The following is a 57,285-nucleotide window of genomic DNA, read 5'->3' as shown; positions in this document are numbered from 1 at the left end:
ACGCACCGCGCTGCGCGAACGCCGCTCCCGCCATCGGTGACTCCGACCGCGTTCACGCGTTGAAGCTGCGTGACCACGATGACGACGCGGCCCGTGCCGGTCGCCGGCTGCACCGAAACGGCTCCGCCCACGCCGGGTGAGCCGATCTTCGCGGCGCTGGCCGCCCACTGGACGGCGGAGGGGCGTGTCGTGCCCGGTCAGGTGGATCAGGAATGGGCCATGCTGGCAGGCAGTTGCCCGTGGCCCCGGCGGTAGAGACCAGCGTGGTGCGGTGGTCGCCCCACGGCCCGCATCCGCTGCACCGGCCGGCAGCCTCGAAGCCTGCCCGGCCACCGAGGCTGCCGGACCGGCCGGTCATGTTGGGCCCCCTTCCGGTCCGGCAGCCCTCACCCCGGGGGTTACGAGGTGTTACGGCCGGAGGCCGCCCCCCGGGGGGCGGCCTCCGGCCGTAACACCTCGTAACCCCCGGTAAGGCCCGTAAGTTCAGCAAAACTGAGGGTATTTCAGTGCGAACCCACGGGTCGGGGGATGTGCTTCAGGCTGGTGTGTCCGTGGGTTCAGATGAACCCCGAGGCTGTTGTGCCAGTCGGTGGGCCTCGGACGTGACGTCAGCGTCGAGCTGGGCGGGTGTTCTGCCGCTGTATTCGAGGGTGTCGTACTCGTCGTCGAGTTCGGCGAGCCGTTCAGCCAGAGGAAGTCGATGGCCGAAGCGCTGATGGGCCTGGAAGGCGAGTTCCCTCGGCGTCAGCTCGCCTGACAGCAGTTGGTTGGCGAGAGCTCGCACGGCAGCTTCTTCGCCGGCATGGCTCCCGGGAGCGTAGTAGGTGAGGCCAAGTTCTTCGAGGGCCGCCGGGAGGATCTCGGGAACGTCGTAGTCGGCTTCGCTTCGTGTGCGTGATGCCAGGGCCAGAAGCGCGGGGCTGTCGAGTCCGGCAACGAGGGCATTGCATGCGGCGGTGACGACCTCGTATGCCGGGGCCGCGCCGATGCTCCAGAGCACGGCGCGGTCCTGCAGGGCATCTGCTGCTTCGATCGAGGTCACACCGCCATGATCGCTCGATGCTGCGTTCCGGTCGAACAGGTTTCACGGTTGGGACTGCTCGGCGGCCTGCTCCAGAAGTGCCCGGGCGGAGTCCGCGTAGCGCATGGCGGTGGTCTCGTGGAGGCCGAACACCTCGGCGAGGTGGAGCGGGTCGGGGCCCTGGACGAGTGCCTCTTCGAGCTGCCGGTCGACGCGGAGCCTTTCCAGGGTCGCATCCTGTCCGCGCATGGCCGCGCTGACCCAGTGGTTGCTGGAGCGGGCGGTGCCCGTCGCGGTCTGCTGGTTGATCAGCAGGTGGAGGTTGGCGGTGTTGGGCCACCGCTTCCTGCGGTAGTCCAGCCAGTCCAGCAGCAGCTTGAGGGTGAGGTCGTCCAGTGGGCGGACGCGGCCGGCGATGACCAGGCGGCGGTTGCCGGGGTCGGTGTCGTCGAGCATGAGGGTGGCGATCTGGGCGACGCGGGCGGCGTGCACGGCAGCGAGGGCGAGGATAAGACGGGTGGCCGGGGTGGTGGCTGCGGCGACGGCCCGGTCGACCTGGGCGGCGGCCAGGGGTTGGAGGACGCCGGACTCGTAGCGGCCGACCTTGATGCGGCTGGTCGGGTTGCGGAAGACCAGGCCGGACCGCTTGGCCCAGGAGAACAGCGACCGCAGGGCGACGAGCTGGTCGTGGTGGTGGCGGCCGTGCAGCGTCTTGACGTGGGCGAGCAGGTCGTCCCGGGTCACTTCCCGCAGGTGGTCATAGTGTTCGGACCAGTCCAGCAGCGCGGGGCGGACCCGGTTGAGGTAGAGCCAGACGGTTCCCTCCCGGCGCGGAAGACTGCGGGGGCCGCCGTCGCGCAGAGTACGGGTCCACCGCTCGGCCTCCTCGCGGATCCCGGGAGCCAGGCCGTCCAAGCGCTCGGCGAGCCAGCCCTCGAAGGACGGCTCACTGTCGTCCAGGAAGATCCCCATCTCCTGCAGGACCGTCACGACGTGCCCGACGCCCAGGTCAAGGGCGCGGAGCGGTTCGAAGATCTCGCTGTGCCTGATGACGTCGCCGTCGACATAGCCGGTGAGCACGAGGGCCAGGGCGCGGTTGACGGCGAAGCGTATGTTGCGTCCCCAGCCCCGGGCCTCGGCGAACTGGTGGACGAGGTATTTCGCCCAGGCCAGCCAGGGGCTGGCCAGGTCGCTGTCGGCGGGGTCGAGACGGCGGTAGTCCCGCGCCACCTGCCCGAACAGCGGCGACTGGCTCCAGCGAGGGGCAGGCCGCCGGGCCGGTGCGGGCGGCGGCTTGGGAAGCGATCCCCGGGGGCCGCCGCGGCGCGGAACGTCGGGTGCCGAGCCCCTGCGGTAGTGCAGGCCCATGAAGAACAGCTGGTGGTGACCGACATCGGCGAGCCGGTCCCGCACCAGCGCCTCGGCCGCGGGCTGGCCCGGTGCGGTCTTGGCGCTGAGGCGGGCCTGGCACCAGCACAGGCGGCAGTAATCCCACTTCAGCGGCTGCCGCCGCCCGCATCCGACGCAGGCGGCGTCGTCGCGAGTGCGGCCGAACATGTAGCAGGCCGGGCAGAGACGGCCGCTGAACTCTCCCCAGGCCAGACAGCCCTCGCAGGAAGCGGTGGGCGTGCGGTAGCCCCGGGGATACCTGCTCATGTCGGCGGCAGTGAGCGGCCGTCGCGCCGCTTGGGCACTACGGCCGTCGGCGAGACGCTCCCCCCGGCTGCCGCGCGCAGGTTCTCCTGCTGTCCGGGGCGGATGACCTTCTCGGGCTCGGGGGTCAGCAGGTCGCCGATCTCGCAGCCGAGGACGACGCAGATGATGTCCAGGTCCTCCAGCTTGAGTGAGATCGGCTGGCCGGACCACAGGCCGGACATCTTTCCGGCGGAGATCACCAGGCCGTGTTCGGCCAGGCTCCGCTGCAGTTCGGACGCTTTCCAGATGCCCTTGTTGGCGGCGGTCAGCCGCAGGTTCCACTTCATCCCAGGAGTCCTTCCAGCCGCTTGGCGGCCCGCTGTTGTCCGGCGATCCAGGCGTCTTCGACCCGGGTCTGCTGGACATGTATGTAGCGCATCGTCGTGGCGATCCAGGAATGTCCTAGTACCTCCTGAATTGCCACTAGGTCCAGGCCGCCGTTGTAGAGCTCCGACGCGCAGTAGTGCCGCAGGACGTGCGGCGTCAACTTCTCACCCCATAGCGGCAGATGGAGCTTTGCGGCGTCGCCCAGTCCCTTGCGCAGGGCGTCGTCGCCGACCCGGCGTGAGGAGCCGTCGGTGTTCTTGCGCTCGCTGGGGAACAGTGGGGCGCCGGGGCGGGTGTGGTCGTCGTCAAACTGGCCCCAGACGTCCTCGATGAACCACCGAAGCGTCCGGTAGGCACCGTTGATCAGCGGCACCATCCGCTCGCGCGGTCCCGAGCCCCGGGCGCCCTTGCCGTAGCGAACATGGAGCTTTCCGAACCGGCCCAGATCCCACTTGATGTCGTCCAGGTCGAGCTTGCACGCCTCGCTCACCCGAAGCCCGACCTGCGACATCAGCCTGGCGGCGGTGTAGTTCCTGGCGGTCGGGCCGAACTTGCGGCAGGTCGCCAGGTCGCCGCCCCAGCCGGTGAAGAGATGCACCATCTCCGGCCCGCTCGGCGGGATCCGCAGCCGGGCGTCCTTCGCGCCACGCGGCCGGTTCATCTCGTCGATCGGGCACTCGACCACACGGCCGGTCAGCTGGTGGATCTCAACCTTGTGCCGCAGCTCCAGGAACATGAAGTACGTGCTCAGTGCCTGCGAGCGGGCCAGTCGGGTGCCGCTGGGCGAGCCCCGCAGCACCCGACCGAAGTACGCGTCGGCGTCGGTCGGCTCCATGTCCCACAGCGGACGGCCGAACCACGTCCGCATCTGGTCCAGATGGCCGACGTCGCCCCGGATCGTGTCGTCGGTCAGCCCGGCCGACGCCCGCGCCAGCACGAAGCCCGCGAGCACGTCGGTCTCGAAGGCTTCCAATTCCTCGGCCGAGGCCGGCGCCCGGAACTCGCGCAGATCCCGTACGGCGGCCAGCGCCAACCCGAGCCCCCTCAGCTTCACGAGGAAAGTAGAACCATCGTGAATACTGAGACTACTTCATGAATCCTGAAGTTCCTTCACTGGGCCCCTCGGATCGCAAGGACGCCAGAACCCGCTGGCCAGCAGGCCGGACGCCATCCGAGCCTCAAGGGAACTCACGGGATGTCGCACACCAGAGCTGATCCGGAACGGTCACGTTGCTGGGGGTCGCGGACCCTTCCCGGCGTTCGCCGGAGATGCAGCGCGGCGTATCGATCATCGTGGCGGCCTCGCGCGCGCGTCCTGTGGTTGCCGTCCAGACCTCAGGTGGGTGCCGAGCCACGACGGCGGGCAACCACAGGTATCCAGTAGGCACTGATCAATGGAAGGCCCCCTGGGGCCTGGAGTGGTGCGCGTAGCGCAGATCGGTGACTGGGGGATGGTCCAGCGCATCCAAGGCGCTGGCGCGGGGCGGCTGGGGGCGGCGTTAGCCCCCGGCAGTTGATGAGTCCGCGAAGCGGTCGGAGGTTCATGTTGTAACTCCTTCCTCTCTTTGAGCTTCGTATGGGTTAGATATTCATGTGGTTGAGCTTCGTCTTGTTTATGGCCAAATTCTGACTCTCGCGAGAGTCAGAATTTGATCTTCCCGAGTGTCAGAAAATGACGTTCCCGAGGACCAGATTTTGATCCACCGGAGTGTCAGAATCTGATCCTCCGTGCTGACCTGCGGCGATGGCCTGCGACGCCGATTCATGGGCGTGTGAAAGACCCCCGCGACCGGGTAGGTCACGGGGGTCAGAACGTCCTCCAGCCAGGGGGCACCGAGGTCAGTCGTCGCCGTCCTGAGCGTCGTAGGCCTTGTAGACATCCGTGATGTCCAACGGGCCGGCGTAGTGCTCTTCGGGCTCTTCGTGGACCCGGTACACCGTCTGCTTGCGTAGCGGGTTATGAGGGTTGCGACCGGTACGCCAGTCAGCCGCACCGATCTTTCGGAGCTCGTGGAGGTACTTGCGGAGCGTCGTCTTCGACTTGATGCCGGAGATGAACAGGAGTTTGCTCTGTCCCGGCCACACTCGCATGTCGCCCGTGTTGTCCTTGCGTTCTTGGTTGACGTGCACGTAAAGGGCCCAGTAAAGAGTCTTCGCGCCGGGTGAGATGTCGGCGAACAGCACCCAGTCCGGCAACTGTGTGAACGGGTACCGACGGCGTCGGCCTCGCTCGAAACTGGCATCCCCCGATGGATCCTTCGGGGTCCCTTTGGGCTTCGCATGTTCGCTCACTCTGTCCCGCCTTCCGGCGGGGTGAGGTGCAGAACGTAGAGGTTCGCCAGGGGGGAACCGCTGGGGGCGTGCTGTGGCTTGACCTCGACGGCTCCGGCCTTCTTGAGGCCGCGCAGGGCGTTCTGGACTGTACGGTCGGAGACGCCGATTCGCTCTGCGAGCTTCGCCACGGGCAAACTCACCGACGTGTCGCCTCTCGCCAGGAGAGACATGTGCCCGTACAGCCAGGCTTCGCCGCGGCAGTCGGTGAGTACCCATGCCGGGATCTGCGCGAACTCCGTACGAGCGGTGGTGCGTCCGAGCTCGACCACCATCTCGTCCTCTTGATGTTTCTCTGTCACAGCTGGGTGTGCTCCTGTCCGCCCCAAGAGTGACCCGCTTCACGCGGCACCAGGCCGCCTTCCGCGCTACTCTCGACGCACGTAACCAAAATGAACGGCCCCCTGCCGCCAAGCACTGGGGGTCGTTCGCGTTTTCGGGCTAAATCTATACCCCGAACGAATCTGCACGGGGTGAAGAATCGTGCACGGGGTGCAGCGTGTCGCGCTGCGGGTCTGCGAGAACTGCAAGGCAGACGGTTGCCTAGAGTCAATGATGAGCGGCCTGCGGAGTCGCTGTGACGGGGCGGATTCATAATGATCTTGATCGAAGTTGACGAACGTCTCCTCCATCAGGCCGCCGAGGCGTTGGGTACGACGACGGAACGGGACACGGTCCACGGGGCTCTCCGGCGTGTAGTGGAGACCGCGGCACGTCGAGACCTCAAAAGGATGTCCCGCGAGGGTGCCTTCGACGAATTGCTGGCCCCGGGGTTCGAGGCGCGGGTATGGGAGTAGCTGTGCCCTCACCGGCTCCGGGCCCGGAAGCTGGCTGCTGCCTCGATCAACTTTGAGCACACCGGAACCCGAGCGCGGCGGCATCGGTATGTTGACCGTGCGGCGTGCACGTACGCCGGTGCCCGAGCGGTGCGCGGCCCACGCCCGAGCCCCGATGTTCGAGCGAGGTTCTGCGAATCGCGTGCGTCGTGAACTCGTCCGCCTTCCCCGAAGCGGCACGGGCGTGGGGCTGTGCCGCGGCATGGGCTGAACATGACGACCGACCGCGTTCGGAAGCTGGAGATCAGGGCGGAGATGGCCGCCTCTGGCCTGACGTACAACGAGGCCGCTGCCGTGGTGGGCGCCCGCCGGATCCCCGCGGCGGGGAAGCCCGCGCCCGACGGTGTGCCGATGGCGCCCGATCCGCTGGGGCTGGCCGAAGGCGCTGAGCTGCTCACCGTTCCGCTGATGGTGGCCACGATGCTGCCGCCCGGCCCGCAGGGCCTCCGTGTGGCGCAGGTGATCGCGGACGCCGTCGACTACCTGATCGATCCGGCCGAGGGTTGGTTCCGCGCGCGGGCGGAGGTCTACGGGCCGCGGCCCACCCGGGAGTCGGGCATGGCACCGCTGGCCGGCCACAAGCCCGGCATGCTGCTCGCCCAGGTCTCCGCCCGGCGCCGCTGGACCACACCCGAGAGCCTTCACGCGTTCCTGGAGGCGGCGGCCACCGCGATCCTGGCGGTCTTGGCCGGGCACTTCCCGGCGATCACCGAGCGGCTGCTCCAGGCGTACGACGACGGGCTCGCGGCCATGACCGCGAGCTCAGAACTCTCCGAGGATACGGAGGCTGACGTGCCAGCGGGCAGGGCCGACCTCGGTCAACGCGGTGGCCGTGGCCCGGCGGAGGTCGTCTTCGTAACTGTGGTCGATCCAGGCGAGGACGCGTAGCTCGGCCTCCGTCGCGTCGGCGGCGTCGATCGCGTACGTATTGGTGACCGAGGCCCATCCCTCATCGGGGTGCTCGAAGACCGGTTCGCCGACCTGCTCGGCCTGCCAGGCGCTCTCGGGATCGTCGGGAACCGGTGGAAGGGTCACGGGGTAGGTGGTGGGCACGAAGACTCCTGATCTTCTCGGTCGAGCTACTGATGGAGCACCGCACCTGGGGGGACCGCCGGGTTCTAGGCCGCGAGGCCCAAGAAGCGGGTCGGGTTCTGTGCCCAGGGGATCTTCTTCTTCCGGTACGCGTCGAAGGCGCTGGAGCGCAGCGAGTGCCGGGAGTGCGCGGCGACGGTCTCGGGCGGGTTCCCGGCGTCGAGCAGGGCCTGGATGCAGCCGCGTCGCATGGAGTGCCCGGTGATGCGCCGAACCGCGGCGCGGGCGATCCGGACTCCGGTACGCCAGGTCTTGATGATCGCGTTGGCCTCCTCGGCCGTGGGCGCGGCGGCCGCGGCCGCGTGCGCCTCCTGCCGTGCCTGGGCGGCGGCGGCCAGCTCCTCGGGGGCGGGGTCCGGAGTGAGACCGGCGGCGCGGGCGGCGGCGGTGATGAGGTCGCTGACGGTCTCGCCGGTGATCCCGCCGCGGCGCAGCGGGTCCTTGGTATGGCGGCCGGCCGCCTTGGCGCCGACGTTGCCGTGCTTGTCGATGCGGCGCAGCAGGGGGCCGGGGGTGAGCTGGCCGTCGTCGGCCAGTACGTCGAGCCACTCGCGCAGGGCGTGGATGGGGCACAGCTCCGTCTCGCCGGGGGCGAGGATGCGCACCTCCTTGCCGCGCGCCTTCTGGTCGGCCTTGGACCGGCGGACCTTGATGATCAGGGCGGGGTGCTCGATCTTCTTGCCGGTCTCGTCCTCGATCTTCACCGTGGTGATGACGGCGTCGTGCAGGTTGAGCCGGGCCGGTTCGGAGGCGCGGCCGGCCATCCACCAGTCGATGAGCAGCGTGGCGGCGTCACGCTTGCCGCGCACCGTGGAGCGGTCCAGGGTCCGCACCATCTGGCGCAGTTCCTCTAGGTCGACGCCGTCGGCCTGGAGCGGGCCCGGCTCCAGGGTCGGGTCGTCGGCCTCCTCGCCCGCACGGTGGCGGACGACGAGCTGGCAGCCCTTGATCTCCGCCTTGCTCAGCGGAGTGTTCTGGATGGCCCGCATGGCGCGCAGCGTGCCGAAGTGGGCCTCGATCGTTTTCGAGGGGTGGCCGCGGTCGCCGAGGTCGGAGAGGTAGGACAGGACGGCGTTGGCCTCGTCCTCGGCCCAGTCGTAGCTCTGGCACCACAGGCTGTAGGAGCGCCAGCGGCTGGCGCGCGCGTCCCGGCTGTTCCGCGGGATGGAGTTGGTGAGCTTGCGGGCGGCCGAGGCCGAGATCCGCTCTCCGGTGACGCTGACGATGTCTGGCTCGGCGCGACGGCGGCGCATGGCCGGGGGGCGCGCCGGCGTCAGGGGGACGAGCTCGTTGGACGTCATCGGCTACGGCTCCTGGTGCGGCGGGACGGGAAGAGGGCCAGGGCGTCGGCGCCCGTACGGGATGCAGTCGGGCGCGGTCTCATGCCGCCCCGTCCTGCGCGGGGTCCTCGGCGGTGGGCGGGGCCTTCCACCACAGGGTCTCCAGCGGCGGGCTCAGCTCGTACGACGGCCGGATGTCGCGGGCCGCCTGATGGCTGAACAGGCGGGTGGATACCGTCACCGGGAACAGGGCGCCCTGGCCCGGCTCGGGCATGGCCGGGGGCTGGGTCTGCCGGGTGGTCATCGGACTTCCTCGCCGGGTTCCGGCCGCTCGACGCTGAACTCGACGAGTTCGCGGCCACCGCGGGTGACGGTCTCTTCCTGGCAGCGGGCGCCGCGGGCCTGAAGGTCGGCCCGGATCCGGTCGGCCTCGCTGGTCTTCCCGCTGTGCACGGTGCCCGTGAAGACGGCGCCCTCGGTGCAGTCGAAGACGATCACCGGGCCGGTGGCCGGGTCGGGGAGCGGCAGCGGGCCGGTGGCCGCCGTCTTGTCCGCGCCGCCCCGCTGGAACGCCCACCGGGTGAGGCTGCCCTGCGGGTCGGTGTCGGCGGGGGCGTGCCGGCGGTTCGCGCGGGCGACGAGCTCGGTGACGCTGAGGCCACGGCGCTTGGCCTCGGCCTCCAGGAACCGCTGGGCCTCCACGAACGACGGCGCGGCGGCGTCCAGTGCCGGCCCCTGTGGGATCTCCCCGGTCATCCTGCTCCCCCGTGCTCGGGCCGCCCCGGCCATGTCGTTGCGTCCGCTCGTTGCACGCTGACGCCTGTTGTCGTGTCCTCGCCGGGTTTCTGATTCCGGGTAAGGAAAGCGTATCCCGAATCAGGACCTGGTGCCCCCGATCTCGACATAATTGAAGGTTCAACAAGTTCTGTGAGAGCCATCCTCCGGGATCGCGCGTCGCGGGGGGTAGGGCACCCGGCGCGCTCCACGGACAAACTCTGTGAGGCGATCTGCGAGCTGAAATGGCCATCACCAGGCAATCATAACGAGATTACACATCACGTCTTAGAACGGCTCTTGTCAGATCTATGCAGCTCAAACCATGTTTCAACTCAATTAATAAACTTCAACTCTAGTCGTGTTTGAGTTGAGTTGAAATACTGAAGTGTGTTCGCTATGCTGTGGGAACTGCCGAGAAGGGCCCGCAGAGGCCCGGACCGAGCACACAAGCCGTTCTGGAGAAGAAGGCGCGGGGCCCGGATGACCGTCGAGCAGAGCACCGACACCTGGCTGAGCCGAAAACTGGCAGCTCAAGGCGGCATCGGTGACTGCCGGTTCCCGGAGTGCAGCGCCGAGCGCGAGCGCCCGCGCCCTGGCAAATCGGGCCCGCCCCCCGGGTTCTGCCCCGACCACAACAACCCCGCCGACCGGCAGCGGGCCTATCGGTCCGAGAAGGCAGAGCAACGACGCCTCGAAGCCGAAGCCGCCGGGCAGGACGCGCCAGCCTCCGACCGGACCACGCCGCTGACCACCCTGCTGGAGCGACGTGCCCGCGAGGAGTCCGTTCTCGCCGAGCTCATCCCCCGCGCCCTCGCCTCCCTCCAGGCGATCGAGGAGGGCAAACAGGCCGCCGCCGATACGGATGCCGTTGCCGCGCACATCGACCAGGTGCAGCGGGCTGCCGCCGAACGGATCGCCGCCGCCGATGAGGCCCGCGCCGCCGCCGGGCGCGAGGCCGCTGCGGCCCGCACCGGCACGCAGTGGGCCCTGCTGGCCGTCGCCGCCGCACTCGCCGACCGCGACTCCGCGTACGCCGAAGCGTCCACCGCTCTGCGGGAGGCCGCCGACGCCGACGCCCGCGCCACCACCGACCGCCAGGCCCTGGAAGAGCTCCAGGCCCGCCGCGGACAACTGCGGGACTCGTACCGGCAGGAGAAGGGGGCCCGCGAGCAGCTCGCCGAACAGCACCGCCAGCTCGACGAACAGCACAGCGGCCTGGAGGGGAAGCACAGCGCCCTCACCGAGCGGACCGGGCGGCTGGACGGCGAACTCACGGCTCTCCGCCCACAGCTGCAGGCCCTCACGGCACGCAACGCTGTGCTGGAGGGCGAAGCCCGTACGGCCAGCACCGAGCTGGCGACCGCCCGCTCCCAGGCCGGGCAGCTCACCACCCAGGTGGAGACCCTGACGACGCGCAACGCCGAGCTGGAGAGGGAAGCCCGTACGGCCGGCACCGAGTTGGCGACCCTGCGCTCCGGAGCCGAGAACCTGACCGCCCGGGTGGAAGACCTCACCCGGCAGGTGGGTGACCGTGACCAGCAGCTCACCACCGAACGCGACGCGCGCCGTCAGGAACTGGCCGCCGCCGGTGAACGCTTCGCGGCCCTCACCGCAGAGGCCGCCACGCTCCGCGCCCAGTTCGACGCCCGCCCGCAGGCGGTCGCCGAACCCGCCGCCGATCAACCCGCCACGGACGATCCCGACGAGCAGACGGAGGATGCCGCCGCCGACTCCGACGAGGAGACGCCGACCGGCGGGCCACCGGCCGCGATTGTCGACCTCGGCATTCGCGCGGGATCCGGCTGGAGCCTGGTGCGGCGCGAGGAGTACTGGGACACCTGGACCGTTCTGCGCGATGGGGAGCTGGTCGGCTCCGTCCAGCCCGAGCACGCCATCACCGGCAGGCAGTCCCTGAGCGGATGGTCCGCCCGGCACCAGTTGATGCCCGTACACCCCCGCGGGCGCGACAAGCACCACCGCAACCGCGACAGCGCCGCGAGGGCCGTCATCGAGGCCGAGCTGCGTCTCCACCCGAACCGGACGGTCGAGCCCGCCCCCGACTTCGCGGCCCTGACCGATGAGGCAGCCACCGAACTCGTCCTGGCCGCCGCACCGCTCGCCACAGCCACCGCCGAGCGCGGCGGCTCCCTCGCCCAGCTCCCCGACCCCGTCCGCGTCGCCGCCCTGCGGATCGCCAGCCGGGCCCCGCTGCCCGGCGACATCGCCCTGCTCGCCGCGCTCGAACCGCGCGACCTCGGCCGTAGCAAGCACGCACGCCGACTACTGGCCGCCCTGCCCGCCACCGCTGAACCCGTCGCCGCCGGTGAACCGGTCCTCGTCGGCGAACTGGGCGGACGCACCTGGCGCCTCGACCCCGACCCCGACCGTCTCGGTGCCTACCTCGTACTCGCCGACGAGACCCCCGTCGGCACCGTCACCCCGGAGATCCGAGACGGCCGGCCGAGCTGGTGGGGCGCCACCCACCGCCGCCGTACGCTCACGACCGGCCGACGGCGCTACCCCTACCGCGACGCCCACGCCGCGACGATGCACGTCGCCGACGCGGAAGCCACCCACCACCCGCTCCCGCCGCTGGACGACGACGCCTTCAACGACATCCCACCGGACCTGCGCACCATGCTGTTCGACGCGGCCAGCAGGCTGGATCCCAAGCGAGGCCGCCTGTCCCGCGTCGAGCCCGCCGACTACCGCAAGCAGCTCCACGCTGCGCTCGCCGACGTACGCCGCCCGGCCACCGGCCGAATCTCCGGCCGCAGTCTGACCGTCCTGCTCGACGCCGCGCGCGAGGACCTGGGTGCGACGAGCAGTCAGCCGGCCCAGCGCCTGTACGACGTGCTCCAGCAGATCCGAGACGCGTTCACCGCCCCGTCGGCCCCGGACCCGGGAGATCAGTGATGCAGGCCCCCGAACGAGCCGACGGATACGGCCCCGACACGCTCACTCTCCCCAGTGATACGAGCAGCTTCGCCTCGCCCAGCTCCGTGCCGCTGCGGAAGCAGCCGATCTCCTACGGCTTCCTCTCGGACGCGTCCTCCTGGTCGACACTGAAACCGACCGACTTCTTGACGCCCGGGCCATTGAGGTCTGCGTCCTTGACGCAGCTGGCCAAGCCCGATTCCACGAGCGCATCCACCCGGGCCGCGCGCTGGACGAGAAGGCATCGGCCGTCCACGGGATAACCGATGATGACCTGCGCGGATGCCCAGCTTTCGAGCGGATCGCCCAGCCCTTGGACGATGTACTCAGCGAGGCGGACGTACTGATCGCCTACCAGGCCGGCTTCGACCAGGGCGTGCTGCGTCGTGAGTGGACCCGACTACCGCTCCGCCCGCTCCCCCGCCCCTGGACCCGGCGGGGCCGCTGGTGGTGCGCCATGGAAGCCTGGAGCCGCTACACCATGACGTGGGACACCGAGGAACAGCGCTACCGACGGATCCGATTCGGAGGCGACCACACTTCCCACGGCGACACCGCCGTCCTGCTCGACCGGGTGCGTGCGATGGCGAAAGGCCGTGAGTTCGAGATTTCCGAAGGGGGCTCATAGCCGAACTCGCGGTTGGTGCGTCCATAACGGTAGCGGGGCGAGCCCGGGTTCGTCCGGGCCCACCGAACTCGGGCCAGGACGCACCCCCGTACGAGTGACAGAGGGCTGCGACCAACATTGGCGCGGTGGGACACTGCCGCGATGTCGGGATTCACGCGGGACACCAAGCACTACGGCGACAAGCTCATCTACGAGGCGCTGGGCACGAAGTGGCGCCGCTACCACGACACCCATTGCGGGTGCGGGCTGAACTGGGTGACCGAGCCCGCCGGGTTCACCGTCGTCCGTGCGGGCAGCGGCTGGGTGCCCTGGTCGGGCCCGGCCTGACCGAGGACGTGGACGAGTCGGCGCTGACGGCGAACGCGCTCTGGGAGGCGGTCACCGGCAAGCCCGGCGAGGGCTGGGCGGAGACCGTGCACGTGATGGACCGCAGCGAGGCGGCCGAGAAGAAGCGCAAGGCGGACAACGACGCGGCGTACGCCGACCGGCGCGAACGCTCCGCGCAGTCGAAGAAGGACCCGGCCACCCCGGCCCAGCTGAAGTACCTGAACACCCTCCTCGCCAAGGCCGGACGCGAACGGTTCGACACCGCGTTCAACAAGGCGGTCACGCGCACTGGCGTCGCGCCGCGCGGCGCCGAGGAGAAGACGCAGGCGGCGCTGGGGCGGCTGACCAAGGTGGCGGCCCGCAAGCTCATCACCGCACTTGTCGGCCCCTGAGGCTGCCTGATGCGGTGACAGCAGCCGCGTGCTCGTCCTGTGCTTCGTCCGTCTCCGTCTCCGTCTCGGGGTGATGGACGCCGAAGGTGCCCGGGGTGCCATGGGGAACGCCGAGGACGGGGGCGCCCTTCGTACGGTAGGTCGGGTCGTAGATCACGGGCGTTCTTCCAGGTACTGGCGAAGCCACGGCGGCACGCTGTGGTGGGCGACGTCCGCGCTGGCGCTGGCCGCCCTCGACGGGGCGCCGGTCGACCCCACCGCGCTGGCCGCGCATCTCGCGCTGGCCCAGCCTGACTTCCTGGCCCAGCGCAGCCTCCTGCGGTGCGTCAACCGGGTGCCGGGCGGGCACCTGCTGCTGGCCGACCCCTCGGGCACCCGCACGGTGCGGTTCGAGCCGGCCGAGTATGGGCGCGTGGATCTGCCGGTCGCCGCGGCGACGGTACGGGCCGCGCTGGTCGAAGCCGTCGCCACCCGGCTCGACGGCCGCCCGGTCAGCGCAGACCTGGCGGGACTGGACTCCACGACGCTGGCCTGCCTCGCCGCGCAGCGCGGCCCGGTCACCGCGGTGACGTTCGCCGACGAACGCCTGCGCGACGACGACCTCCCGTACGCGACCCGCACTGCCACAGCGGTACCGAATCTCACCCACCACGCGGTCGCGGGCACCGTGAACACGGTCTACTACGACGGCCTGGACGACCTGAGCAGACTGCCGGTGACCGACGCCCCCAACGCGTACGCAGTCACCGCCTCGATCAAGCGGGCCGTGCTGGATACTGTGGCCGCCCACCACCCGGCCCCTGGCCTGCACCTGACCGGTTCGGCCGGGGACGCGGTGCTGTCCGCCCCCTCCTCCTACCTCGCCGACCTGCTGCGCGAGCGGCAGCACCGCCGGGCCTGGGCCCACGCGCTGGGCCATGCCCGGCTGCGGCACACCTCCGCCTGGGCGGTCCTCGGCCGGGCCCCGTACGACCGAATGGTGGCCTGGTGCACCCCGCCGCTGCTGCCCAAGGCGTGGGTGGACCAGGTCGTTGACGGCGGCCTCATCGTCGCTCCGCTGCCGATCGCGGCCGTGCCCAACATGACCGTCGTCGCCAAGATCCGCGTGAGCGCCGGCGAGCCGGTGGTCGAGGAGGTGTTCACCGGCGGGTACATCGAGGCCACCAGCTCGCCGAAGGACAACCTCGACCTGCCCGGCCGGTGGGTCGACTGGGAGAACCGTCTCCCCGCCCCCTCCTGGATCTCCATCGCCTGGCGAGGCGAGGACGATCACCTGCACACCGGTGCCCGCACCGCCCTGGAGCGGCTGCTGAAGGACGCGCACACCGAGCCGTACCAGGGTGCGGAGATCGACCTGCCGTCCTGGCGGACCTTCGCCGCCACCCGCGGCGACCACCGCCTCACCATGGCCGGGCTCAGCCCGGACCTGTGGGCGATCGGCCACACCACCACGACGGCCGCCGTCATCCAGCAGGACGGCACGATCCTCGCCGACGCCCCCGACTCCCCGTCCCTGACCGTCCTGCGCGACTGGCTGAAGCAGTGGGAAGAGGCCCGGCGCCCCGCCCCCGCCACCTACACCCCCGCCCTGACCCGCACCGGAGACGGCTGGGACCTGCGGCTCTCCCGGTAGCCCCGCCGCTCACGATGATGCCCGGAACGCTTCAGCGTTCCGGGCATCATCGTCTGTACGGGCTGCCTCAGGCTCAACCCCGGCCGCGGCTACATACGGGGCAGTTCACCGTGTAGTGCCGCGATGCCCCATTCCACATCAGGGGCGCTCATCTGCTGTCGCCTCGACGCCGAATGAAGTTCTGGGCGCCGAGGCCCCTGATGCATATTCGGTGGCGACCGCCGCCGAACAGTTGCTACGGTCGTCCTCGTAAGCCCCGGACCTTGCCTCTGCTCAGCATGCGAACCGGGGCACAGCTATATCTTCCTGACGGGCCGAAGGCCCCTTCCGTCTGGCCTGGCCGGGCCCGTGAACTCGGAACGCTGCTCAGGAGAACCCGCGAAGCCCGCGGTTGAGGTGCACCCGGCCCGGCGACGCTAGACCGCGGTCTGCTCGGCGACAGGGGAATTGCTCTTGCTCCCTGCCAGCGGTGCTTCGAGTCTGCCTCGCGCAGTACGTTCCTTGTCCACGGCGGTACGCAGATGCCACATCGCGATCACGGGCATCAAGCCCCCGATGCGAGCTGCGGCCGCGACTGCCTCGGCAGCCTCGGCAAGCGACTCACCGGCTCGACAGGCTCGCGCATCCCGTCGATCGGCAAGCAGCTTGTCCGCTGCTTCCTGCAGAAGCTCGGCCAGTTCGCCGGGCCCCGGATCATCGGGGACCTCTTGCCCCCACCAGCCGGCCGCGTTGCCCAACGCCGTGATGGCGTCGTCACGGCTGAGCCGCGCTACCCCGTTGATCTCTACCGTCTCGTCCCTCGTCACATCAGTCATGGTTCATCAGGAAGCCCGTCCAGGGGGTGGAACGGCGCTATTCGTGCTGATCACGGCCTGCAACCGCTGTAGAGGAAGTCTCCGGCCAGCTGAGGCTGCTCGTCCGTCCCGAGCACCGGCCGGGGGGATGATAGGGGCCGGTATGCACGCGAATGACGGAAGGACCGCACTGTGCAGCAAGCTGCGAACGAGGCACTCGCGGAGATCCGTATCCAGACCGCCGGTGAGTTGCTCGCCGACCCTACGAGCAGCCCGACCGCCCAGTCCTGGGCTGAAGCTCTCCGGGAACTGGAGAGGGCCGGGCGCTCGATCGTGCCGCGAACCCTGCCCGCTGGTGGAGCGACGACCGTACTCACCTACCCGATGGCCGGCGCCTTCGGCCCCCTGCTCTATGCTGCCGCCCGCTTCCTGGCAGCCGGAGACCAGGCGAATGCCGAACAGACCGCCCGAGAGGCGCGCACCGTCAAGGTGCTCACCGCAGCGCCCCGCCTACGTCACGACAGGGAAGAGGCGCCGCCCGCGGACAGCCCGCCGGAGCAAGTCCTTCGCCACCGAATCGCTGCCGAAGGCAACGGGTTCCTCGCGTTGACCGTGGCTGAGCTCACCGAGACCGCCGGCACGCGAATCAGGGGCCGCGGGGTGCTTCCCGCTCCCCAGCCCTCCGACCCGACGGCATACGTCGTGATCTGGGATCGCATCTCCGCCCCGGGGCTGGTGATGTCCGGCGTCAACGCGGCGTACAGCCACGCCGAAACGGGCGTCGCACTCCTCCGACAGCACCTCACCACGGCCGCCCAGGCCCTCGTCCCCGGCGAGCCGCGCCACGAGTGGTGAGCTGGTCGGACAGCCTGACGACCACGGCGCGCAGGAGGCCGGATCCCCTCGTTGCAGGGGAAATTGGCATCCCCTTATCTGTGCAAAAACGCCCGTTTTTGCTCCCCCGGGAGCGATACGCTGCTGATGGTGAAGCACCCGAATCAAGGAGGCTGCGGTGAAGGAGTTGGCGATGACGGCTGATGCCGGGAGTGCGCTGGAGACAGCCGGGCGGCTGCGAGCGGTATCCGAGGAGTTGTCGGCCCTCTTCTACGAGCGTGACGATGTCGTGCGGACCCTGGCGGTGACAATGCTGGCCGGCCAGCACGCGTTGGTGCTCGGGCCGCCGGGAACGGCCAAATCGGAGCTGGCCCGGGAACTGACCGGGCGGATCCAGGGTGCGAACCTCTGGGAGATCCTGCTGAGCAAGTTCACAGCTCCGACGAAGATCTTCGGCCCCGTCGATGTGGGCGCGCTCTCACGCGGCGAGTACCGCCAGATTTTCGAGGGGCGCGCGACCACCGCGCACGTGGCGTTCATCGACGAGATCTTCAAGTGCAGCACCGCGGCGCTGAACGAGATGCTGAGCCTGCTGAACGAACGGCTCTACCATCCGGAGAACGGCGGAGCGCCGATCGCGTGCCCGCTGATCAGTGCCATCACCGCGTCCAACGAACTGCCGTCCGGTGAGGACAACGCCGCCATCTACGACCGTCTGCTCGTGCGGATGGAAGTCGGCTACCTGTCCGACCCTTCCAACTTCGCGGGCCTGATGCGTTCGGCGGTCGCGGACCCGGTGCCTGCCGCCCGGACCACCATCGAACTGGCCCAGTTGCAGCACGCCGTGACCACCGCCGTCCCCGAGGTCCATGTCCCGGACCTCATCGTGGACGCCGTCTGCACCCTGCGGGCCGCCCTCCGGCGCAAGGAGCTGATCTCCTCCGACCGTCGCTGGCGCCAGTCCATGCGCCTGCTGCAAGCCTCCGCGTTCCTGGACGGCCGCGACACGGTCGGGGAGAACGACCTGACGGTGTTGACCCACGTGCTGTGGGACTCCCCCGTCCAGCGTCCGATCGTGGAGCGCGAGGTGCTCCAGATGGTCAACCCGGACGCGAAGGAGGCCCTGGACCTGGCCGACGCCATCGAGGAGCTGGAGGCTGAGCTGGACGCGAAGGCCGGCCAGTCTCGCGAAGCACTGTCGGACTGGGCGATCAAGGAGGCGAACGGCAAGCTTGTCCGGACCGGCAAGAAGCTGGGGAAGCTCCGTAGCGACGCCCAAGCCGCCGGCCGTTCCACGACCAGCATCGAGCGCGCCATCGCCCGCCAGCGCGCCGTCCATGCCCGCGTCCTGACCGAGGCACTGGGAGTGGATGCCTCCATGGTCCACTCCCAGATCTGAGGGGCGACCGGCCATGGGCAAGAAGCTGAGCAAGCTCAAGGACCTTGCGGGCCGCGCCGGGAAGTGGCTCGGCCTCGCCAGCACCGTCAGCGAGCCGAAGTCGACGGCCGCGGTCGTCGCGGACCGGTTCGACACGATGGCCTGGCGTGAGACGTACGACCAGGCGCCCGCGCTGCGGGAGCTCGCCGAAGACCTCAACGAGCGGTTTGACCACACCGACGATCTCCTGCGCGATACCTTCCTGGCCGCCTACAAGGTCGACCCCCGCGTCCGCGACAAGGGGGAGATGGACCCGTCCCGCCTGGTCAACCACCAGGTCATTGCATCCATGATGAACAGCCCAGAGTTCGAGGAACTCCACCGCGAGACAGCCGGCGACCCGTACGCCGCGGCCATGGCCGTGCTCGCCCAGGCCGACACCCTTCGCCGGATCCTGGATCAGTCGAAGAACGCCCAGGAGCAGGCTCAGCGCGCGAAGGACGAGCAGGAGGCGGCCGAGCAGGCGGCCCGCGTCGTGGTCGAGGCACTTGGGCATGCCACCGAAAGTGTCAACAAGGACGGCACCGTTCCGGCGGGGGCCGCCGATGCCGTGCAGCAGTCGCTCGCCCAGGCCGAGGCCGCCGAGCTGGCGGCGCAGCAAGCCGCCCAGGCCGCCCACCAGTGCCTCGCCGCCACGGCGCCGTCGACCCGGTCCGCAGCTCGCCGTGCCACCGCGGAGGCCGCCGCGACGGCCCGCGAAGAGGCTGCACTGATGCGCGCGTGGGGTGTGGAGCAGGGGAAGCTGGAGCGGATGTCGTTCGAGCAGCGCTCCGAGCTCGCGAAGCGGCTCTCCGGCGGCCGGCTGGGACGGTTCGCCGAGTTGATCGGCCGGTTCCGGCAGATGGCGTTCGGCGAGCGCTCCCGGAAGGTCGAGAACGCGCCCGGCGAGCTGGTCGGCATCACCCTGGGCGACGACCTCTCCCGCGTCGTCCCCTCCGAGCTGGTCCAGCTCGGCATTCCCGCTATGCGCGCGGTGTTCGCCGCGAGGTACGCCGAGGCACAGCTGATGCTCTACGACAGCCGGGGCGAGCAGATCAGCGGTCAGGGCGCGATCATCGCGTGCGTGGACACCTCGATGTCCATGGGGTTCCCGTACGGCGGCCGGTCGGGCGGCACCACCGCCGAGGCGTGGGCCAAGGCGTGCGCCCTGGCCCTGCTCGACCAGGCCCGGCAAGGGCGGCGCGACTTCATCGGCATCCTCTTCTCCTCGGAGGACGAGGTCAGCGTGCACCGCTTCCCCGCCTCCCAGCCCGCCGACATCAGCGAGGTGGCCGACTTCGCCGAGCGCTTCTTCGGAGGCGGCACCGACTACCAGGCGCCGCTCTCGGCGGCCGTCGAGGTCCTGGAGGCCGAACTCAACGCCGACGGCCGTCAACGCGGCGACATCGTGATGATCACCGACGGCGAGTGCGGCGTCAGCGAGGAGTGGATGCGCAGCTGGAACGAGGCCAAGAAGGCGCTGGACTTCCGCATGTTCGGCGTCGTCATCGGCTCCGGCCCCGCCGTCGGCGCCGGCTCGGTGCTCGACGCGCTCTGCGACAACCTCCGCACCATCGACGACCTCGCCGACCCCCGGACGGTCGCCGACCTGTTCCGGGTGATCTGATCCCGATCCCCTCCCCCACCGGGGAACCCACGATCCATCTACCAAAACGCCCGTTTCCGCACTGGAGTCGATCATGACGGAACAGCCCGAGCCGCAGGAATCCGAACACAGGACCGGAGACGCGATCTTCGACTCCTACACCGCGTCGCTGGGCGACGACACCGCGCTTCTGGGCCACCTGGTGCTCTACAGCGTCTTCGACAGCCTCATTACCCGCGACGACCTCAAGCAGTGGTTCCAGGACCTTGACCTGGACGAGAACCTGCTCCCGCCGCCGCTCCGCCGCGTCGACGCCTTCGAGCGCGTCACCGGCCCCGAAGGCGTCCGTGTCACCTACCCCCTGGACGACCCGAGTGCGACGGGCCCGGCCAGCCGGCGCCGGCGGCGGCGACGCAACGAGCTGGGCCAGTCCGCGACGCTGATGGTGCGCCCGGTACTCCGTGACGGGGGGCAGATCGTGCGCCACGTCGTTCGAGAGGTCCGGGACGAAGCGAAGGCCAAGCTGACCTACAACACCCGACTCGGCGCCTGTACTTTCCACCGCGACAACACCGAGAACAGCGCTGAAGGCGCCGGCACACTCCAGGTAGTGCCCGACAACGCGGCCATCGCCAAGCTCCCCCAGGCCGAGCAGGACAACGTGCGGCAGATGCTCGTGGACATCGAGGCCAGCTACCGCCACCGCTGCACCTACCTGACCGGCGACAAGCTGCGCTCGGTGATCCGCCGGTACGTCGAGCACCTCGACGCCATCCGCGTCCGACCCACCGGCGGCGTGTACTTCGTCCACCGGCAGCATGCGCAGGCCCTCGGCGCGCTTCGCGACCTGGTCAGCCGGTTCGGCGCCGGGAGCCACCTGGTGCGCGTCCCCCTGCCGGACCAGGACGAGATGCGCGAGATGATCATCAACGCGTTCACGACCAAGGCGAAGGACGAGCTCGACAAGCTCGCCACCGACATCGCCACCGCTCAGCGCGCCGGCCAGCCCGACGACGCGCGGAAGCTGTACGCCCGATTCACAGCCCTGCAGAAGTCGACCAACCAGCACTCCGAACTGCTCTCCACCTCGCTGGACGACACCCGCTCCGCCCTTCAACTCGTCAAGCTCCAGCTTGGGGGCCTGCTCGCTGTTTCCTCCGGGGACGAGGGCGGCGCGTAGGCCGCTCTCGCGGTTGGCACTGCCGCGTGCGTGGTGTCCGGCTTTGCCGGGTTGTGTTGTTCGTGCGGTCCTGCGCTGTGCTGGGTCCGTGGGTTTCCTCCACCCTCCCTGCTTTTTGATTCTGGGTGCCGGGCGGCGGAGTGCAAGGTCGTTCGGTCCGTGTCCTCGCCGGCCCGCTCCTGCGTCGCTATACCGGCTGCGGTACTCCCTGCCTCCCCTGCACTCCGCCGCCCGGCACCCGGCATCTCTTTTCGCAGGGAGGGCGGGGGAAATGGTCCGCGGCCATCAGGTCCGTGGATCCTCCGCGCCGTGCCCGACCAACCCACCGACGAAGGAGAAAGACATGCCCGTACAGCCCACGTTGCTCACCGAACACGCCATCGACCCGGGGATGCTGGAGACAGCGATCGCCGACACCGCCGCATTGGTGCACCGTGCCGCCCAGCGCGACGGCATCACCGAGGAGGAGGTTCTCAACGACCTCACGGCGGCGATGCTCGGGGCCGTGTACTTGGGCTACCTCTTGGCGGACCGCGACAAGCTCACCGGAGAGGCGAAGGAGCAGGCAGCCCGCCGTACCGCCACCCACCAGCTCTACGAGGGTGGATGCCCCGGCCTCGCGTACCGCACTGCGTTGAGGCTCTGGGGACGGCCGCGCCGCCGCAACGCGGCCGTCCCCTCGACATGACCGGTCGACGCAGGGTTGACAACCCGAGTCCAGGCGGGTAGATTAGTACATGTCGAAACAGGGAGGGTAAACCCTGGGGCCGGCCACCGCGACCATCCGCGACAAGGAGTCGAAATCGTGAGCGCCTACACCCCCGAAGCCACTACGGCGACCGCCCCGTCCAGCGAGCGGCGCCTGCCCCGCTTCTGGGGGCGTCGCCAGCCGGCCTCCCCGCCGTCCGTGGAACTCAACTGCGCCTGTGGGGTCCGGATCTCCGCCGCCGGGCTGGTCGGCGTCCTGGCCGCCCGGAAGAGCATCTACGACCACGCGTGCCGCCCCGAGCCTGCCGCGCCCATCGAGGCCATCGGGGCCGAGAAGGGCTGACGCTCTTCGTCCGGGGTGGACCGCCCCTGAGGGGTCCACCCCGGACGAAGGGGGGCGGGGGTGGAGTTGACGCCCCGCGCCGGATGAGGTAAATTAGTACATGTCGAGAAAGGGGAGGCAAGCCCCGCTCGGCCACCATGACCACAGCATCACGAGGAGTTCTCATGGCCAAACCGGTTCACCGTCACATCATCGTCGCCCTCGACCGGTCGGGCAGCATGCGCCGCATCAAGGCGGACACCGAAGGCGGCCTCAACGCCTTCCTTGACGCGCAGCGGGACGCGCCCGGAAAGACCACCGTCACCCTCTTCCAGTTCGACGACGCTGTCGAGACCGTCTACCAGGACCGGGTGCTCGCCGACGTCCCTGAGTTCACGCTCCACCCCCGCGGGCGCACCGCACTGCTCGACGCCATCGGGACCGCGATCCGCACCGAGAGCCGCCGCATTGCCGACCTTCCCGCCAGCGACCGCCCGACGGAGGTGACCGCCGTCATCCTGACGGACGGAGCCGAGAACGCCTCAACGCGCATGAAGCAAGAGGTCGTCCGTTACCTGATCGGCGACATGGAGGAGCAGGGGTGGACGTTCGTCTACCTCGGGGCCAACCAGGACGCCTTCCAGGTCGCCGGTGATCTCGGTATCGGGCGCGCTACGACACTCCACTACGACACCGGAGCCACTCAGGCCAGTCTCACCAGCGCGGGCCGGATGGTCTCCCGGGGAACCCGGACCGGAGACTTCGGTTTCACGGACGACGAGCGGGCCGGTGCTGGCGATTCCGCCCACTCCCCCACCTGATCCACCTGTCACCGTCGGAGCGGGGTTGCGCAACCCCGCTCCAGTCTGGTAAATTAGTACATGTCGAAAAAGGGAAGGCAAGCCCCGGATCCGACCACCGCGACCACTCAACGACAAGGACCATCGTGACCTCCCGCCCTGACGGCCTCTGCGTGCACCACATCCACCTCCACGTCGCCGAACGCGTCCCGGTCGTAGAGGTGTCCCCGATCGACCTCATCCTGGCCCTGCTGCTGGACGCCTACGGCCCCGAGGTCGAGCCCGGGCGGGCCAAGGCCCAGCCCAAGCGCGCGACCCAGCCGGACGACAACGGCACCTGGGTCCGGCTCACCGACTCCGATGTCCGAGGCTTCTTCCTCGACCTGGGCTGACCCGCACCGGGGGCGGCCGGTCCGCAACGGGCCGCCCCCGGCCCTGCCCACTCCCCTGCACGAAAGGACGGGCCCATGCCCGGTACCACCGCCACGTTCGACGACGTCCTCAACTACGTCAGCAGCCAGGCCACCACCGGCGACGTCGACCGCTTCGAGGACGCCGCCAAGAAGCGCCGCCGCGCCCTTGATGCCGCACGCGTCAAAGCGATCGAGGTCGACCAGTCCATCCGTCTCGACCGGTTGAAGGACAGCCGCCTCAACGGGATGCGCGGAACGATCCTCAACGTTCAGCGCGTCCCCCGGCAGAACACCCGGGTGGCAGTCCTGTTGGACGAAGCGTCCACGCAGAGGATCCGGAACTTCCGCACCGTTCCGGAGGGAGCCAAGCAGCACACCCTGACCCGTGTCGACGCCACGTGCTGCTTCCCGCTCTGACGTACTCGTTGCCGAACAGCCCCATCCCCGCCCAGAAAGGAACTCTCCTCCCGTGAGCATCACCGCAGACGCCGTAGACGCATTCCTCACCCATCAGGCGGACGAAGCCCAGCTTGATGCCCTCTACGCGGTGACCAAGAAGCGCCGGGACGCACTCGACGTGATACGGATGTCTAGCATCAAGGTCGGTGACCAGGTCGTCACCGCCCACATCAAGCCGAAGTACTACGCGGGACTGCGCGGCACCCTCACCGCGATCACGTCGCCCAGGCGTGGCAGGCAGGGCACGGTCATCCGTCTCGACGAGGCGTCGACAGAACGTCTGCGCAAGCACGAGTGGATCCCGGACGGCGCGACGAACTACGAGGTCGATGTCATCCCGCTCAACGCGGTGTGCCTCGACGAGAACGCGGCCGTCGCGACGAGCCGGTAATTCCAGGCCGACGCTTATGGCGGCCGTGCCCACGGCCGCCATAAGCGCTCCCCGGGGGCGCACCACTCATCCCAGCGACTGAAGCGACCCACACACGGACGTTGCGGACATCCGCGCGGGCGATCTGCGGACCGGCGCCTCCACCATCGAACGGAACCTGTTGCCGGCCGCCGGGTCACGCTCGTTCCCGTTCTTCAGCCACTCCTCACACACTCCAAGGTGATGGCCTGGGTCGCCGTCGACCGCACGATCACCATGCTCGACGAGGCCGGCATCACCGGTGCCGTCGAGCACCTCCGCGGCTTGCGCCGCGAGATCCACCGCGACGTGTGCGAGCACGGCTACGACGCCGCGCGCAACACCTTCACCCAGTACTACGGCTCGACCGAGCTGGACGCCTCGCTGCTGCTCATCCCCCAGGTCGGCTTCCTGCCCGCCGACGACAAGCGCGTCGTCGGCACCATCGAGGCCATCCAGCAAGAGCTGACCGAGGACGGCTTCGTACACCGCTACCCCACCCACGGCGGCGACGTCGGCGTCGACGGCCTGCCCGGCGACGAAGGCGCCTTCCTGGCCTGTTCGTTCTGGCTCGCCGACGACCTGGCGATGATCGGCCGCGTCGAGGAGGCCCGCGAACTGTTCGAACGCCTCCTCACACTGCCCAACGACCTCGGTCTCCTCGCCGAGGAATGGGACCCGCGCCGACGACGCCAGGTCGGCAATTTCCCGCAGGCCTTCTCACACCTCGCCCTGGTCTCCGCCGCGCTCCGACTGGTCTCCGCCGCGTCGACCCGCCAGACGCCGCGACCCCCGACCCCGCCCACCACCTCAACCCGCTGACGGAGAACACGACGACGACGCGACGGCGCAGGCCCCGGCGCCGTCGCGGCACCGCCGTCAACCACCGCGAGAGGACGAGCACGTGACACACATCGACCACGGCCCCACTGCAACCCCGCAACACCCGCACGCGGACTGCCTGTTCTGCGCGCCGGGTTCGGAGCAAAACCACGTTCTCGACATGGGCGACGCGAAGCTTGCCACGTGCTACATCCGAACGGACAACTTCCCGGCGTTCGACCGGCCGGGGGGACACTTCCAGATCGTCCCCTACCGGCACGTGCTCAGGATCCCTGACCTGACCCCTGTGGAAGGGTGGGATCTCTGGCGCGGATTCGTGTGGCTCGCGAACGTGTACTTCCCCAAGGTCTTCAAGTCCTCGCAGTGCAACTCCGGGGCCAACACGGGCCCGGACGCGGGAGCGACGATCGAACACGCCCACCAGCACGTCTGGGTCCGCCTGCCCGGGGACCTACCGGACCCGCGCGGCGGCATCACCCGCGGCCTGCCGGGACGCGACCCCGACATGTGGTCCACCCCACCCGCAGACCCGAGCGCGCCCCGCTGACAGGCGCGGTCCGCTTCGCCCCCGCCGTCCTTCCCACAGCCGTGCGCGCCCGGTCCCGCCCACCCGGGCACATCCCACCGACCCTGTCGGGATCCCCCGAACGTGCGGGCGTGTCCCGAACCGCACTCACCCCCGGAACGGAGACGACATGCTCACGACGCCCGCCCTGTGGTCACATCAGCGTGATGCAGTCGAGGCGATCGACAAGGTCCTGCGTGAACATGACCGCGTCATTCTGCACATGGCGTGTGGGACCGGAAAGACACGGGTGGGCGGCGAGATCGCCCAACGGTTGCGGCACGTCGCAGGGGGCCGAAGCCTCTTGGTCGTCCCGAGCCTGGACCTGATCAGCCAGACTCTCCGCGAATGGGTCGACACCCATGGGCGGAGCGACCTCGGCCGGCTTGTCGCGGTCTGCTCCGAGCCCAAGGTCCTGCTCTCGTTGCATCATGCCGAGATCCCTCGGAGTACGGCCGTCACCGGTGACCCCGCCGACCTCGCCGACCTCGTGAGCGGGACCGGGCGAGTGACCGTCGCGTGCACCTATCAGAGCCTGGACGTCCTGGTCGCCTCCCACGCCCTGCACGGGCTGCCCCGCTGGGATGTCGTCATCATCGACGAGGCGCACCGAACCGTCGGCGAGGTATCCCGGCCGTGGGCCGTCATCCACGACGACCGGCGCATACCCGCCGCCCATCGCGTGAGCATGACCGCCACTCCTCGCATTGCCGTGGGTGAAGGGCGCACGATCGGCATGCAGGACGAAGCCAAGTTCGGTCCTGTCGGCTTCCGTCTGCCGTTCGGAACGGCAATCGAACTCGGTCTCCTCGCCCGCTACCGCATCGTGGTGCCCGTCATCACCGACGAGCAGATATGCCGCAGCGCGGCCGCGGACCGTCCCGAGTTCTTCAACGTGGGGAACAGCGCCGTGTCGGCGAGCATGCTCGCCACGCAGATCGCCGTGCTTCGCGCCGCCCAGCAGTACGACAGCCGCCGCATTGTCACCTTCCACGCGTCGGTGTCCGACGCACGGTGGTTCGCCAGCACGTTGCCGCATGCCCGCAGCGAGCAGGTTCTCGCGGGTGAGGACCCCCCGGAACTGTGGGCCGGTCACGTCCACGGCGAACAGCCCATGACCGAGCGTCGCCGCGTCCTGGCCCAGCTGCGCACCGCCGACGATCGAGTGGTCGTGGTCGCCAACGCCAGGTTGCTGACCGAGGGCGTCAACATCCCGGAAATCGACGCAGTCGCCTTCCTCCATCCACGCAGCCCCATCGACACGATCCAGGCCGTCGGCAGAGCCCTGCGTCGTGGCGACCGAAGCGTGGACAAGACGGCGACGATCATCGTGCCCGTATTGCTGGGCCCCGGAGAGGACCCCGAGGCAGCCCTGTCCGGGTCGGCGTTCGCCACCGTGTTCGCTGTCGTACGGGCCCTGGCCGCGCACGACGACTCACTCGCCCTGTACTTGGACCAGGCGCGGCGCTCACTCGGCTCCTACGTCGAGCCCGACGTTCACCGCGGCCTTCCGGAGTGGCTGACGCTCAACGGCATCGACGTCCCCGCCGGCTTCGCGCACGCGGTCACGGTGCGGGCCATCCGCGAGTCCACCGACGCGTGGACGGAGTTCCTGGCCGCAGCCATCGCGTACCGGACCGAGCACGGGAAGCTCAACGACATGCCGCGCGGGTGGGCCACCCCGCGTGGTCTGCAGTTGTGGCAGTGGCTGGAAAACGTGAAGTCCCGCCACAGGAGGGGGAATCTGAACGCTCAACAGGTTGCCGACATGGAATCCCTGGGGTTCGTCTGGAACTCCAACGACCGCGTTTGGCAGGAATTCATCGCGGACCTCAAGGAATACCTGATCGACCATCAGGGCCTCGACATCCCGGTCGACTACAAGAACCCGGAGGGCCGCAAGCTGGGGCGCCAAGTCAGCACCTACCGCGCCAATTTCGGCAAACTCCCTGTCGAACGCAGGGTGGAGCTGCTTGAGCTCGGCTTCATCCTCGATCCCCTGGACCACCGCTGGCAACGTCGCCTCGACGCGTGGGTCGCGTATCAGCAGGACCACGGCGATCCCGCTGTCCCCTTCGATCACGTCACCGACGACGGGATCGAGCTCGGGAAATGGCGCGCCACCCAGCTCGCGACCTACCGCAAAGGCGAGATGCCGCAGTGGCGCGCCGATCAGATCACGAGACACAAACTCCACCGGGATGCCCGCGAGGTCGAGTACCAGTACTGTCTCGACGCCCTGCGCGCCTACGTCGCCAGGGAGGGCAATCCCCGGGTCCCCAAACACCACATCGAGAACGGGGTCCCTCTCGCGACATGGTTGTCCCATCAGAGGAACCGAATGCGACGAGGTGTCATCAACGCCCAGCGGGCCGCCGAACTGCACGAACTCGGCGTACGCGCGCGGTACCCCGGATGAGGCCGGCCCACCGTGGCCCGGACGGCCCACCGGCGGCCCCATCACCGCTGATGTCACCGCAGTGCGGCGCATCCCGACGGCGCGACACCGCTCGGGTCGCCGACGGGCCCATCCCCTCCGCAGCACAGCGCCACGAACTATCCGTACACCCAACTGCCACCTGTGCCCTTGTACTGGGCGTAGGGGATGGGCTCCTGGCCCTCGCGCATGCGGGCGCGGTACAGCGTGCCGTTGAGGTGGTCGATCTCGTGGGCGACCAGGCGCGCCATCCCGTCGCGGAACTCGGTGACCTGGCGGTGGCCGTCCAGTGCGGTGTGGGCGACTTCGATCGTCCGTGGTCGTGGGACCAGCCCGCGGACGCCAAAGAAGCTGAGGCATCCCTCGTACTGCTCGTCGGTGGCGCGCGAGCTGTCGACGACCTCGGGGTTGAGCAGGACCACGAGGTCGGCGCCGGGGTCCGGTGGGATAACGATGGCGGCGGCGCGGTCGCTGTGGAGATTGTCGATCTGCGGTGCGGCGATGCCCATGCCCTTGCCGAAGACGTGCAGACGGCGGATGCGCGCAGCGGCCTGCTCGAGCTCGGTGATCAGGGCGCGCGCGACGTCGGAGTCGTCGGGCAGGACGAACGGGACGGCTGGTGTACGAAGCCTGGGGTCGCCCTCCTGGACGATGCCGGCTGCGGTCATGACGGCGGCGGGGTCTTGGGGTTCTTCCACGGAGGGATTCTCCCGTCGGGGGGCGGTGAACAGCCATTCCAGGCGGTAGCGGGCGTTGAGCGGCGGGTCGAGGGTGGACCAGGCGAACACGGTGTGCCGGTCCTTCACGGTGACCTGCATCGGGGTGCGCAGGGCGGCGAAGGTCTCGCTCATGGATGTTTCGGTGCCCCATGCCTCGGGGCCGAGGTGGGTGGGGAAGGTGAGGCTGACGGCGAGGCGCCTGGTCGGAGCCGCACGGCGCGCTTGAATCACGGTCCCCATTTGTCGTCGTCGCCGACTTCGTATGTGCAGACGCGGACTGATCGACGCTCTGCCGTGATCTCGTGGCAGCGGTGGGGTACTGCCGCCCGGATGAGTGCGGAGAGCACGTGTTCGAACTCCGAACACGCAGCTGCGGCGCGTATCGAAACACATTCACCGATCACGCGGACGAATCTTCCACACGATCGTGTCGACTCACGCGACCTTCCCTCGGACTGCTCGCGGCTCGGCTAGCATCACTCGGGTTGCGGGCGAGGCCCCGGGGCCTCCTGGCATAAACAAGTGTCGCGGGAGCGGGTGGGCCGATGGGTGATCGAGGTGTGGGAGCGACGGCAATGACTGATGCGTCCGATGGTGCGGTCGCGCTGACTGGGGGGCGCATGGCGCCGGAAGTCCTGCGGCGCAGTGACAAGGTCCTCAAACCTGCGTCGGATTCCTCGGAATTCATGGCCTCCCTTCTGGGTGTCCTGGAGCAGCGGGGCTTCGAGGGCTCTCCGAGATACCTGGGGCAGGTCGACGGGAAGGACATCCTGACGTACATCGCCGGGGACGTTCCGTCGCGATTTCGCCCGTGGTCCGACGACCAGGTCAGCGCGGCGGCCCGCCTGCTGCGCGACATGCACGACGCGACCCGGGGCAGCGATCCCGCCGGTCGGTTCGACGTGGTCTGCCACCACGACCCGGGGCCGAACAACTTCGTCTTCCGCGATGACGTCCCGGTGGCGATCATCGACTTCGCGGAAGCCGCCCCGGGGAGCCGGCTTGAGGATGTCGGCTATCTGAGCTGGACGTGGTCGATTTCGTCCAAGCAGGTCATGCCGCTGGAGCAGCAGGCGGAGCAGGTCAGGCTGATCGCGGACGCCTACGGCCTGGAGGACGCGGAGCGTCACGCCGTTGTCGACTGCGTGCTCGAACGTCAGTCGCGGAATGTGCGGTTTTGGGCGGAATTCCTGGCGAAGCCGGAGACGGCGCCTGCGGCTCCGGACGTCTTGGCGGACCGGATTGCCTGGAGCAGGCGCGAGTTCGCCTTCGTCCACACCAACCGTGGGGTCTTCGACCGCGCGCTGTCCTGACTACTCCGCGGCCCGGTCGTCGGCGGTGTCGGCGCCGGGGCGGTGGGGCGCGGGGGGAAGCCCGAACATGGCCCCGTTGCCGCGGGCGAGCCGGGCGATGTCGGAGGGGCATCCTTCACGGGCCGCGTACGGGGCCACGGGGCGGTCGAGTGGCGGGTTGGCCAGGAAGAGCACGCTCAGGCGGCTCGGGAGCCTGTGGTTGCGGACGTGGTGGTACAGCGGGGGGATGTCCCCGCCGGTCATCGCGGTGAGCAGGCTGCCCGGCATGACCAGGAGGCGGCCGTCGTGGCCGGGCACGGGCTCCATCCCCGCCTCGGTTTCGATCTCGAGGCCGGGGCCGTCGGCGACGGCCAGGGTGAGGAGATGCCCGTCCTCGTGGCGGTCCTGGAGCAGGTCCCGGTCGCTGGGGCGGTACCAGTTGACCTCCAGGTAGGAGTAGTCCCGGAACGGCAGGGGCTCCCCCGGGCGGCCGTAGTGGGCGGCGATCCCGGCGAGGGTGTCCGCGGTGATGCGGGCGGCGACCGTCCAGTAGGCGCCGAGGGCCTCCAGGAACGGCACGATGGTGCGCGCGTCGTGGAGCGGGACTGCGGCGGGGCGGTCGGCCCAGTAGGTGAAGCTCTCGTTCATGTCGGGGCGGTCGGGGCTGACGGAGTACTGGCGGCCCCAGGGGCGGAAGCCGTAGTTGAAGTCGGCGCTGCCGTGGGCGCGTTTGACGGCTTCGTCCCGGTCGAAGAATTCCGTGGCGGCTGTGCGCAGCGCGGCGAGGGTGCGGCGTTCGTCGGCGTCGAGGTCGACGGTCGCGCGGGCATGTGCGAGGAGGTCGGCGGTGATGGCGTGTCCGGGCATGGGGGACTCCTTGGTGCGGCGGGGCCGGGGGTCGGTCACAGGAAGTAGAGGCGGCCGAGGGCGGTGTGTTCGGCGGGCGGGGAGCTGATGGGGGTGTCGTCGAGGGTGACGCTGCCGGTGCGGGGGTCCACGCGTACGGTCGCGGTGCGGTTGTTGAGGTGCATCGTGGCAAGGCCGATGTCGCGGGTGTCGCGGACGGGGACGCGGCGCCGGCGGGTGGGCAGCCGGTCGGCGCCGTCGTCGTGTGCGGCCCGGCTGACGAAGGCGACGGACAGGTCGGCCGCTGTTTCGCCGTGGGCGCCGAACTGTCGTCCCAGGGTGAGGGGTTGGCAGGATTCGGTGGAGGCGTTGGGGTCTCCGGTGACGCCGTAGGCGGGGTACCCGGCCTTGAGGACGAGGTGGGGTTTGGCGCCGAAGTAGCGGGGGTCCCACAGGACGATGTCGGCGAGGCGGCCGGGGGTGAGTGCGCCGATCTCGTGGGCCATGCCGTGGGCGAGGGCCGGGTTGATGGTGAGTTTGGCGATGTAGCGCAGGATGCGTTCGTTGTCGTCGGAGCCCTCCGGGTCGGGGTCGAGGGCCTTCATCTTGGCGGCGACGGCGAAGGTGCGGCGCACGGTCTCGCCGATGCGGCCCATGGCCTGGGAGTCGGACGAGGTGATGGGGATGACGCCGAGGTCGTGGAGGACGTCTTCGGCGCCGAGGGTTCCGGTGCGGATGCGGTCGGCGGCCAGGCGCATGGCGTCGGGGTTGCCGGGGTCGAGGCGGTGGACGGTGGCGATCATGTGGAGGTGTTCGGCGGCAGTGTCGCGGGTGTAGGGCAGGCCGGGGTTGGTGGAGGATCCGATGATGTTGGGGACTCCGGCCAGTTGCAGCACGTCGGGTGCGTGGCCGCCGCCGCAGCCTTCGACGTGGAAGGCGTGCAGGGTGCGTCCGGCGATGACGGCGAGCGTGTCGTCGACGTAGAGGGCTTCGTTGAGGGTGTCGCTGTGGAGGGCGACCTGGACGTCGTGTTCGTCGGCGACGGTCAGGGCCGTGTCCAGGGCGCGGGCGTGGGCACCCATGTCCTCGTGGACCTTGAACCCGGAGGCGCCGCCTTCGACCAGGGCCCGGACCAGGCCTGCGGGGTGGGAGCTGGATCCGCGGGCGAGGAGGGCGATGTTCACCGGCCACGCGTCGAACGCGCGCATGGCGTGGCGCAGTTCGGCCGGGGTGGTGACTCCGCAGCCCCAGGTGGGGCCGAAGTTCTGGGAGACGATCGTGGTGACCCCGGCGGCGAGGGCGGCGTCGAGGATGCGCGGGGAGACGAGGTGGACATGGGTGTCGACGATGCCGGGGGTGGCGATGAGGCCTTCGCCGGCGATGACGGTGGTGCCGGTGCCCACGACGACGTCGACTCCGTCGAGGGTGTCCGGGTTCCCGGCGCGGCCGAGCGCGTGGACGCGGCCGTCCTTGATGCCGATGGACACTTTCCGGATCCCTGCGATCGGGTCGATCAGGACCACGTTGGACACGACGAGGTCGCAGGTGTCGGCGGTGGGTTCGGCCTTCATGTGCATGCCGTCGCGGGCGGTCTTGGCATAGCCGGTCACGAATTCGTCGCCGCGCAGTTGCGCGTCGTCGACGACGCGGAGCACCAGGCCGGTGTCGGCGAGGCGGACGCGGTCGCCGGTGGTGGGCCCGTGCAGCTGGGCGGGGTTCGGGGTGCTCATGTGCGGTGGCCTTCCTGGGCGGTGGGGGGACCGGTGTCGAGGTAGCCGTCCGCGTGGGCGCGCTCCAGGGCCCGCTCGCGTGCGCCGGGGGCGTCCAGGGGGCCGTCGACCAGGCCGGCGAAGCCGATGACGACGCGGTCGCCGCCCATGGGTGTCAGCGTGAGGGTGCGCGTGGTGCCGGGGTCGAAGACGACGACCGCGCCGACGGGCAGGGCCGGTCGTCTGCCGTAGGCCGCAGATCGGTCGAAGGCGAGCGCGCGGTTGGTTTCGAAGAAGTGGAAGTGGCTGCTCACACTGATCGCGACGTCGCCGGTGTTGGTGACCGTCACCTCGGTCGGGTCGGCGGGGGCGGGTTCCGCGGCGGGGGCGCACAGGACGGCGCCGGGTGCGGCCCCCGGGTCGCCGGTGTGCGGAACGGGGTCGGTGATCACGACGAGTTTGGTGCCGTCGTCGAAGGTGGCCTCGACCTGGATTTCGGTCAGGATGTGCGGGACGCCGGGCAGGACGTCGTCGGCGGTGAGGACCGTGCGGGCGGCGGTGACCGCCTCTTCCAGGCGGGCGCCGTCGCGGGCGGCTTCGCACGCGGCGTGGGCGATGAGCGCGGTGGCTTCGGGGACGTTGAGCAGCACGCCCCGGTCGCGGCGCTCGCGGGCCAGCAACGTCGCCGTGTACAGCAGGAGCCGGTCGCTCTCGGCGGGGGTCAGAAGCACGGGGATCCTCCTCGTGGCGTGGGTTCGGTATTCGGGTCGGGGCTATTCGCCGATGACGACGCCGCAGGTCTTGGCGTGGGCGCGGATCGTGGCGCGGGCCCGGGCGAGGTCTTCGAAGGACACCTCGGGCATCAGGGCGGTGGCGTAGTCGCGCATCGCGTCCTCGGGAGGGACGACGGCCTGCCCGGCCCACCGCGCGGCGACCTTCGCCAGGACGGGTTCGTCGGCGATGCGCAGGCCCAGGCGGGACGCGGCGGCGCGGGCGGCGCCGGGGTCGGTGAGGTAGGTGTAGTCGCGGGCGCCGGGTTGCGGGGACAGCACTTCGACGTCGACCGCGGAGAAGACCCCGCCGGCGGCGCCTTCGGTGATCAGCGCGCGGATCCGCTGGATGTTCTCCTCCAGGAGGACGCGGGTCATGCCGATGTGGCCGACGACGAATCCGGCGCGGATGAGCAGGCCGTGGTCGCGGGTGACGGTGATGGCGGTCGAGTTGAGTTCGTACAGCTTCTCGGCCTCGGCGAGGACGTCGCGTCGGCGTCCGCCGACGGGTTTGTTCATCGCGGCCAGCGACAGGGGTGTGCCGGCGTCCATCCCGATCATGATCTGACGCACCCCGAGGCCGGTGAGGAGGGCGGTGCGTCGGGGGTCGGCGATGCCGTCGGCGCGTCCGTAGCCGACCAGGACGGGCCGGTCCCTGTCCGTGAGGGCGGTCCACCATGCGGGTCGGGTGTCGCTCATGGCGGTGAGGAGCCTGGCGAACGTCAGGGGCAGTTCGTCGGCGGTCAGGTACAGGTAGTCGTGGCCGACGGCGACGGCGGCCTTCAGGACGTCCCAGGCCTGGGTGGCGTCGAGTTGGTTGCGCCACAGCGTCCCGGGGTGGATCGAGCAGAAGCTGCACGCGTCGTCGCCGGCGAACTTCACGCAGCCGCGCCCGATCTCGACGGGGACGCCGGCGGTGACGGTGCGGCCGAGGAGTTCGTGCAGGCGGGGCGCGATCCGGTTCAGGAAGTGCCGGGAATACAGGGGGGTTTGGGGGAAGGCGCGGTCCACGAGGGTGTAGTCGAATGCGGTGAACACCGGTTCGGCTCCGGGCGGGGTGAGGCGGGGGCCGTCGGCGGCGCGGTGGACGAGGCCGGGGAACGCGCCGGGGTCCAGGGGCGCGTCGGCGCGCAGGGCGGCGATCAGGCGGGTGAACGGGCCGATGATCTCGTTGCCGACGAATCCGTAGTCCAGGCTGGGGGCCGCGGCCATGCATTCGGGCCACAGGGCGGAGAAGTGGTCGTTGCCCGCGATGGTGGTGATCCGAGGGTCGGTGTCCTTGGCGTGGCGGGCGATCAGGACGCCGGCTTCGAAGTTCGCGGTGAGCATGCTCAGGCAGACGGCGAGGATGTCCTGGGCGTGGTCGGTGATGTGGGTCAGGACGTCGTCGAGGTCGATGACGGTGCCGTCGATGTACAGCGGTGTGATCTGCGGGTTCGGCTCGAGTGCGGACGTGAGGGAGAGGGCGCCCAGGCACAGGAAGTCGGACCAGTCGCTGTGCTCCTCGGGGCGGGTCACGGTCAAGAGTCGTCCGTCGATGACGGTGTTGGAGTTCGGCGGGACGATGACGAGGACCTGGTCGCGGGGCATGACGGCTCGCTTTCGGCTCGGGGCCAAGGGGGCTTGCGGTGCGTGTCGCGGGGGTGCCGGTGTTCAGCGGGCGGTCACGGCCGGCCAGCGCCGCTTCAACTCCCGCGCGGCGCCGGCAAGGACGGTGTGGGTGCGGGACGGGTCGGCGGGCGAATGCCCGGCCCGTTCCCAGCGGTGGCGGCGGAGCGCGACGAGGACGGCCGCGTACAGGGCGCAGTCCCGTACCAGTTCGGGATCGAGTGCGGTGCCGCTGCCCGCGCGGTGGCCGGACAGGAGGCGGCGGGCGCGCGTGACGGAGAACCCGTTCGGGCAGCACAGGCCGATCAGTGCCATGCCGACGTCGACGGCCGGGTAGTCCAGTGAGCCGTCCTCCCAGTCGAGGAGGACGACCCCGCCGGCGGGCGTGACGATGACGTTGTCCGGGAACGCGTCGGCGTGCACGGGTACGGGCCGCGCGCTCTGCTCGGTGACGTGGGCGACGTCGCGGTGGGTGGCGCGGGCCCATCGGGCGAAGGCGTCGTCGGGCAGTTCGTCCAAGACCTCGGCGTCGGCGGCGGTCATGCGCAGGTGGGGCTGCAGGGCGCAGTGGGGTGCGGACGCCGTGCGGTGCACGCGGCCCAGGACGGCCCCGACTTCTTCGACGATGTCCGGTGGCAGTGTCCGGTGTTGGCGGCCGGGCACGAAGTCGCAGACGATCACGGGGTGTCCGGCCCACGCGCCGACCCAGCCGCCGTCGCGGCGCCGGCGCAGGCGGGGGGCGGGCGTGTGCGCGTGTTCGAGGCCGCGGAGGAAGCGTGCGTACTCGTGGGCGGCGGCCGCGTCCTTCTTGCGCAGCACGCTCACCACGACGGTCGCGTCCGAGGTGTCGACGCGCACGTGCGTGTTCTCCATGCCGCCTTCCAGCGGCCGCACCGCAAGCGGTCGCAGCCGGTATGCGTCCAGGACGGCGGCGATGTCGTCGCGGGTGGGCCGTGTGACAGCGGAGCGTGGCGGCGTCACGGGGTTCGCCCGTGCCGGTGGAACGCGGCGGTGATGTCCGCGACGGTGCGGTGCCCGTCGGTGACCGCGGCGACGGCCCGGTCGAGGTGGTCCAGGACCGCGTGGATCCGCGCCTTGGTGAAGGTGTCGGTCCGGTAGGTGAGCGTGCCGGTCAGGGCCCCGTCGCGTTCTTCGAGGACCCAGCGTTGTTCGATGCTGGTGGGCGCCTGATGCGGGCCGGCCGGCTCGGTGTCGATGTCCCGGCAGTCCAGGCCGTCCAGTTCCAGGGACCGGGGACGCATCGTGTTGAGGGCGAGCGTGACCTGGTACAGCGGGCCCTGAGCCTCCCGCTCGGTGCGGCGCAGGTCGCTGGCGAGGTCCTGGATCGGGAGGGCCTGGTGTTCGAGGGCTTGGCGCACGGCCGTGTTCGCGGCGGCGGTCAGGGCGGCGGCGGTCATGTCCGGGCGCACGCGCAGTCGGATGACGGCGGTGTTCACGAAGTAGCCGATCAGGTGCTCGGCGTCGGGCCGGGCGCGGTTGGAGATCATCATGCCGACGCGGACGTCGGTGGCCGCGCCCTGGTGGTGCAGGACCAGGGCGAGCGCGGCGAGGAACGGCCCGGCCAGGGGGCCGCGCTGTGCTCCGTCGCGCGCCCCGGCCCGCAGCCCGGCGACCGCGGCGGCGGGGATGCGGACGCGCTGGACGTCGACGGGCCGCTGTCCGGTGTCCGGCCCGGCGGGACGCGCGGCGGGCGGGGTGAACGTCAGGGGTGGTCGCGGCGGGGCCAGGTCCGCGCGCCGGGACGCGAGTTGTCGTCGCAGGCGGGGGCTGCCGCGTTCGCCGCGCATGTCGCGGCACAGGGCGGCGAACGTGCGGGGCAGCGGGGGCAGTTCGGCCGCCCGGCCGGCGTGGGCGGCGTTGTAGAGCGCGGCGAGGTCGCGGAACAGGACGCCGATCGACCAGCCGTCGCTGACGAAGTGGTGGATCTGCAGGAGCAGGACGTGTCGCCGGTCCCCGAGGCGGACGAGGTGGGTGCGGAAGAGGGTGTCTCCGCGCAGGTCGACGTGCCGGTGCGGGGTGCGCGCGAGGAGGACGTCGGGCGTCGGCGCGGTCGCGGTGGTCAGGGCGCTGCGGCCGACCCGATCCGCCATGCTGGAGGCGACGAACTGGACGGGGGTGTCGTCGGGGAGGCGGTGCAGGCGGGTGCGCAGCGCCGACTGGCGGGCGATCAGCGCCGACACGGCGTGTTGGAGTGCCCCGGTGTCGAGGGGGCCGTCGACGAGGACGGCCGCGGTGTCGATCGGCCGGAGCCTGGTCGACTCGCCGGGTTCGGGCCAGGAGCCGTCCGGGCGGACGAACTCGGCGTCGATCAGCCGTTCCTGGCCGGGCGAGAGCGGCGCCGTCTCCACGATCACGATGCCGCCGGCCGAGGACGGGGCGGAAGGGCGCGTCATCGGTCCTCCCGCGGCCGGGTGGCGGGGATGCCGCCGAGGAGGGCGTGGAGGAGGACGAGGTGTTCACCGCCGGGCAGCAGCCAGCGCACCGGTTCGAAGTCGAGCCCGTGGACCGGGCACAGTCCCAGCCCCGCGTCGGTGGCACGTTCGCACAGCAACTGACCCATGTATCCGGCGTCGAGCAGGGCGAGCGGTTCGGCGTGCGCCCCGTACAGAGGTGCGGAGTCGGCGGGGTCGGCGGTGAGGAACACGGTGAAGGCGGCGCTGTCGGCCGGTGCGCGGTTGACGGGTCCCGGATGCAGCACGACGGGGTCGAGGTCGATGCCGGGGGCCTGCGGGACGAGGTCGTGCGCGTCGGGGTGGTAGGCGTAGACGCCGCCTTCGAGGCCGTGGACGCGTCCGGGACGTGCGTGCACGTGGACGTGGACGCTGTACAGGCCGCCGGCGGACGGGTACAGGAATCCGGTCCGGCCCGGGGTCGGGTCCCGGCGCAGACTCTCCAGGAGTTGCCCGAGGGCGGCGGCGGTCACCGGGCGGTCGTCGAAGACGCGCGGCGTGAAGCGCCGCAGTCGCCGCTCCCGCGAACCCGGCGGTGACGCGGCGGGCAGGATCCGCCCGGCGGGGGCGGGCGGGTGGGCGGGGCGGGCGGCACGGAACCGGTCCCGCTCGCCGGGGTCGGTGAGCACGTGGACGGCCGTCCACGCTGAGGCGCCAGCCGCGGGCGCCGGGTCGGGGTTCGCGTCGCCCGTGCGGGGGGTGTGCCGGAGCAGGGTGCGCAGGGTGGGGGTGTCGTAGAACGCGGCGAGGTCGGGGCGCGTCCCGGTGTGTCGTTCGACGAGGTTCGCCAGTCGGATGACGTCGATGCTGGTCAGTCCGACCTGGAGCAGGTCGTCGTCGATGCCCGCGGCTGCGGGAAGCGCCGCGCCCAGGGCGTCGAGCAGCGGCGCGTCCTCCGGTCGACCTGGGGGCCGGTGCCGGGCGGGGGCGTCGGGTTGCGCCGTGGCGTGGGCGAGTTCGGCCCGGTCGACCTTTCCGGTGGCGGTGCGCGGCAGCTCGTTCCGGGCGGAGAAGGTGGCGGGGAGCATGTGGGAGGGCAGGCGGAGGGCGAGTTCGCCGCGCAGTTCCGCGACCGGTCGGCCGGCGACCACTACGGCGTGCAGGCGCCGGTCGGTGCGCTCGCCGACGGCGACCACGCAGGCCTCGCGGACGCCGTCCACCGCGCACAGCGCGGTCTCGACCTCGCGGAGTTCGACGCGGTGGCCGCGGATCTTCACCTGGTCGTCGCGCCGGCCGAGGAACTCGATGGTGCCGTCGGGCAGCAGCCGTCCCCAGTCGCCCGTGCGGTACCAGGTGCGCCCGGTGCGGCCGTCGAAGACGAACGCCGCCTCGGTCGCCTCCGGGGCCGCCCAGTAGCCGAGTGCGGTGCCGTGGCCGGCGATGTGGATCTGTCCGGGTGTCCAGGCCGGGCAGGGCAGGAGCCGCTCGTCGAGGACCTGCACGAGCTGGCCGGTCATGGCGGTGCCGTAGGGGATGCTGGCCCATCGGTCGTCGACGTGGTCGACCTCGTGGAGGATCGACCAGATCGAGCCCTCGGTGGCGCCGCCGAGGGAGACCACACGGTCTCCGCCCGCGCGGGCCCGCAGCCGGTCGGGGAGGGTGAGCGGGATCCAGTCGCCGCTGAGCAGCCACACCCGCACCGACTCCAGGGCGTCGCGGGCGTCGGGGTCGGGCGGGGCGTCGAGCAGCAGCTCGGCCAGGGTGGGCACCGAGTTCCACACGGTCACGCCGCCGGCGCGGATCAGGCGGATCCAGGCGCTGGGGTCGGTGCGTTCCTCGCGGGTGGGCACGATCAGCGTCGCCCCGGCGGCGAGCGCGCCGAACAGGTCGTACACGGCGAGGTCGAACGTGAAGGGCGAAACCGCGAACAGCACGTCGCGCGCGTCGACGGCGTGACGGGCGTTGACGTCGAGCACGGTGTTGAGCGCGCCGCGATGGGAGATCATCACGCCCTTGGGGCGGCCGGTGGACCCGGATGTGAAGATCACGTACGCGAGGTCGTCGGCCGACCGCGGCCGCGGCCCGTCCCGGTCCGGGGAGGCGGCGGGTCGTGAGTCGTCGACGACGATGATGCGCGCGAGTTCCGCGACCGGTTCCAGGCGGTCGGCGGCCGTGCTGTGGGTCAGGACGAGGTCGGCGCCGGTGGTGGTGAGCAGGTCGCGGACGCGGTCGGTGGGCCAGGAAACGTCGACGGGGACGTAGGCGTATCCCGCGAGCAGTACGCCCAGCGCGGCGATCACCTGTTCCGCGCCGGGATCGCAGACGACGGCGATCAGTTCGCCGTCGGGCGGCGCGGCGCCGACGCGGGCGGCGACCGTGCGGGCGCGGTCGTGGAGTTCGGCGTACGTCAACGTCCGCCCGCCGCACCGCAGGGCGGGACGGTCGGGGTGGTCGCGGGCGCGGTCCAGGAACGGCTCGTGCAGGAGCCGTTCGCCGCCCAGGGGCGCGGGGAGCGGTTCGGGTTCGGGCGGCGGCACCAGGTGGGGGCGGCGCGGGGCGTCGGGGTCGTCGACGAGGGCACGCAGAGCGGTGGTGTGGTCGTCGAGGAGGTCTCGGACGAAGGTGTCGGGCAGTGCTCCGGCGACCGTGTCGAGGTTGACCACCAGGTGCCCGTCCGCCTCGTAGGTCTGGTAGTCGAGCAGGACCTGCGGGGTCTGTCCGATGCCGTGGACGATCCGGCCGGGGAACGGCCCCGGGTCCTCGCCGGGGACCTCCAGGTCCAGGGTGCTGGTGAACACCACGGGCGCCCCCGCGGCGGCCCCGGTGGTGTCGCGCATCTCGCGCAGCACGTCCACGCCGCTGTGGGTGCCGTGGTCCAGGTCTGCCCACAGCCGGTGCTGCAGTACACGCAGCCGGTCGGCGAAGGTCGCCCCGGACAGGTCCACCTCCGTCAGGACGGTGGAGGTGAAGTCGCCCACGATCCGGTTGATCTGCGGGTGGACGGGCGGCCGGTCGTAGACGGTGACGTTGACGAGGAAGGCGCGGGTGTTCGTGAAGCGGCCCAGGCTCTCGCCGAACGCGGCGAGCAGGAGTGCGGACAGGGTCGCCCCGTGGGCGGCGGCGACCGCCCGCAGCGCGGCGAACTCGGCGGGTGCCCAACGGGTGTACACGCGTTGGAACCGCGGCCGATCGGCGCCGGGGGCCGCGGTGAGCACGGGCAGCGGCGGGGGTGGCGGCAGTTCGGGTATCCGGCCGCGCCAGTACTCGCGATCGCGTGCGTGGCGGTCGGATGCGTCCAGGGTGTGTCGGTGGGCGACGTGGTCCGCGAACGTCACGGTCAGGGCGGGCAGTTCCGTGTCCGGGTCCGCGTACAGGGCTCGGGCTTCGCGGTGGAGGATCTGCCAGCTCAGGGCGTCGCCGATGAGGAGGTCGAAGCTCAGGAACAGGCGGACGTCGCCGCCGGGCAGGTGCGCGGCCTCGATCGTGAACAGCGGCCAGGTCGCGGTGTCGCGGCGCGGGTGCGACAACCGGTCCCGCGCGGCGGCGAGTCGGGCCGGCGCGTCCTGGGCCCCGCGCAGGTCCAGCGTGTCGATCCGGTACGGCTCCACGGTCGGCAGGACGCGTTGCCGGCCGTCGTCGGTGATCACCGCGCGGAGCATGGGATGCCGGTCGATCAGGGTCCGCCACACCGCGCCGAGCCGGTCGACGTCGAGATCGGGAACGTCGACCTCGGCGTACAGGTGGGAGTCGACGCCGCCGCCGTCGAAGTCGTCGCGCCGCCCGACCCAGTAGGCCTGCTGGATTGCGGTCAGGGCGAAGGGTTCGCTGCTCTCGCCCGTGCGGGCGGGCAGCGCGGGGAGCGCCCGGGGGACCTCTCCGGCGGGTGTCCCCAGGACGAGTTCGCGCACGATGCGGCTCAGGGCCCGGGGTGTCGGTGCGCGCAGGACGGCGCCCAGGGGGAGGTCGACGGCGAACGCGGTCCGCAGCCGGGCGACCAGGCGCAGCGCCAGGAGGGAGTGGCCGCCGGCGGCCAGGAAGTCGGTGTCGGGCCCGGCGAAGTGGCCCAGGAGCGACGCGAAGTGCGCGGTGACCACGTCCAGGACGGGGTCCGGGATGCGGCCTTCGCCCTGGGCGGATCGTGCGGGCGGCGTGGGTTCGGGCCCGGCCGCGGGCGCGGGCGCGGCGGCGAGGGTGGCGGTGTCGTGGGACAGGTCGGCGACCCGTGCCCGGGTTTCGGGCGTGAGCCGGCCGAGCATGGAGCACATCGCGTCCAGGATCGCGCGCGCCTGGTCGTCGCCGACGCGGGCGCGGTCGTTGACCAGGATCAACCGCAGTGCTTCGGTCGTCTCGACGATGAGGGTCAGGGCGTGGCGGGTGCGACCGCCGTGGGAGCGGATCCCGGTGTTGTCCAGGACGAGGGCGTCGTGCGCTCCGGTCGCCGGGCCGGTCGGGGGCCGGGGGTGGTCGGCGACGGCGACGACGCTGTCGTACAGCGTGTTCCCCTCGGGGATGCTGGCCCACGTGTGCACTTCGGCGGTGGAGCATCCGCCGTGCCGGTCGGCCAGGGCCAGTGCGTCGTGGACGCGGTTGATCCACGCGCCCGTGTCCTCGTCCGCGGCGGGCGGGCAGCGCAGGGGGACCGTCACGGCCAGGGGACCGACGAGGTCGGCGGCACCCGGGTAGGGGTGGCTGCGGCCGGACACGGTGACCCCGATCGCGATGTCGTCGCGGCCGTGCCGGCGGGCGGCGACCAGGCTCCAGCACGCCACCAGGGCGGCGGCCGTCGTCGTCCCGTGCGCCCGGGCGAACCCCTCGAGGGCGCGTCGCCGTGTCGCGGGCAGGTCGCGGGTGTGGCGGCCGAACCGCTCGCTCTCGGTGAACGTCGGCGGATCCACGGGCGCGGTCGGGGGGCACCCGGTGTAGCCGTCGAGGTGTCGGGTCCAGTGGACTCGTTGCCGCTCGTGCGGGCGCTCGGTGAGCCACTGCGCGTACGGGCCGAACGGCGCCGGCGCCGGCGGGCCGGTACGGGTGTTGTAGCGGTGCAGGAGTTCACCGGCGAGCGCGAGATGGGCGCGGCCGTCGAGGATCACGTGGTGGTGGCTCCACACCAGTTGATGCCCGGTGGGGCCGATGTGGTGGACGGCCAGGCGCAGCAGTGGGGGGCGGTGCAGGTCGAAGGGGTCGTGCCGGTGGGCGCGCAGGAGGGCGTCGAGGGCGGCTTGTTGTTCCCGTGGGGTCTTGCCGGTGCTGTCGAGGTGTTCCACGGGCAGTTCGGCGCTCGCGAGGACGACTTGGCGGGGGTCGCCGGTCAGGTCCCAGGCCAGGGCGGTGCGCAGGATCTCGTGGTCGGCGACCATCGCGGCGACGGCGTCGTCGAACCGGGCCCGGTCCAGGGGGCCGGTCAGCGGGAAGACGGTCTGTTCGACGAAGACGGCGGTGCCGGGGCTGGTGAGGCTGCCCAGGAGGAAGCCCTGTTGCGCGGGCGTGGTGGGGTGGAGCGCGGCGATCGGGGTGCTGCTCATGGTCCCTCGCTCGTGAAGGTCGCGGTGATCCGGGCCAGGTCGCGGGCCGGAACGGCGGCGTCGGGGGTTGTCGGAACGCTCGCGATGTGGCGGGCGAACGCTTCGGCGAGGCGGGTGACGGTGGCGTCTGGCATCCAGGTCGGGCAGGCCCGCCACCGGACCTCGACCGATCCGGGTGTGCCGAAGCAGACGACCTCCAGTGGGAACAGCGGCCCCGGCGCGCCGACGGGCGGCAGGTCCAGGTCGTCGGAGGGCAGCTCCCCGAAGTAGTTCAACGCGACCGGGGCCAGGCGCCCGGCCGGCGCCGCCGGCGCGGTGTGGTCGAGTTGGGCGTGCACGGCGACGGCCAGGGCGGCCGCGTCGATCGGCAGGGTGCGCTCGGCGTGCACGGGGCGCATGGTGGTGAGCCAGCCGACGGTGGAGGCCAGGTCGTGTCCGGGAAGGTCACGCCCGTGGAGTTCCACGCACAGTGCGGTGGGCAGGTCGGGGCGGATCTCGGCGAGGGCGGCGAGCAGCGCCCCGGCGAGGACGGCGAGCGCGCCGCGCGTCGTCCGATGCTCCGCCGCGTTCAGGGCGTCGCGGGTGGTGGGGCCCAGTCGGGTGGACGTGGTGCGCGGGGCGTGGGCGAGCCAGGGCCCGGTGGCCGGTGCGGGTGGTTCGCTCAGTGTTGTGGCCCGCAGCCAGGGGAGGTATCCGTCGTCGGTCGCCGGTGTCGGGGTGGGGTGGTCGTAGGCGTGCCACAGGTCGTGGGCGAGGATCTTCAGGGATAGGTGGTCGGCGATGAGGTGGTGGGCGATCCACGCGATCCGCGGTTGCGGGCCGCCGCGGATGAGGACGAGGTCGACGAGCGGCCCCGCGAGGGTGAACCGCTTCTCGCGGGAGACGAGTTCCTCGCGCACGATCGCCTCGTGTTCCCCGGGTGGGCGGTCGTCCAGGTCCAGGAGGTGCACGGTGCGCGGGGCGCACGGGAGGAGTCGGGCGGCCCAGCCGTGTTCGGTGTGGGTGAAGACGGTGCGCAGCGCCGGGTGCCGGCGCAGGACGTTCTCGAAGGCGGTGTTCAGCCGGCCGGTGTCCACGCTCGGGTGCGGCGCGTCGGACATGTGTCTCAGCGTCCAGGTCCCGGCCACCGGGCGGGAGTCGAGGACGGCGGCCTGAAGGGCTCCGAGCGGGACGGGGCCGTCGGTGACCTCCGCGTTCCGGGCGCGGGTGGCGGCGGTGACGGTCGCGGCCAGTTGCCCGAGGGTGCGCCGTTGCATGACGTCGTGCACCGTGACGGGCACTCCGGCACGTTGCGCCTGGTGGGCGAACAGGACGGCCTTGAGGGAATCGCCGCCGTCGGCGAAGAAGTTCGCCTCCGGTCCCGCCGGACGATCCCCCAGCACGTCCGTCCACACCCGGGCGAGGGTTGTCGTCGTGGGATCGGTCGGGGCGGGCGGGTCTTCGCTCCGGGGCGGGGGTGTGCTCGCCGACGCTGCCAGCGCCCGGCGGTCGATCTTTCCGCCGGGCTGGCGGGGCAGGGCCTCAAGGACGTGGTGGCGGTCGGGGCGGGCCCAGAACGGCAGCCTTCGCGCGCACAGGGATCGGGCGCGGTCGACGACGCTTTCGGGGTCGGCGGGGTCAGCGGGGACGAGGAAGGCGTTGAGGAGCGGCGGGCCGTCGCTGCCGGTCCGGGTGGCGACGACGACGGCCTCGGTGATGCACGGGTCGCCGGTCAGGACAGCCTCGATCTCGCCGGGTTCGACACGGTATCCGTGGATCTTGACCTGTTCGTCGATCCGGCCGAGCATCTCGAGTTCGCCGTCGGGCCGCAGCCGGGCGAGGTCGCCGGTGCGGTAGGACCGGGTTCCGTGCGCGTCGGTGCCGAAGCGCGTCGCGCTCTCCTGCGGGCGGTCCCGGTATCCGCCGGCGACCTGGGGTCCCAGGACGACGATCTCCCCCGCGCAACCGGGCAGCACCGGTTCCTCGCCGCCGACCGTGCGCAGCTCGATGCCCGCGTTCCACACCGGCCGCCCGATGGGGACCGGGTCCGCGACGGGCGCGCCGCAGGGGAAGGTGTAGGCGACGCAGCCGACGGTGGCCTCGGTCGGGCCGTACTCGTTCGTCACCGGCAGGCCTGGGACGTCCAGGTCGACCAGGGCGTGGGCGGTCAGTTGCTCCCCTCCGACGACCAAATGCCTTACTGCGCGGGCCAGTTGCGCGCCGGACAGCATGCGGGTCAGCAGCCGCAGTCCGCCCGGGGTCACCTTCAGCGGGCTCAGGTCGCGCGCGCGGGTGAGCGCCGCGGCCAGGTCGTCCGGGTCGTCGGAGGGCTCCAAGGCGACGCGTCCGCCGGTCGACAGCGGCAGGAGCAGGCTGGTGAGGGTCAGGTCGGCGGCGATCGAGGAGTGCGCGAGCGTGCCGCTGCCGCCCGGGGTGTCGTAGCGGTCGGACGCCCATTGCAGGTACTGCATCAGCGCACCGTGGGTGATCGGGACGCCCTTGGGGCGGCCGGTGGAACCGGAGGTGTAGATCAGGTAGGCGTCGTCTCCGATCCGGGCCCGCGACGCCGGTCGCCGCGCCGGGCCGGTCCCGGGATGCGGGTCGTCGGCCCGCAGCACGGGGACGTCCGCGAGGTCCGTGCCGGTGACGCGGTGGGCGGTGTCCGCGTCGGTGAGGAGCAGGCGCGGCGCGGCGTCGCGCACCACGTCCTCGATGCGGCCGGGCGGCCAGGACGGGTCGATCGGGACCCAGTGGGCCCCGCAACGCCACACGGCGAACAGCGCCGCCGGCAGCGGGACCCGGCGGGCCATGCAGACCCCGACCCGGTCGCCGGGTCCGACACCGCGGTCGCGCAGGACGCGGGCCAGGTCGGTGCCGGCCCGGTGCAGTGTGCGGTATGTGGTCTCGGTGCGATCGTCGGCGGCCGCGACGGCGTCGGGGGTGCGGATCGTCTGTGCGTCGAACGCGTCGACCAGGGTGTCGGTGGGGGCCGGGCGCACCGGTCCGGTCAGCCGGCTCGGCGCGGTTGGAAGGGCGCTGACTTCTGCGGCGGGGCGGAGGGCGGCGCGCGGCCGTGCCATCCGATCCAGGACCTGCCCGAGCCAGTCGGCGACCCGGCGGGCCTGGTCCTCGTCGAGGGCGTCCGTGTCCGCGACCACGCACAACTGGGGTTCGGTGCCGCGCAGCAGGAGGTGTGCTTCCAGGGCCATGGGGTCCAGCGGCGCGTCGACGACGTCGACCACGGCGCGGACACCGGAGCCGAACAGGAGGGTCGCCGGGGCGGTGAGGTGGCGGAACCCGACGGTGAAGCCTTCGTCGGGGCGCGGGTGGACGAAGAAGTCCCCGTGCCGGTCCGCGGCCGTCGTCTCACGGTGGGTGCCCCGAAGCAGGTCGGCCAGAAGGGCGGCCGGAGCGGCGGGGACGGCGGGTATGGGTACGTTGCGGCCCAGCAGGGCGACGGTGTGCGGGAGTTGCGCCACCGGCCCCGCGACGAACACGCCCAGTGACCCCTCCCGCTCGCCGGGGGCGATCCGCGCGAGCAGCAGCCGCCAAGCCGTCAACGCCACCGCCTGGAGCGGGACGCCCGCCTCCCCGGCCAGGTCCTCCAGGCCCGCGCGGGTGCCGGCGTCCAGGCGCACCGGTACGCGGACACGCGCCCGGCCGCGGGCGTGGCCGGTGTTCAGGGCTCGGGCCACGTCACCGGCGGGGGCACTGCGGTGGCCGCGTGCCCAGAAGTCACGGCCGGGGGCCGCGTCCCGCGCGGTGGGCAGCGCCGCGAGGAAGTCGTCGACGTCGTCGAGGGTGGGGTTCTCTTCCCTCCGGTGCGCGGTCGGGGTGGTGTAGGCGCTCGTGATCGCCTCGGCGGCGCGCAGCAGTCCGGTGTCGTCCAACGCGCCTCGGGCGGGCCGTAGTTCGAGGAGGAAACACCCGTCGGGGGCGGTGCGCAGTCGCGCCAGGGGTACGGCCCCGGGGCCGTCGTCCGCCGGTGCTGTCGAGGTCGCCGTCGGGGCGGCGGTGAACACGTGGACTCCGCCGTCCGGCGAGGGCCGCAAGGACCGGCGAAGCGCGGGACGCTCACGCACCACCCGTTCGGTCGCGGTGCGCAGACCATCGGTGTCGACGTTCCCGTCGATCACCAGACGCAGCAGTCCCGGGCCGGCGTCGGCGTCGGCGACACGGCGGTGCTGGGGCGCGGCCGCGGGGCGGACGCGGCCGCGTGCGCCGGTGTGGATCTCCCACACCGTGTCGGCGGCGGCGGCGGTGGGGTGGGGTGAGTCAGGCATGGGGGGTGTCCTCCTGCCGGTTCAGGTCCTGAAGGCGTCGACGTACGAGTCGATCGACGGCGGTGTCCGGCGGGCGCAGCGCGGCGCGCAGTCGTTCCATGGGCAGCCCGGGAAGAACGCACGCGGCGCCCAGGAACAGGGGGTAGGCCTCGGCGATCGTGTCGGCTCGCACCGGCGTCGCGGCGTGCGCGTCGAAGCGCAACAGCGCGCTCGCGCCGTCCGCGTGCTCTTGGAGGTCGAGCATCACGGGGTAGGGCAGCGGCCACAGGGCGGGTTCGGTCGGCTCGACCGAGCAGTCGCGAAGCTGAAGATGGTGGGTGGGCGGCGGCTGGAGCGTGAACAGGTTGTCGAACAGGCCGCCGGGCCGCCGGCGGGCGCGGGAGAGCAGCGCGTAGGGGATCTCCGCGTGCAGCAGGGCGCGGGTGCCGGCCGCGACGGCGCTCTCCAGGTGCCGGCCCAGGGTGGTGGACCAGTCGACGCGGGCGGGGACGGGGACCAGGTTCGCGAGGAAACCGACGGTGTCCGCGTGGGCCGGGTCGTGGCGGTTGGCCACCGGGCAGCCGCTGACCACGGTGTCGGTGTCGAAGACGGCGGCCAGGAGCAGTTGGTGGGCGGCGAGGTAGAGGTGGAAGGGCGTGGTGGCGTAGGTGCGGGCCGTGCTGCGCACGAGGTGGGTCAGCGCGAGGTCGAGGGCGAAGCGGCGGTGCCGGGGCGCCGGGATGTGGTCGGGCGGGACGGTCCCTCTCGCGGGCGGTCCCGGTTCGAGGGCGGCCAGGATCCCGGCGATGGGGGCGTGGAACTCTCCGCGTCGGATCCGGTGGGCACTCTTGTCGCGGTAGTGGGTGAACGATCCCGGCTCCGGCAGGGCGGCAAGCTCTGCGTGGCCGGTGTAGGCGGCGCCGAGGTCGCGGTGCAGCAGGTCCAGCGACCAGCCGTCGCCAGCACTGTGGTGGACCGCCGCGACCAGGAGGTGATCGTCCGGGGCGCGGCGGATCAGCAACGCGCGCAGCAGCACGTCGCGGTCCAGGGCGAACGGCGTCCCGAAGAACACGCGGGCCGCGCCGTGCGCCTCCTCATCGCGCCGGGCCGGCGGCGAACCCTCGAGGTCCACGAGGCCCAGGCCGAAGCGGCCGGCCGGGAGAACTGCGCAGCGGAGCCGGCCGTCGTGTTCGGTCAGCGTGGTGCGCAGCGCGGGGTGGCGTGCGATCACGGCCTGGAAGGCCCGACGGAGGCGGTCGACGTCGAGGGGGCCGGTGATGCGGTGGGCGGTGGGGATGATCTGCGCGTTGGCGTGTGGGTGGGTCGTCTCGGCGACCCAGACGCGTTCCTGCCCCAGGGACGGCGCGTGCCGGTCCCGTGTCCCGGGTTCGACCTCGCGTGCGTCGGCGTCGGCGTCGGCGGCGGGTTCGGTACCGATGGGGCGTGCCGCGCGGGCGGCGCCTTGGATCGTCGGGTGCCGCCAGAGGTCGCGGACGTCCAGGTGCAGGCCGTTCCGGTACAGGCGGGCGCAGATGACCGCCGCGGTCACCGAGTCGCAGCCCAGCGCGAAAAGGTCGTCCAGGACCCCGATCGGGTGCACGCCGAGGGTCTCTTCCCACACGGCCGCGACCCGCTGCTCGGTGGCCGTTTCGGGGGCGACGTGGATCGTGGAGAGCGCGGCGCGCGGGCCCGGGCGGACGACGATGGCGGCGGCGTGCCGGGTTGCCGCGAGGGAGACGGGCCACCGCAGGCGCGGCGGGTCCGCCGCCTCGGTCGCGGACCGGTTCCCGGGCGAACCGGCGGGCGGGGTCTCGCCTTGCGTCCAGTCGAGTTCCGCGAGCGCGGCGGCGTCCAGCACGGCGGCGTCCGCGATGCAGTCCGCGGGGAAGCGGTCGTGGGCGGCGCGGACAAACGCGCGCGCGGGCTGGTTGCGGGGGCCTGCGACCGCGTCCAGCCCCACCGTCGGAAGGCCGGCGGCGCGGGCCCGCTCCCCGAGGGCTTTCAGCAGCCGCCACTCCACGTTGCGGCCCAGGGCCCGGCAGCTGAGGAAGAGATCCCGGACCCGCAGCGCCCCGTCCTCGACGTCGGCGCCGGCGAAGCCGACCAGGCCGTAGTCGCCGAATCGGTCGCGCACCCGGACGGTCAGCGCGATCCCGGGTCCGGCGAGGAGCCGGCGCACTCCGGTCGGGGTGTGGCGGCGCAGGCACAGGTTGAACTGGGTGGTGCGCGCGGCCAGTTGACAGATGCGCTCGGCGTCGGCGTCCGTGGCGTCGACCACGTCCACCTCGAGGGCGAGGTCCCTCACGTACGCCTGCGGGTCGGCTGCCCGGGCGGCGGCTGCGCGACGTGCGCGTTCCCGGGCGAACAGGGCGGTGCGGGCGCGGTCTTCGATGGTCGTGTCGGTGTCGAGGGCCAGTTGCCAGGTGGCGCGCAGGGCAGCCGGGACCTCGCCCGGGTCCGCCGGGACGTCCACCACGGTCAGCGCCGGGTGGCACCCGCCGACCTCGGCCCGTTCCGCGGGGTTGTCGTCGACGAAGACCAGGCTCTCGGTGGCGAAGCCCAACTCGTCGGCGATCGCCGTCACCGCGTCGGACTTGCGCCCCCAGATGGCGTGCACGGCCGCGAAGTCGTCCCAGCGCAGCGGCATGTCCGGGTGCGCGGCGAACACCTCGCGCAGATCGGCCGCGTTGTTGCGTGAGCACAGCACCAGCGCGCGCCCCGCCCGGGCCTGCTCGCGCAGGAACTCCTGCACCATCCGATACGGGCCGCCCGTACGGACGTTCGCGGGGCCGACCTCGCCGCACACCCCGCCCCACAGCGTGTCGTCAGCGTCCACCACGATCGCCTTGACCACCGGGCGATCCGCCGACGTCGCGCGACACAGCAGCGCCTCCGCCCACGCCGTGGTGGACCCGTCGGCGTCGGGCCCAGCCCAGGCCAGTCCGCGCGCGGCAACCTCGTCGCGGATCCGGCCCGTGTCCGCCCCGGGCGTGCCCGGGGGCGCCGTGACGACGACGGGCAGCGCGGAGTTCTCGGCCCATCGCGCGGCGGTGTCGACCTGCCGTCGGATCCACGGCGGCACCGCCGGCTCCGGCCGCACGTGCCCGGGGTGTCGGGCGTAGAGCATGTGTATCTCCGAACCGGCGAACAGGTCGTCCTGCTCGACGAGGGTGTGGAATCCGTGCGATTCCAGCAGCGTCCGCAAGCGGCCCATCCGGCCGTCGGTGTCGTGCACCTCCACGACGATTTGCCCGATGAGGGGCCAGTGCGGTTCGTCGATGCCGAGCAGGACGTCTTCCTCGGCGCGCTCGGCGTCGATCTTCAACAGGTCGATCCGGTCGATCCCCGCCTCCCGGATCCAGGTGGACAGCCGCCGCACCCTCACCATCGACTTCCGGGCCCGGGACGTGTGCTCGTGGACCAAGGGGGCCAGGGCGTCGGCGACCTCGTCACGCAGCTCGGGAGCGATCGTGGTGCGGGTCTCCGCCTGACGGCGGGCATACCCGCGCACGACGTCCTCGTCGACCGCGGTGTCCGCGTACAGACCGGACTGGAGGGAGGAGTCGGGGTAATAGGTGAGCTCGGCTCGCCCGTCGGCCCGCCCGAGTGCCGCCCGCTCCACGCTGACCGCCAAGTCGTAGGCACCGGAATTGCTTTCGAGCGCGTCGGCCGCGGCGGGGACGGGTTCGAAGGCGTGGATGCGGACATCGGAGGCCCGGGACGCGGCGAACAAGCAGAACATGCCGATGTTCGCCCCGACGTCGACGACCAGGTCGCCGTCGTCGATCCGTACGCCGCCACGCAGGTACCGGGCCCGGACGACGATCTCGTCGAAGAGTTCACGTGTCTCGTTCGCGTTCAACTCCGCGATCGGCAGGCCGCCGGGGAGCCTTCCCGTCGGCTCGGTGCCCGTGTGTCTCGCGCCGTGACCGGCGGGGAACGAGAGGCCCGGCGTGACCACGGCGAGGTTCGCGCCCCAGGGGGCGGCCTGAAGCGCGCCGGTGGCGGGCTCGGGGACGTGTGCCTCGTCGCGTTCGATGGGATGCACGCTCAGCGGCAGGCCGATCGCCGTGCCCCACGCGCGCAGCGAGCCGGCGAGATCGGCGAATCCCGAGGACGTGATCACACGCACGTCGAACTCGGCGCCCCGCACCGCCCGCCCGAGCTCGGCGAGCGTCAGCGTCGGAGTCCGGCCCACGACGGCCAACACCGAGGCCGCCTGCCGGACGAGGGATCCCAGCAAAGCCTCGTCCGCATGCTCGCGGAGGGCCTCCAGAGTCCATACCGGGCCCTCGTCCGTCATCTCGGCCGTACAACGCACGGGACAATGGGCAGGCAGCGGACTCCGCGTCGGCGCAGCAGTGTCCGCCCAAGCGAATTCGGGGTACCCGGCGGCGTCGATCAGCCGACGCAGGCCGTCCATTCCACGAGCGGCGGGCCCCTCCCCTCCTCCCGGACGTATCGTCCAGAAGCGCGTGTGGTCGAAGAGGGACTGTCCCGGGACGATCCGCATCGAGGCCAGACTCGGGTGGTGCGCATCCCCGCCAGGCAACGCCAGGTCGACGGGGTCGACGGTTCCGCCACGGAGCGCAAGTACGAACGCGTAGACCGTGCGCTGCAACATCTCAGGATCGCAACCTCGATGAGCGGATTCCCACACGGCACGCGAGCACAGCGCCCCTCGGGCTGTCGCGTGCGCGGCCGAAGGGCCTTCTGTGCGTCCGCCCGGCGGCACGAGTTCCACCCCGGTCGGCGTCGCACGGTTGTACTCCCCTGCCGCGAAATCGATCGGTGACGTCGACACCGTTCCCCCCTCAGACCAGACCTGCACGACGCTGTACGTGACCCACGTCGACTCGCCGCCGACGAATGCGGGCCGGGCCGGCATTCCCTCGGGGACAACCCCGCCTTCGAGGTCAAATGCGGGAACGTCGGAGCACGGGCGAGGAACCCAGTCTCGATCCCGGATCGCGAGCGCGGACGCCCGCGACCCGTCACGGTCGTCATCACGAATCAGTTGGCGCCTGGGACACCCCGGCCGGCGGAGACGGCCGCGCTAGGGTCGACGCCAAGAGGCACATTGCGTCGGGTCACCGGGAAATGCCCATGGACAGCAATCCACTAGCCCAAGCCCTGGTGTCGGCCGGCATCGGACCGCGCGATCTGATGAGGGCCGTCAACCAGCGGCTGGCCGCCGCGGGTCGCGACCGAATGAGCCTCAACGCCGCCTACAAGTGGGTCGAACACGGTTGGATCCCCCAAGACAAACGCGTCCCTCAACTGGTCGCGTCGGTTCTGACAGCCGCCACAGGACGCCGTTACGCGCCTGCGGAGCTGTGGCCCGGCCGAAGCACGGAGTCCGCCGTCTGCGTCACCGCCGACGACGGGCTGACGACACCGTGGGAAACGCACACCACCATGGACAGCCTCCACGACCTGTGCGCCGTCCCCGGACCCCAACGCCGCAGCGTGGCACCGGTCGGCGGCGCCGATCTGCTCACCGCCGCACGCACCGCGATCGACCACACCCCCGCGCCTCTGGCGAAGCATGCCCGCAGTGAACGCGTACTGCCCCCCATGATGAGCGCCATCGAAGCGCACGTCCTCGACCTGCGGCGCCTCGACGACCGCACCGGCGGCGGCACCGTCTCCCAGCGCTACGTCACCGGCCAACTCGCGGTGGTTCTGGACCTGTTGACCCACGCACGCTGCGAACGCCCGATCGCCACGCGCCTGCTCAGGGCGACCACCGATCTCGCGCAGATCTCCGGTTGGATGCACTACGACGCGAACGCCCACGGAGCCGCGCAACGGTACCTGCTGCTCGGTCTGCGCCTGGCCCGCGCCGGGAACGACACGGCCGCCGTCGCCAACATCATGGGAATGCTCGCCTACCAGGCCGCACACACCGGAGCCCGGCACGCGGCCGTGGAGCTCGCGGAAGCCGCAGTCGCCGCCGCCCGGCCCCACGCGGCCGCCGTCCGTGCCCGGGCCCACGGCCGCCTCGCCACCGCGCACGCCTCCACAGGCAACGTGGACGGCCATCAAAAGGCCGCAGACCACGCCCGGGAGTTACTGGACCGAGGGCCCCGCGAAGGCTCCGCCGCCCTCTATTACCTCAATCCACGCCAGCTCGACGCCGAAGCCGGCCAAGCCCTGGTCACCCTCGCCGGCACCCACCCAAAGCGAACAACCCTGCTGGAGGAAGCCGTCCGCCGGCTCACGCCGCTCGCCACTGTCCCGGCGGACACACCCTTCGGGCGTTCGGCCCTCCTGCATGGCTGCTACCTCGCCACGGCAAACCATCGGATCGGGAACCTGGAAGCGACCGCATTGGCACTGCACACGGCCCTGGACCGACTATCCGGTGTCCAATCCGTTCGATGTAGAAGTCGCCTCGTCGCCCTGCGCGCCGACCTGGTTCGACACCGCCACGACCCTGACGCCGTCGGCGCGCTCGCACGGCTCGACCAAGCCCTGGCCCAGATCTGAGACGGCGACCCCATGGATTTCGTAGAGCGCTCCTACAACCATCTCGACGCCCGGAGTCTCGTCCACCGTCTCTACATCGAACAACTTGGACGCTACGGCCGCGCGGACCACCCCGACACCACCGACGAAGCCGACCTGACGCCACCACGAGGTGGATTCCTGGTCGGCTACACCACCGACCGGGCACCCATCGCCTGCGGCGGATGGCGGCTCATCGACCACACCACGGTCGAGATCAAACGCCTGTATGTCGAACCCGTCCATCGAGGACACGGACACGGACGAAAGCTCCTGGAACTCCTGGAGAAATCCGGCGCCGACGCCGGAGCAACCGACATTCGACTCGAAACAGGGGCCGAAAACGACCGCGCACTCCACCTGTTCACCGCGAACGGCTACACGGCGACCACCTCGTACGTCCCCGGACGCAATCCACTCGTGAATCGAGCCATGCGCAAGCGTTTGTGACCGCGCGTGTGACGAGGCTCCGCCGCCGTCCGGTCGGCGCAACAGCCGCAGCGCGGACGTGCCCGGCTCACTGCTGGAAGGCGAACTGAAGCCCGGCGGCCGGTTCGACCACACAGGATGCAGGCCCCAATGGGGGCTGCCCGGTTTCAGTCCTACCGGTGAGGGCGACCACATGGTCTTCAACTCCGTTACTACGGTGGTGGCGCATGCAATCCGATACCACCCTCCTCCCCACGGCCCTCCACCGCCCGCAGAGCGGTCGCGGTCATCGCCAACCGGCGCGGAGAACAGATCCCTCAGGTGGCGCCGAGAGCAGCGAACGGCCTACATGTCACACGGAAGCGCGTTCCGGCACTTCTAAGGGATGACCACCATCCCCGAGCCCGGAGCATGTTCGATGGCAAAGCGAACTTCACGATACTCAGGCACCTTCCGGCGAACCACACGGATCTCGATCCGCCCGCGACCGGTGGCCTTGCCCAATGATGATCCGCGTGAGCAGCTGCAACTTGCGGTGCGCTCGGCCAGCCGGGGACTGATGTGGGCGCTGCTGATGGTGAGTCTGTTCGGCACCGTGATCACCGCGCCGATTCTGCCGTTCCCGGCGAACGTCCTGGTGGTGATTCCGAGTCTGGTCGGTGCCATGTGCGCCTCCCTTGCCGCGCTGTTCCGGTGGTTCGTGGCGTGTGCGGCCCTGATGGACGCGGCACGCCTCAAGTCGGCGCAGCGCCGAAGCGGCATCCGCCCGGGGAGGGTGAAGGCTTGAGAATCGTGCGGCGCTCCTCAGCTCCCGTTGACCACCTGAAGCTCGCCGACACGGATGTCGCCCACGCTCGAGCTGCGGCTCACGCCGGGGATCGTGCCGGTCCGGCCCGTGGTGGAGACCCACTGGACCGACCACGTCGTCGTGGCGGTGACCGTATAGGCGCCTCCGGCTTGCGCCTTGGAGATGCGCTGATAGGCGTGCCCACAGTCCGGCGACGGCGCGTCCTTGAAGACGGGGTCGTAGACGGTTCCCGGGGTGGTGCACGTCACGACCGTACCGTCACCCATGTTCCATTCGATCTTGTCGACCTTCGCGGTAATGGTGACCGTCAGCCGCATCGTCCTCGATGAGCTGTCCGACCAGTACACGTCCGGCGGCGACTTCTTCGACCAGGTCCAATCGCGTGTGCGCGCCGCCGGCTTCCATTGGGCACCCGGGCGCTGCGACACCTGCTCGGCCCCCCTGGACCAGGACCAGGCCGACGCCACCGGCCTGTGTACCCACTGCGACGCGCCGGCCCCCGCCCTCGTTGCCGCCTAACCCGAGCAGAACAGAAGGGAACCGCAATGTCCGACTTCGACACCCGGACGCTGGCCTCCGCCATCGTCGGAGAACTCGGCCACGGCTGGACCGTAGGCGAGACGTACCGCGACGTGAGGGGGACGCGGGTCGACCATCCCGACGGACGGTCGCTGCTGATCGCGCAGGCGCGCAGCCAGGTGCGGCCGGTACGGATCACCGTCCGGGCGGTACTGCCGGAGGGCTGCGACGAGTTCGAGTTCGCGCCCCTCACCGCCCGCGCCGACCGGGGGGCGCGGGCGATCGCGCGTGATGTCCAGCGGAAGATGCTCGGCCGCCACGCCGCCGCCCTGGGCCTCGTGCGCCAGCACCTGCGGCGCAGCCAGCAGCGGCACAAGGACGGGGAGGCCGCGGTCGAGCGGCTGGCCGCACCGCTTCCCGGTGCCCACTGGGCCCATTGCGAGCGAACCGACTCCTTCAGGGCGCAATGGGACGGCACGTTGGCCGATCCCGCCGCCGACCAGGTCAGCAACGTGCGGGTGATCGCAGAATTCTCCGGTGACGGCTCCGAGGTGAGGCTCGACCTCGACTGGCTTCCGCTCTCCGTCGCGGAGCAGGTCATGAAGGCGATCGGCGCGGCGACCGCTGCTGGCCGCGCGGGGTTGCCAGCCTCCCGCCAGTGAGGTAGATTAGTACATGTCGAATAGGGGATGGCAAACCCCGGATCGGCCACCACGGACCACCTCCCGCAAGGAGTTCACCATGACCGTCACCGCGACCGGCTCCCTCGACCTGAGCACCGCACCGCGACCGTCCGAGTGCGGTTCGCACCAGGCAGCCCGCGCTGTGGCATGCGGCTTCGCCGACTGGAACGAGGGAACCCACGGCGCCACCTACACCGACTGGGAGACCCGCGGCCCGAACGGACTCACCGACTACCGCGGCCCGCACGGCTGGGACCTCGACCTCCAGGTCGACGGACACCAGGTGAAGATCACCTGCAACTGCCAGACACTCGACATGTCGCACCACTGGTCGGTCACCCTCGACGGCCAGGCCCTCGACATCTCGATCATCGAGTACCAGCCCTCCGAGTCGAAGGGGCGTCAGGTCGGCCTCGCCGTACGACGCGCCCTCCGCGGTTGGTAGGCCCGGAGAAAACCGATGACCCGCCGATTCCGTTACAGCCCCGAATCCATCCTGATCTCCCCCGACGCCGGCGCGCAGCTGGAGTTCGCCGCCCACCACATCCAACGCGTCGGCCTCGCTCAGGGAGAGGTATTCGCCGGTGCCGGGCGAACCGTCCATCTCCCCTGCTCCGCCCTCGGGGCGCTGCTCGTGGGTGCCGGTGACGGCTGGCAGGACTGGAGGCGCAGCTACCCGTGGGACGGCATCCGCCGCGCCCGCGTCCGAGCCTGCGCCGTGCTGGCCGAGCACGTCTCCGGCGCCCCCGTCGTCCCGCCGGAAGGCTGGAGCGATGACGGATGGGCCCGGGCCCTCGTGCAGCAGTGGAGCGACCGGCCGGGTCGTACGGCCTCCGAGGTGACAGCAGCCTTCCGTGCGGCCGTCCTCCTCGCCGAGCGCTGCGACGCTCCCGGGCCGGGCTGTCGTGCAGATGCCGCCCCTGCCGGTCAACCCCCCTTGTTCTGAGGTCCTCCCCGGGTTGCCAAGGTCGCCCCGGAATGGTAAATTAGTACATGTCGAAAAAGGGAAGGCAAGCCCCGGTTCCGACCACCACGACCACTTTCCGAGGAGTCCCATGGCGTAACTGTTTTGGACGGTCGGTGACCTGCGCCGATGCCGCGTGACCTGGTCCCGCCGGACCAGTAGATTGATCTCGTGACCTCCTCCCCGCCGCC

At 71.1% G+C, this 57,285-nt stretch carries 50 protein-coding genes and 1 pseudogene (1 of these 51 only partly in view); 30 read left to right on the top strand and 21 right to left on the bottom strand.

Going from position 1 to position 57,285, the window contains the following annotated elements:
• Together AC0Z36_RS19610 and AC0Z36_RS19605 are read left to right on the top strand one after the other, a co-directional pair.
• Positions 1–40 carry the end of a hypothetical protein gene (locus AC0Z36_RS19610; protein WP_485464252.1) on the top strand. Its footprint begins 197 nt before the window's first position, so the window shows 40 of its 237 coding nt (coding positions 198–237); its start codon lies off the left edge, out of view; its stop codon occupies positions 38–40.
• 38 nt (positions 41–78) lie between these two features.
• Positions 79–255: a hypothetical protein gene (locus tag AC0Z36_RS19605; protein ID WP_485464251.1), complete on the top strand. Its 177-nt coding sequence runs from the start codon at positions 79–81 to the stop codon at positions 253–255.
• A 280-nt stretch (positions 256–535) separates the two neighbouring features.
• Here AC0Z36_RS19605 and AC0Z36_RS19600 read toward each other — a convergent pair whose 3' ends face one another.
• The 6 genes from AC0Z36_RS19600 to AC0Z36_RS19575 all read right to left on the bottom strand — a co-directional run bounded on the left by AC0Z36_RS19600 (position 536) and on the right by AC0Z36_RS19575 (position 5,676).
• Positions 536–1,042 carry a hypothetical protein gene (locus AC0Z36_RS19600; protein WP_485464250.1) on the bottom strand — a complete coding sequence of 169 codons (507 nt, stop codon included), beginning with the start codon at positions 1,040–1,042 and terminating at the stop codon, positions 536–538.
• Positions 1,043–1,084: 42 nt separating this feature from the next.
• The gene (locus tag AC0Z36_RS19595) at positions 1,085–2,677 is read right to left on the bottom strand and encodes a hypothetical protein (RefSeq protein WP_485464249.1); all 1,593 of its coding nucleotides are present in this window, start codon (positions 2,675–2,677) and stop codon (positions 1,085–1,087) included.
• Positions 2,674–3,003 (bottom strand): helix-turn-helix domain-containing protein, encoded by a 330-nt coding sequence (locus AC0Z36_RS19590; protein ID WP_485464248.1) that lies wholly within the window; start codon positions 3,001–3,003, stop codon positions 2,674–2,676. Before AC0Z36_RS19590 ends, AC0Z36_RS19595 begins: the two co-directional genes overlap by 4 nt.
• Complete coding sequence (locus AC0Z36_RS19585; protein ID WP_485464247.1) at positions 3,000–4,097, bottom strand: tyrosine-type recombinase/integrase; 1,098 nt, start codon at positions 4,095–4,097, stop codon at positions 3,000–3,002. Before AC0Z36_RS19585 ends, AC0Z36_RS19590 begins: the two co-directional genes overlap by 4 nt.
• Positions 4,098–4,882: 785 nt before the next feature.
• Positions 4,883–5,239, bottom strand: a complete 357-nt coding sequence (locus AC0Z36_RS19580; RefSeq protein ID WP_485464246.1) for a hypothetical protein — start codon at positions 5,237–5,239, stop codon at positions 4,883–4,885.
• Positions 5,240–5,331: 92 nt separating this feature from the next.
• Positions 5,332–5,676 (bottom strand): GntR family transcriptional regulator, encoded by a 345-nt coding sequence (locus tag AC0Z36_RS19575; RefSeq protein ID WP_485464245.1) that lies wholly within the window; start codon positions 5,674–5,676, stop codon positions 5,332–5,334.
• A gap of 294 nt (positions 5,677–5,970) precedes the next feature.
• Between AC0Z36_RS19575 and AC0Z36_RS19570 the strand changes: the two genes are divergently transcribed.
• Positions 5,971–6,171, top strand: coding sequence for a type II toxin-antitoxin system VapB family antitoxin (locus tag AC0Z36_RS19570; RefSeq protein WP_485464244.1), 201 nt, complete (start codon positions 5,971–5,973; stop codon positions 6,169–6,171).
• Positions 6,172–6,423: 252 nt separating this feature from the next.
• Positions 6,424–7,098, top strand: coding sequence for a hypothetical protein (locus AC0Z36_RS19565; protein WP_485464243.1), 675 nt, complete (start codon positions 6,424–6,426; stop codon positions 7,096–7,098).
• Positions 7,099–7,328: 230 nt separating this feature from the next.
• Here AC0Z36_RS19565 and AC0Z36_RS19560 read toward each other — a convergent pair whose 3' ends face one another.
• The 3 genes from AC0Z36_RS19560 to AC0Z36_RS19550 form a co-directional block, all read right to left on the bottom strand.
• The gene (locus AC0Z36_RS19560) at positions 7,329–8,603 is read right to left on the bottom strand and encodes a site-specific integrase (protein WP_485464242.1); all 1,275 of its coding nucleotides are present in this window, start codon (positions 8,601–8,603) and stop codon (positions 7,329–7,331) included.
• A gap of 79 nt (positions 8,604–8,682) precedes the next feature.
• Complete coding sequence (locus tag AC0Z36_RS19555; RefSeq protein ID WP_485464241.1) at positions 8,683–8,886, bottom strand: hypothetical protein; 204 nt, start codon at positions 8,884–8,886, stop codon at positions 8,683–8,685.
• Positions 8,883–9,338 (bottom strand): hypothetical protein, encoded by a 456-nt coding sequence (locus AC0Z36_RS19550; RefSeq protein ID WP_485464240.1) that lies wholly within the window; start codon positions 9,336–9,338, stop codon positions 8,883–8,885. The genes AC0Z36_RS19555 and AC0Z36_RS19550 overlap by 4 nt, the downstream gene beginning before the upstream one ends.
• 501 nt (positions 9,339–9,839) lie before the next feature.
• Here AC0Z36_RS19550 and AC0Z36_RS19545 point away from each other — a divergent pair.
• The 5 genes from AC0Z36_RS19545 to AC0Z36_RS19525 all read left to right on the top strand — a co-directional run bounded on the left by AC0Z36_RS19545 (position 9,840) and on the right by AC0Z36_RS19525 (position 15,276).
• Complete coding sequence (locus AC0Z36_RS19545) at positions 9,840–12,275, top strand: hypothetical protein (protein ID WP_485464239.1); 2,436 nt, start codon at positions 9,840–9,842, stop codon at positions 12,273–12,275.
• A 139-nt stretch (positions 12,276–12,414) separates the two neighbouring features.
• The gene (locus AC0Z36_RS19540; protein ID WP_485464260.1) at positions 12,415–12,924 is read left to right on the top strand and encodes a 3'-5' exonuclease; all 510 of its coding nucleotides are present in this window, start codon (positions 12,415–12,417) and stop codon (positions 12,922–12,924) included.
• 141 nt (positions 12,925–13,065) lie between these two features.
• Entirely contained in the window at positions 13,066–13,251 is a 186-nt protein-coding gene (locus tag AC0Z36_RS19535; RefSeq protein ID WP_485464238.1) for a hypothetical protein, read from the top strand.
• Positions 13,252–13,259: 8 nt separating this feature from the next.
• Positions 13,260–13,643 carry a hypothetical protein gene (locus AC0Z36_RS19530; RefSeq protein ID WP_485464237.1) on the top strand — a complete coding sequence of 128 codons (384 nt, stop codon included), beginning with the start codon at positions 13,260–13,262 and terminating at the stop codon, positions 13,641–13,643.
• Between the two features lie 100 nt (positions 13,644–13,743).
• Positions 13,744–15,276: an asparagine synthase-related protein gene (locus tag AC0Z36_RS19525; RefSeq protein ID WP_485464236.1), complete on the top strand. Its 1,533-nt coding sequence runs from the start codon at positions 13,744–13,746 to the stop codon at positions 15,274–15,276.
• A gap of 416 nt (positions 15,277–15,692) precedes the next feature.
• Here AC0Z36_RS19525 and AC0Z36_RS19520 read toward each other — a convergent pair whose 3' ends face one another.
• Complete coding sequence (locus tag AC0Z36_RS19520; protein ID WP_485464235.1) at positions 15,693–16,082, bottom strand: hypothetical protein; 390 nt, start codon at positions 16,080–16,082, stop codon at positions 15,693–15,695.
• 180 nt (positions 16,083–16,262) lie between these two features.
• On the opposite strand from AC0Z36_RS19520, the gene AC0Z36_RS19515 reads away from it, so the two are divergent.
• The 13 genes and pseudogenes from AC0Z36_RS19515 (at position 16,263) to AC0Z36_RS19455 (ending at position 28,045) form a co-directional block, all read left to right on the top strand.
• Complete coding sequence (locus AC0Z36_RS19515) at positions 16,263–16,925, top strand: hypothetical protein (RefSeq protein ID WP_485464234.1); 663 nt, start codon at positions 16,263–16,265, stop codon at positions 16,923–16,925.
• 172 nt (positions 16,926–17,097) lie between these two features.
• Positions 17,098–18,303 (top strand): AAA family ATPase, encoded by a 1,206-nt coding sequence (locus tag AC0Z36_RS19510; protein ID WP_485464233.1) that lies wholly within the window; start codon positions 17,098–17,100, stop codon positions 18,301–18,303.
• Positions 18,304–18,316: 13 nt separating this feature from the next.
• A complete protein-coding gene (locus AC0Z36_RS19505) occupies positions 18,317–19,948 on the top strand; it encodes a VWA domain-containing protein (RefSeq protein WP_485464232.1) in 1,632 nt (543 codons plus the stop codon).
• Positions 19,949–20,021: 73 nt separating this feature from the next.
• A complete protein-coding gene (locus tag AC0Z36_RS19500) occupies positions 20,022–21,107 on the top strand; it encodes a DUF6744 family protein (RefSeq protein ID WP_485464231.1) in 1,086 nt (361 codons plus the stop codon).
• 343 nt (positions 21,108–21,450) lie between these two features.
• A complete protein-coding gene (locus AC0Z36_RS19495) occupies positions 21,451–21,795 on the top strand; it encodes a hypothetical protein (RefSeq protein WP_485464230.1) in 345 nt (114 codons plus the stop codon).
• Positions 21,796–21,912: 117 nt separating this feature from the next.
• Positions 21,913–22,158, top strand: coding sequence for a hypothetical protein (locus tag AC0Z36_RS19490; protein ID WP_485464229.1), 246 nt, complete (start codon positions 21,913–21,915; stop codon positions 22,156–22,158).
• Positions 22,159–22,322: 164 nt separating this feature from the next.
• Entirely contained in the window at positions 22,323–22,958 is a 636-nt protein-coding gene (locus AC0Z36_RS19485) for a VWA domain-containing protein (protein ID WP_485464228.1), read from the top strand.
• A gap of 125 nt (positions 22,959–23,083) precedes the next feature.
• On the top strand, positions 23,084–23,329 hold the full coding sequence (locus tag AC0Z36_RS19480; protein WP_485464227.1) for a hypothetical protein: 246 nt from the start codon (positions 23,084–23,086) through the stop codon (positions 23,327–23,329).
• A gap of 75 nt (positions 23,330–23,404) precedes the next feature.
• Positions 23,405–23,767 carry a hypothetical protein gene (locus tag AC0Z36_RS19475; protein ID WP_485464226.1) on the top strand — a complete coding sequence of 121 codons (363 nt, stop codon included), beginning with the start codon at positions 23,405–23,407 and terminating at the stop codon, positions 23,765–23,767.
• 52 nt (positions 23,768–23,819) lie between these two features.
• Positions 23,820–24,200, top strand: a complete 381-nt coding sequence (locus AC0Z36_RS19470; protein WP_485464225.1) for a hypothetical protein — start codon at positions 23,820–23,822, stop codon at positions 24,198–24,200.
• A gap of 210 nt (positions 24,201–24,410) precedes the next feature.
• A pseudogene (locus AC0Z36_RS19465) lies at positions 24,411–25,040 on the top strand (glycoside hydrolase family 15 protein); the annotation flags it as partial.
• 82 nt (positions 25,041–25,122) lie between these two features.
• The gene (locus AC0Z36_RS19460) at positions 25,123–25,608 is read left to right on the top strand and encodes an HIT domain-containing protein (RefSeq protein WP_485464224.1); all 486 of its coding nucleotides are present in this window, start codon (positions 25,123–25,125) and stop codon (positions 25,606–25,608) included.
• Between the two features lie 148 nt (positions 25,609–25,756).
• Positions 25,757–28,045 (top strand): helicase associated domain-containing protein, encoded by a 2,289-nt coding sequence (locus AC0Z36_RS19455; RefSeq protein WP_485464223.1) that lies wholly within the window; start codon positions 25,757–25,759, stop codon positions 28,043–28,045.
• A gap of 137 nt (positions 28,046–28,182) precedes the next feature.
• Here the strand turns inward: AC0Z36_RS19455 and AC0Z36_RS19450 are convergent, their stop codons facing one another.
• The gene (locus AC0Z36_RS19450; RefSeq protein ID WP_485464222.1) at positions 28,183–28,914 is read right to left on the bottom strand and encodes a peptide deformylase; all 732 of its coding nucleotides are present in this window, start codon (positions 28,912–28,914) and stop codon (positions 28,183–28,185) included.
• Positions 28,915–29,357: 443 nt separating this feature from the next.
• On the opposite strand from AC0Z36_RS19450, the gene AC0Z36_RS19445 reads away from it, so the two are divergent.
• The gene (locus AC0Z36_RS19445) at positions 29,358–30,095 is read left to right on the top strand and encodes a phosphotransferase family protein (protein WP_485464221.1); all 738 of its coding nucleotides are present in this window, start codon (positions 29,358–29,360) and stop codon (positions 30,093–30,095) included.
• Here the strand turns inward: AC0Z36_RS19445 and AC0Z36_RS19440 are convergent, their stop codons facing one another.
• The 9 genes from AC0Z36_RS19440 to AC0Z36_RS19400 form a co-directional block, all read right to left on the bottom strand.
• Entirely contained in the window at positions 30,096–30,941 is an 846-nt protein-coding gene (locus AC0Z36_RS19440) for an isopenicillin N synthase family oxygenase (RefSeq protein WP_485464220.1), read from the bottom strand. It abuts the gene before it with no gap.
• A gap of 35 nt (positions 30,942–30,976) precedes the next feature.
• Positions 30,977–32,650 carry an urease subunit alpha gene (locus AC0Z36_RS19435; RefSeq protein ID WP_485464219.1) on the bottom strand — a complete coding sequence of 558 codons (1,674 nt, stop codon included), beginning with the start codon at positions 32,648–32,650 and terminating at the stop codon, positions 30,977–30,979.
• On the bottom strand, positions 32,647–33,360 hold the full coding sequence (ureA, locus tag AC0Z36_RS19430) for an urease subunit gamma (RefSeq protein WP_485464218.1): 714 nt from the start codon (positions 33,358–33,360) through the stop codon (positions 32,647–32,649). Before ureA ends, AC0Z36_RS19435 begins: the two co-directional genes overlap by 4 nt.
• Before the next feature lie 42 nt (positions 33,361–33,402).
• The gene (locus AC0Z36_RS19425; RefSeq protein WP_485464217.1) at positions 33,403–34,989 is read right to left on the bottom strand and encodes a radical SAM protein; all 1,587 of its coding nucleotides are present in this window, start codon (positions 34,987–34,989) and stop codon (positions 33,403–33,405) included.
• 63 nt (positions 34,990–35,052) lie between these two features.
• Positions 35,053–35,988: a phosphotransferase gene (locus AC0Z36_RS19420; RefSeq protein ID WP_485464216.1), complete on the bottom strand. Its 936-nt coding sequence runs from the start codon at positions 35,986–35,988 to the stop codon at positions 35,053–35,055.
• A complete protein-coding gene (locus AC0Z36_RS19415) occupies positions 35,985–37,421 on the bottom strand; it encodes a condensation domain-containing protein (protein WP_485464215.1) in 1,437 nt (478 codons plus the stop codon). The genes AC0Z36_RS19420 and AC0Z36_RS19415 overlap by 4 nt, the downstream gene beginning before the upstream one ends.
• The gene (locus tag AC0Z36_RS19410; RefSeq protein ID WP_485464214.1) at positions 37,418–42,940 is read right to left on the bottom strand and encodes a non-ribosomal peptide synthetase; all 5,523 of its coding nucleotides are present in this window, start codon (positions 42,938–42,940) and stop codon (positions 37,418–37,420) included. The genes AC0Z36_RS19415 and AC0Z36_RS19410 overlap by 4 nt, the downstream gene beginning before the upstream one ends.
• On the bottom strand, positions 42,937–47,202 hold the full coding sequence (locus AC0Z36_RS19405; protein ID WP_485464213.1) for an amino acid adenylation domain-containing protein: 4,266 nt from the start codon (positions 47,200–47,202) through the stop codon (positions 42,937–42,939). The genes AC0Z36_RS19410 and AC0Z36_RS19405 overlap by 4 nt, the downstream gene beginning before the upstream one ends.
• Positions 47,195–51,805 (bottom strand): FkbM family methyltransferase, encoded by a 4,611-nt coding sequence (locus AC0Z36_RS19400; RefSeq protein ID WP_485464212.1) that lies wholly within the window; start codon positions 51,803–51,805, stop codon positions 47,195–47,197. Before AC0Z36_RS19400 ends, AC0Z36_RS19405 begins: the two co-directional genes overlap by 8 nt.
• A gap of 482 nt (positions 51,806–52,287) precedes the next feature.
• On the opposite strand from AC0Z36_RS19400, the gene AC0Z36_RS19395 reads away from it, so the two are divergent.
• From AC0Z36_RS19395 to AC0Z36_RS19385, 3 genes are all read left to right on the top strand, one after another.
• Positions 52,288–53,673: an NsdA family TPR-like regulatory protein gene (locus AC0Z36_RS19395; RefSeq protein WP_485464211.1), complete on the top strand. Its 1,386-nt coding sequence runs from the start codon at positions 52,288–52,290 to the stop codon at positions 53,671–53,673.
• A gap of 12 nt (positions 53,674–53,685) precedes the next feature.
• Complete coding sequence (locus AC0Z36_RS19390; RefSeq protein WP_485464210.1) at positions 53,686–54,141, top strand: GNAT family N-acetyltransferase; 456 nt, start codon at positions 53,686–53,688, stop codon at positions 54,139–54,141.
• Positions 54,142–54,505: 364 nt separating this feature from the next.
• Positions 54,506–54,907: a hypothetical protein gene (locus AC0Z36_RS19385; RefSeq protein WP_485464209.1), complete on the top strand. Its 402-nt coding sequence runs from the start codon at positions 54,506–54,508 to the stop codon at positions 54,905–54,907.
• Between the two features lie 17 nt (positions 54,908–54,924).
• Here the strand turns inward: AC0Z36_RS19385 and AC0Z36_RS19380 are convergent, their stop codons facing one another.
• Entirely contained in the window at positions 54,925–55,245 is a 321-nt protein-coding gene (locus tag AC0Z36_RS19380) for a hypothetical protein (protein ID WP_485464208.1), read from the bottom strand.
• On the opposite strand from AC0Z36_RS19380, the gene AC0Z36_RS19375 reads away from it, so the two are divergent.
• The 4 genes from AC0Z36_RS19375 to AC0Z36_RS19360 all read left to right on the top strand — a co-directional run bounded on the left by AC0Z36_RS19375 (position 55,226) and on the right by AC0Z36_RS19360 (position 57,076).
• Positions 55,226–55,447 carry a hypothetical protein gene (locus AC0Z36_RS19375; RefSeq protein ID WP_485464207.1) on the top strand — a complete coding sequence of 74 codons (222 nt, stop codon included), beginning with the start codon at positions 55,226–55,228 and terminating at the stop codon, positions 55,445–55,447. The genes AC0Z36_RS19380 and AC0Z36_RS19375 overlap by 20 nt on opposite strands.
• Before the next feature lie 26 nt (positions 55,448–55,473).
• Positions 55,474–56,109 (top strand): hypothetical protein, encoded by a 636-nt coding sequence (locus tag AC0Z36_RS19370; RefSeq protein ID WP_485464206.1) that lies wholly within the window; start codon positions 55,474–55,476, stop codon positions 56,107–56,109.
• A 79-nt stretch (positions 56,110–56,188) separates the two neighbouring features.
• On the top strand, positions 56,189–56,575 hold the full coding sequence (locus AC0Z36_RS19365) for a hypothetical protein (RefSeq protein ID WP_485464205.1): 387 nt from the start codon (positions 56,189–56,191) through the stop codon (positions 56,573–56,575).
• A gap of 15 nt (positions 56,576–56,590) precedes the next feature.
• Positions 56,591–57,076, top strand: coding sequence for a DUF6197 family protein (locus tag AC0Z36_RS19360; RefSeq protein ID WP_485464204.1), 486 nt, complete (start codon positions 56,591–56,593; stop codon positions 57,074–57,076).
• Positions 57,077–57,285: the final 209 nt, after the last annotated feature.

The sequence above is a fragment of the Kitasatospora sp. UYEF31 genome (assembly GCF_057291755.1).
Note: the sequence above shows the minus strand (reverse complement) of the source record. Positions and strands in the feature narration are given on the sequence as shown.

Coding starts and splice junctions, on each gene's coding strand:
- AC0Z36_RS19510 (WP_485464233.1), top strand. CDS start 17,098: ATGACGGCTGATGCCGGGAGTGCGCTGGAGACAGCCGGGCGGCTGCGA.
- AC0Z36_RS19360 (WP_485464204.1), top strand. CDS start 56,591: ATGACCCGCCGATTCCGTTACAGCCCCGAATCCATCCTGATCTCCCCC.
- AC0Z36_RS19410 (WP_485464214.1), bottom strand. CDS start 42,940: ATGAGCAGCACCCCGATCGCCGCGCTCCACCCCACCACGCCCGCGCAA.
- AC0Z36_RS19605 (WP_485464251.1), top strand. CDS start 79: ATGACGACGCGGCCCGTGCCGGTCGCCGGCTGCACCGAAACGGCTCCG.
- AC0Z36_RS19525 (WP_485464236.1), top strand. CDS start 13,744: ATGGGGAACGCCGAGGACGGGGGCGCCCTTCGTACGGTAGGTCGGGTC.
- AC0Z36_RS19380 (WP_485464208.1), bottom strand. CDS start 55,245: ATGCGGCTGACGGTCACCATTACCGCGAAGGTCGACAAGATCGAATGG.
- AC0Z36_RS19555 (WP_485464241.1), bottom strand. CDS start 8,886: ATGACCACCCGGCAGACCCAGCCCCCGGCCATGCCCGAGCCGGGCCAG.
- AC0Z36_RS19370 (WP_485464206.1), top strand. CDS start 55,474: ATGTCCGACTTCGACACCCGGACGCTGGCCTCCGCCATCGTCGGAGAA.
- AC0Z36_RS19405 (WP_485464213.1), bottom strand. CDS start 47,202: ATGCCTGACTCACCCCACCCCACCGCCGCCGCCGCCGACACGGTGTGG.
- AC0Z36_RS19455 (WP_485464223.1), top strand. CDS start 25,757: ATGCTCACGACGCCCGCCCTGTGGTCACATCAGCGTGATGCAGTCGAG.
- AC0Z36_RS19550 (WP_485464240.1), bottom strand. CDS start 9,338: ATGACCGGGGAGATCCCACAGGGGCCGGCACTGGACGCCGCCGCGCCG.
- AC0Z36_RS19535 (WP_485464238.1), top strand. CDS start 13,066: ATGTCGGGATTCACGCGGGACACCAAGCACTACGGCGACAAGCTCATC.
- AC0Z36_RS19545 (WP_485464239.1), top strand. CDS start 9,840: ATGACCGTCGAGCAGAGCACCGACACCTGGCTGAGCCGAAAACTGGCA.
- AC0Z36_RS19365 (WP_485464205.1), top strand. CDS start 56,189: ATGACCGTCACCGCGACCGGCTCCCTCGACCTGAGCACCGCACCGCGA.
- AC0Z36_RS19415 (WP_485464215.1), bottom strand. CDS start 37,421: ATGACGCGCCCTTCCGCCCCGTCCTCGGCCGGCGGCATCGTGATCGTG.
- AC0Z36_RS19400 (WP_485464212.1), bottom strand. CDS start 51,805: ATGTTGCAGCGCACGGTCTACGCGTTCGTACTTGCGCTCCGTGGCGGA.
- AC0Z36_RS19385 (WP_485464209.1), top strand. CDS start 54,506: ATGACCACCATCCCCGAGCCCGGAGCATGTTCGATGGCAAAGCGAACT.
- AC0Z36_RS19375 (WP_485464207.1), top strand. CDS start 55,226: ATGGTGACCGTCAGCCGCATCGTCCTCGATGAGCTGTCCGACCAGTAC.
- AC0Z36_RS19440 (WP_485464220.1), bottom strand. CDS start 30,941: ATGCCCGGACACGCCATCACCGCCGACCTCCTCGCACATGCCCGCGCG.
- AC0Z36_RS19595 (WP_485464249.1), bottom strand. CDS start 2,677: ATGAGCAGGTATCCCCGGGGCTACCGCACGCCCACCGCTTCCTGCGAG.
- AC0Z36_RS19475 (WP_485464226.1), top strand. CDS start 23,405: ATGCCCGGTACCACCGCCACGTTCGACGACGTCCTCAACTACGTCAGC.
- AC0Z36_RS19560 (WP_485464242.1), bottom strand. CDS start 8,603: ATGACGTCCAACGAGCTCGTCCCCCTGACGCCGGCGCGCCCCCCGGCC.
- AC0Z36_RS19445 (WP_485464221.1), top strand. CDS start 29,358: ATGACTGATGCGTCCGATGGTGCGGTCGCGCTGACTGGGGGGCGCATG.
- AC0Z36_RS19565 (WP_485464243.1), top strand. CDS start 6,424: ATGACGACCGACCGCGTTCGGAAGCTGGAGATCAGGGCGGAGATGGCC.
- AC0Z36_RS19485 (WP_485464228.1), top strand. CDS start 22,323: ATGGCCAAACCGGTTCACCGTCACATCATCGTCGCCCTCGACCGGTCG.
- AC0Z36_RS19450 (WP_485464222.1), bottom strand. CDS start 28,914: ATGAGCGAGACCTTCGCCGCCCTGCGCACCCCGATGCAGGTCACCGTG.
- AC0Z36_RS19500 (WP_485464231.1), top strand. CDS start 20,022: ATGACGGAACAGCCCGAGCCGCAGGAATCCGAACACAGGACCGGAGAC.
- AC0Z36_RS19590 (WP_485464248.1), bottom strand. CDS start 3,003: ATGAAGTGGAACCTGCGGCTGACCGCCGCCAACAAGGGCATCTGGAAA.
- AC0Z36_RS19425 (WP_485464217.1), bottom strand. CDS start 34,989: ATGCCCCGCGACCAGGTCCTCGTCATCGTCCCGCCGAACTCCAACACC.
- AC0Z36_RS19395 (WP_485464211.1), top strand. CDS start 52,288: ATGGACAGCAATCCACTAGCCCAAGCCCTGGTGTCGGCCGGCATCGGA.
- AC0Z36_RS19435 (WP_485464219.1), bottom strand. CDS start 32,650: ATGAGCACCCCGAACCCCGCCCAGCTGCACGGGCCCACCACCGGCGAC.
- AC0Z36_RS19390 (WP_485464210.1), top strand. CDS start 53,686: ATGGATTTCGTAGAGCGCTCCTACAACCATCTCGACGCCCGGAGTCTC.
- AC0Z36_RS19505 (WP_485464232.1), top strand. CDS start 18,317: ATGGGCAAGAAGCTGAGCAAGCTCAAGGACCTTGCGGGCCGCGCCGGG.
- AC0Z36_RS19495 (WP_485464230.1), top strand. CDS start 21,451: ATGCCCGTACAGCCCACGTTGCTCACCGAACACGCCATCGACCCGGGG.
- AC0Z36_RS19570 (WP_485464244.1), top strand. CDS start 5,971: ATGATCTTGATCGAAGTTGACGAACGTCTCCTCCATCAGGCCGCCGAG.